This is a genomic window from Azospirillum oryzae (assembly GCF_900177515.1).
Lineage (GTDB): Bacteria > Pseudomonadota > Alphaproteobacteria > Azospirillales > Azospirillaceae > Azospirillum > Azospirillum oryzae_A.
The window spans coordinates 346,482-400,921 of record NZ_FXAK01000002.1; the positions used below are offsets into that span (position 1 = coordinate 346,482).

At 68.8% G+C, this 54,440-nt stretch carries 56 protein-coding genes, 2 tRNA genes and 1 riboswitch (2 of these 59 cut by a window edge); of the genes, 32 read left to right on the forward strand and 26 right to left on the reverse strand.

The window, feature by feature from the left end; translation table 11 throughout:
* The 7 genes from B9N97_RS04610 to B9N97_RS04640 form a co-directional block, all read right to left on the reverse strand.
* A protein-coding gene (locus tag B9N97_RS04610) for a hypothetical protein (protein WP_085084674.1) crosses the window boundary here: on the reverse strand, positions 1-246 show its start. 1,107 nt of this gene lie to the left of the window's left edge; only the first 246 of its 1,353 coding nucleotides appear in the window; its start codon is at positions 244-246; its stop codon lies off the left edge, out of view.
* A gap of 126 nt (positions 247-372) precedes the next feature.
* Positions 373-1,074 (reverse strand): ABC transporter ATP-binding protein, encoded by a 702-nt coding sequence (locus tag B9N97_RS04615; protein WP_085083822.1) that lies wholly within the window; start codon positions 1,072-1,074, stop codon positions 373-375.
* Positions 1,071-2,786, reverse strand: a complete 1,716-nt coding sequence (locus tag B9N97_RS04620; protein ID WP_085083824.1) for a branched-chain amino acid ABC transporter ATP-binding protein/permease — start codon at positions 2,784-2,786, stop codon at positions 1,071-1,073. The genes B9N97_RS04615 and B9N97_RS04620 overlap by 4 nt, the downstream gene beginning before the upstream one ends.
* Positions 2,779-3,651, reverse strand: a complete 873-nt coding sequence (locus B9N97_RS04625) for a branched-chain amino acid ABC transporter permease (protein WP_085083826.1) — start codon at positions 3,649-3,651, stop codon at positions 2,779-2,781. Before B9N97_RS04625 ends, B9N97_RS04620 begins: the two co-directional genes overlap by 8 nt.
* Positions 3,652-3,655: 4 nt before the next feature.
* Positions 3,656-4,792 carry an ABC transporter substrate-binding protein gene (locus B9N97_RS04630; protein ID WP_085083828.1) on the reverse strand — a complete coding sequence of 379 codons (1,137 nt, stop codon included), beginning with the start codon at positions 4,790-4,792 and terminating at the stop codon, positions 3,656-3,658.
* Positions 4,793-4,863: 71 nt separating this feature from the next.
* Positions 4,864-4,979, reverse strand: a riboswitch (TPP riboswitch).
* A 33-nt stretch (positions 4,980-5,012) separates the two neighbouring features.
* Positions 5,013-5,927 (reverse strand): DMT family transporter, encoded by a 915-nt coding sequence (locus B9N97_RS04635; protein ID WP_085083830.1) that lies wholly within the window; start codon positions 5,925-5,927, stop codon positions 5,013-5,015.
* A gap of 250 nt (positions 5,928-6,177) precedes the next feature.
* Entirely contained in the window at positions 6,178-6,510 is a 333-nt protein-coding gene (locus B9N97_RS04640; protein ID WP_085083832.1) for a (2Fe-2S) ferredoxin domain-containing protein, read from the reverse strand.
* A gap of 186 nt (positions 6,511-6,696) precedes the next feature.
* Between B9N97_RS04640 and B9N97_RS04645 the strand changes: the two genes are divergently transcribed.
* From B9N97_RS04645 to deoA, 6 genes are read left to right on the forward strand one after another with little or no spacing between them, the layout of a single operon-like run.
* Positions 6,697-7,848, forward strand: a complete 1,152-nt coding sequence (locus tag B9N97_RS04645) for an ABC transporter permease (protein ID WP_085083834.1) — start codon at positions 6,697-6,699, stop codon at positions 7,846-7,848.
* Positions 7,849-7,851: 3 nt separating this feature from the next.
* Positions 7,852-8,826 (forward strand): ABC transporter permease, encoded by a 975-nt coding sequence (locus B9N97_RS04650; RefSeq protein WP_085083836.1) that lies wholly within the window; start codon positions 7,852-7,854, stop codon positions 8,824-8,826.
* A gap of 4 nt (positions 8,827-8,830) precedes the next feature.
* Entirely contained in the window at positions 8,831-9,250 is a 420-nt protein-coding gene (gene cdd, locus B9N97_RS04655; protein ID WP_085083838.1) for a cytidine deaminase, read from the forward strand.
* 15 nt (positions 9,251-9,265) lie between these two features.
* Positions 9,266-10,099 (forward strand): purine-nucleoside phosphorylase, encoded by an 834-nt coding sequence (locus B9N97_RS04660; RefSeq protein WP_085083840.1) that lies wholly within the window; start codon positions 9,266-9,268, stop codon positions 10,097-10,099.
* A complete protein-coding gene (gene deoC, locus B9N97_RS04665) occupies positions 10,096-10,923 on the forward strand; it encodes a deoxyribose-phosphate aldolase (RefSeq protein WP_085083842.1) in 828 nt (275 codons plus the stop codon). Before B9N97_RS04660 ends, deoC begins: the two co-directional genes overlap by 4 nt.
* A gap of 3 nt (positions 10,924-10,926) precedes the next feature.
* Positions 10,927-12,246 carry a thymidine phosphorylase gene (deoA, locus tag B9N97_RS04670; RefSeq protein ID WP_085083844.1) on the forward strand — a complete coding sequence of 440 codons (1,320 nt, stop codon included), beginning with the start codon at positions 10,927-10,929 and terminating at the stop codon, positions 12,244-12,246.
* 217 nt (positions 12,247-12,463) lie between these two features.
* On the opposite strand, the gene B9N97_RS04680 is transcribed toward deoA, so the two are convergent.
* Complete coding sequence (locus tag B9N97_RS04680; protein ID WP_244560556.1) at positions 12,464-13,672, reverse strand: nicotinate phosphoribosyltransferase; 1,209 nt, start codon at positions 13,670-13,672, stop codon at positions 12,464-12,466.
* 393 nt (positions 13,673-14,065) lie between these two features.
* Here B9N97_RS04680 and B9N97_RS04685 point away from each other — a divergent pair, with 393 nt between their 5' ends.
* The 3 genes from B9N97_RS04685 to B9N97_RS04695 all read left to right on the forward strand — a co-directional run bounded on the left by B9N97_RS04685 (position 14,066) and on the right by B9N97_RS04695 (position 17,179).
* Positions 14,066-14,560 (forward strand): flagellar basal body-associated FliL family protein, encoded by a 495-nt coding sequence (locus B9N97_RS04685; protein ID WP_085083846.1) that lies wholly within the window; start codon positions 14,066-14,068, stop codon positions 14,558-14,560.
* Between the two features lie 91 nt (positions 14,561-14,651).
* Positions 14,652-16,019, forward strand: coding sequence for a glutathione-disulfide reductase (gene gor / locus B9N97_RS04690; protein ID WP_085084679.1), 1,368 nt, complete (start codon positions 14,652-14,654; stop codon positions 16,017-16,019).
* A gap of 254 nt (positions 16,020-16,273) precedes the next feature.
* Entirely contained in the window at positions 16,274-17,179 is a 906-nt protein-coding gene (locus B9N97_RS04695; protein WP_085083848.1) for a manganese catalase family protein, read from the forward strand.
* Positions 17,180-17,203: 24 nt separating this feature from the next.
* Here the strand turns inward: B9N97_RS04695 and B9N97_RS04700 are convergent, their stop codons facing one another.
* Entirely contained in the window at positions 17,204-18,568 is a 1,365-nt protein-coding gene (locus B9N97_RS04700; RefSeq protein ID WP_085083850.1) for an AmpG family muropeptide MFS transporter, read from the reverse strand.
* Positions 18,569-18,860: 292 nt separating this feature from the next.
* Here B9N97_RS04700 and B9N97_RS04705 point away from each other — a divergent pair, with 292 nt between their 5' ends.
* On the forward strand, positions 18,861-20,252 hold the full coding sequence (locus B9N97_RS04705; protein ID WP_085083852.1) for a class II 3-deoxy-7-phosphoheptulonate synthase: 1,392 nt from the start codon (positions 18,861-18,863) through the stop codon (positions 20,250-20,252).
* A 54-nt stretch (positions 20,253-20,306) separates the two neighbouring features.
* Here the strand turns inward: B9N97_RS04705 and B9N97_RS04710 are convergent, their stop codons facing one another.
* Genes B9N97_RS04710 through B9N97_RS04740 form a run of 7 tightly spaced genes read right to left on the reverse strand, consistent with a single transcriptional unit; the run spans position 20,307 to position 27,034 of the window.
* Positions 20,307-21,368: an ABC transporter substrate-binding protein gene (locus B9N97_RS04710; protein WP_143266354.1), complete on the reverse strand. Its 1,062-nt coding sequence runs from the start codon at positions 21,366-21,368 to the stop codon at positions 20,307-20,309.
* 34 nt (positions 21,369-21,402) lie between these two features.
* Positions 21,403-22,521 (reverse strand): NAD(P)/FAD-dependent oxidoreductase, encoded by a 1,119-nt coding sequence (locus tag B9N97_RS04715; protein WP_085083856.1) that lies wholly within the window; start codon positions 22,519-22,521, stop codon positions 21,403-21,405.
* Positions 22,521-23,906 carry an FAD/NAD(P)-dependent oxidoreductase gene (locus tag B9N97_RS04720; protein WP_085084681.1) on the reverse strand — a complete coding sequence of 462 codons (1,386 nt, stop codon included), beginning with the start codon at positions 23,904-23,906 and terminating at the stop codon, positions 22,521-22,523. The genes B9N97_RS04715 and B9N97_RS04720 overlap by 1 nt, the downstream gene beginning before the upstream one ends.
* Complete coding sequence (locus B9N97_RS04725) at positions 23,903-24,193, reverse strand: (2Fe-2S)-binding protein (protein WP_085083858.1); 291 nt, start codon at positions 24,191-24,193, stop codon at positions 23,903-23,905. The genes B9N97_RS04720 and B9N97_RS04725 overlap by 4 nt, the downstream gene beginning before the upstream one ends.
* Before the next feature lie 42 nt (positions 24,194-24,235).
* The gene (locus B9N97_RS04730; protein WP_085083860.1) at positions 24,236-25,030 is read right to left on the reverse strand and encodes an ABC transporter permease; all 795 of its coding nucleotides are present in this window, start codon (positions 25,028-25,030) and stop codon (positions 24,236-24,238) included.
* Between the two features lie 7 nt (positions 25,031-25,037).
* Positions 25,038-25,943, reverse strand: a complete 906-nt coding sequence (locus tag B9N97_RS04735; protein ID WP_085083862.1) for an ABC transporter permease — start codon at positions 25,941-25,943, stop codon at positions 25,038-25,040.
* Entirely contained in the window at positions 25,940-27,034 is a 1,095-nt protein-coding gene (locus B9N97_RS04740) for an ABC transporter ATP-binding protein (protein ID WP_085083864.1), read from the reverse strand. Before B9N97_RS04740 ends, B9N97_RS04735 begins: the two co-directional genes overlap by 4 nt.
* Before the next feature lie 188 nt (positions 27,035-27,222).
* Between B9N97_RS04740 and B9N97_RS04745 the strand changes: the two genes are divergently transcribed.
* The 8 genes from B9N97_RS04745 to B9N97_RS04780 all read left to right on the forward strand — a co-directional run bounded on the left by B9N97_RS04745 (position 27,223) and on the right by B9N97_RS04780 (position 34,629).
* On the forward strand, positions 27,223-28,080 hold the full coding sequence (locus B9N97_RS04745) for an IclR family transcriptional regulator (protein WP_143266355.1): 858 nt from the start codon (positions 27,223-27,225) through the stop codon (positions 28,078-28,080).
* Positions 28,077-28,256, forward strand: a complete 180-nt coding sequence (locus B9N97_RS04750) for a DUF2256 domain-containing protein (protein ID WP_085083866.1) — start codon at positions 28,077-28,079, stop codon at positions 28,254-28,256. Before B9N97_RS04745 ends, B9N97_RS04750 begins: the two co-directional genes overlap by 4 nt.
* A gap of 273 nt (positions 28,257-28,529) precedes the next feature.
* Positions 28,530-29,540 (forward strand): BMP family protein, encoded by a 1,011-nt coding sequence (locus tag B9N97_RS04755; protein ID WP_085083869.1) that lies wholly within the window; start codon positions 28,530-28,532, stop codon positions 29,538-29,540.
* 17 nt (positions 29,541-29,557) lie between these two features.
* Positions 29,558-31,126, forward strand: coding sequence for an ABC transporter ATP-binding protein (locus tag B9N97_RS04760; protein ID WP_085083871.1), 1,569 nt, complete (start codon positions 29,558-29,560; stop codon positions 31,124-31,126).
* Positions 31,116-32,165 carry an ABC transporter permease gene (locus tag B9N97_RS04765; protein ID WP_085083873.1) on the forward strand — a complete coding sequence of 350 codons (1,050 nt, stop codon included), beginning with the start codon at positions 31,116-31,118 and terminating at the stop codon, positions 32,163-32,165. The genes B9N97_RS04760 and B9N97_RS04765 overlap by 11 nt, the downstream gene beginning before the upstream one ends.
* A gap of 6 nt (positions 32,166-32,171) precedes the next feature.
* Positions 32,172-33,095 (forward strand): ABC transporter permease, encoded by a 924-nt coding sequence (locus tag B9N97_RS04770; protein WP_085083875.1) that lies wholly within the window; start codon positions 32,172-32,174, stop codon positions 33,093-33,095.
* Positions 33,095-34,375, forward strand: a complete 1,281-nt coding sequence (locus B9N97_RS04775) for an amidohydrolase family protein (protein WP_085083877.1) — start codon at positions 33,095-33,097, stop codon at positions 34,373-34,375. Before B9N97_RS04770 ends, B9N97_RS04775 begins: the two co-directional genes overlap by 1 nt.
* A 35-nt stretch (positions 34,376-34,410) precedes the next feature.
* Entirely contained in the window at positions 34,411-34,629 is a 219-nt protein-coding gene (locus B9N97_RS04780; protein ID WP_085083879.1) for a DUF2283 domain-containing protein, read from the forward strand.
* Positions 34,630-34,739: 110 nt separating this feature from the next.
* Here the strand turns inward: B9N97_RS04780 and hisC are convergent, their stop codons facing one another.
* Positions 34,740-35,831, reverse strand: coding sequence for a histidinol-phosphate transaminase (gene hisC / locus B9N97_RS04785; protein ID WP_085083881.1), 1,092 nt, complete (start codon positions 35,829-35,831; stop codon positions 34,740-34,742).
* A 150-nt stretch (positions 35,832-35,981) separates the two neighbouring features.
* Positions 35,982-36,878 carry a chorismate mutase gene (locus tag B9N97_RS04790; protein ID WP_085083883.1) on the reverse strand — a complete coding sequence of 299 codons (897 nt, stop codon included), beginning with the start codon at positions 36,876-36,878 and terminating at the stop codon, positions 35,982-35,984.
* A gap of 199 nt (positions 36,879-37,077) precedes the next feature.
* Between B9N97_RS04790 and metX the strand changes: the two genes are divergently transcribed.
* From metX to B9N97_RS04810, 4 genes are all read left to right on the forward strand, one after another.
* Positions 37,078-38,295, forward strand: a complete 1,218-nt coding sequence (metX, locus tag B9N97_RS04795; RefSeq protein WP_085083885.1) for a homoserine O-acetyltransferase MetX — start codon at positions 37,078-37,080, stop codon at positions 38,293-38,295.
* Positions 38,296-38,327: 32 nt separating this feature from the next.
* Positions 38,328-38,939, forward strand: coding sequence for a methionine biosynthesis protein MetW (gene metW / locus B9N97_RS04800; protein ID WP_085083887.1), 612 nt, complete (start codon positions 38,328-38,330; stop codon positions 38,937-38,939).
* A gap of 76 nt (positions 38,940-39,015) precedes the next feature.
* Positions 39,016-39,270 (forward strand): DUF3072 domain-containing protein, encoded by a 255-nt coding sequence (locus tag B9N97_RS04805; protein ID WP_085083889.1) that lies wholly within the window; start codon positions 39,016-39,018, stop codon positions 39,268-39,270.
* Positions 39,271-39,512: 242 nt separating this feature from the next.
* Positions 39,513-40,103 carry a PRC-barrel domain-containing protein gene (locus B9N97_RS04810; RefSeq protein WP_085083891.1) on the forward strand — a complete coding sequence of 197 codons (591 nt, stop codon included), beginning with the start codon at positions 39,513-39,515 and terminating at the stop codon, positions 40,101-40,103.
* 5 nt (positions 40,104-40,108) lie between these two features.
* Here the strand turns inward: B9N97_RS04810 and B9N97_RS04815 are convergent, their stop codons facing one another.
* Positions 40,109-41,527 carry an MFS transporter gene (locus tag B9N97_RS04815; RefSeq protein ID WP_143266356.1) on the reverse strand — a complete coding sequence of 473 codons (1,419 nt, stop codon included), beginning with the start codon at positions 41,525-41,527 and terminating at the stop codon, positions 40,109-40,111.
* Positions 41,528-41,686: 159 nt separating this feature from the next.
* Between B9N97_RS04815 and B9N97_RS04820 the strand changes: the two genes are divergently transcribed.
* Positions 41,687-41,872 carry a hypothetical protein gene (locus B9N97_RS04820; protein WP_085083895.1) on the forward strand — a complete coding sequence of 62 codons (186 nt, stop codon included), beginning with the start codon at positions 41,687-41,689 and terminating at the stop codon, positions 41,870-41,872.
* A gap of 3 nt (positions 41,873-41,875) precedes the next feature.
* Positions 41,876-42,073 carry a hypothetical protein gene (locus tag B9N97_RS04825; protein WP_085083897.1) on the forward strand — a complete coding sequence of 66 codons (198 nt, stop codon included), beginning with the start codon at positions 41,876-41,878 and terminating at the stop codon, positions 42,071-42,073.
* A 39-nt stretch (positions 42,074-42,112) separates the two neighbouring features.
* On the opposite strand, the gene cueR is transcribed toward B9N97_RS04825, so the two are convergent.
* Together cueR and B9N97_RS04835 are read right to left on the reverse strand one after the other, a co-directional pair.
* Positions 42,113-42,511 (reverse strand): Cu(I)-responsive transcriptional regulator, encoded by a 399-nt coding sequence (cueR, locus tag B9N97_RS04830; protein WP_432264182.1) that lies wholly within the window; start codon positions 42,509-42,511, stop codon positions 42,113-42,115.
* Complete coding sequence (locus tag B9N97_RS04835) at positions 42,511-44,961, reverse strand: heavy metal translocating P-type ATPase (protein WP_085083899.1); 2,451 nt, start codon at positions 44,959-44,961, stop codon at positions 42,511-42,513. Before B9N97_RS04835 ends, cueR begins: the two co-directional genes overlap by 1 nt.
* Before the next feature lie 162 nt (positions 44,962-45,123).
* On the opposite strand from B9N97_RS04835, the gene B9N97_RS04840 reads away from it, so the two are divergent.
* Positions 45,124-45,684, forward strand: coding sequence for a hypothetical protein (locus tag B9N97_RS04840; RefSeq protein WP_085084686.1), 561 nt, complete (start codon positions 45,124-45,126; stop codon positions 45,682-45,684).
* An 86-nt stretch (positions 45,685-45,770) separates the two neighbouring features.
* Positions 45,771-46,415, forward strand: coding sequence for a trimeric intracellular cation channel family protein (locus B9N97_RS04845; protein WP_085083901.1), 645 nt, complete (start codon positions 45,771-45,773; stop codon positions 46,413-46,415).
* A 12-nt stretch (positions 46,416-46,427) separates the two neighbouring features.
* On the opposite strand, the gene B9N97_RS04850 is transcribed toward B9N97_RS04845, so the two are convergent.
* Complete coding sequence (locus tag B9N97_RS04850; protein ID WP_085083903.1) at positions 46,428-47,690, reverse strand: ABC transporter substrate-binding protein; 1,263 nt, start codon at positions 47,688-47,690, stop codon at positions 46,428-46,430.
* A gap of 124 nt (positions 47,691-47,814) precedes the next feature.
* Here B9N97_RS04850 and B9N97_RS04855 point away from each other — a divergent pair, with 124 nt between their 5' ends.
* The 3 genes from B9N97_RS04855 (at position 47,815) to B9N97_RS04865 (ending at position 50,719) form a co-directional block, all read left to right on the forward strand.
* A complete protein-coding gene (locus tag B9N97_RS04855) occupies positions 47,815-49,254 on the forward strand; it encodes a tetratricopeptide repeat protein (RefSeq protein ID WP_085083905.1) in 1,440 nt (479 codons plus the stop codon).
* 189 nt (positions 49,255-49,443) lie between these two features.
* A complete protein-coding gene (locus B9N97_RS04860; protein WP_348520073.1) occupies positions 49,444-50,142 on the forward strand; it encodes a metallophosphoesterase family protein in 699 nt (232 codons plus the stop codon).
* A 172-nt stretch (positions 50,143-50,314) separates the two neighbouring features.
* Entirely contained in the window at positions 50,315-50,719 is a 405-nt protein-coding gene (locus B9N97_RS04865; protein WP_167393190.1) for a carboxymuconolactone decarboxylase family protein, read from the forward strand.
* Positions 50,720-50,778: 59 nt separating this feature from the next.
* Here the strand turns inward: B9N97_RS04865 and B9N97_RS04870 are convergent.
* The 3 genes from B9N97_RS04870 to B9N97_RS04880 all read right to left on the reverse strand — a co-directional run bounded on the left by B9N97_RS04870 (position 50,779) and on the right by B9N97_RS04880 (position 52,249).
* A tRNA-Pro gene (locus B9N97_RS04870) sits at positions 50,779-50,855 on the reverse strand.
* 180 nt (positions 50,856-51,035) lie between these two features.
* Positions 51,036-51,112 (reverse strand) — tRNA-Pro (locus B9N97_RS04875).
* 120 nt (positions 51,113-51,232) lie between these two features.
* Positions 51,233-52,249: a polyprenyl synthetase family protein gene (locus B9N97_RS04880; RefSeq protein ID WP_085084688.1), complete on the reverse strand. Its 1,017-nt coding sequence runs from the start codon at positions 52,247-52,249 to the stop codon at positions 51,233-51,235.
* Between the two features lie 100 nt (positions 52,250-52,349).
* Between B9N97_RS04880 and B9N97_RS04885 the strand changes: the two genes are divergently transcribed.
* Genes B9N97_RS04885 through B9N97_RS04895 form a run of 3 tightly spaced genes read left to right on the forward strand, consistent with a single transcriptional unit; the run spans position 52,350 to position 54,263 of the window.
* Entirely contained in the window at positions 52,350-52,556 is a 207-nt protein-coding gene (locus tag B9N97_RS04885) for a putative signal transducing protein (protein ID WP_085083912.1), read from the forward strand.
* Positions 52,557-52,600: 44 nt separating this feature from the next.
* Entirely contained in the window at positions 52,601-53,323 is a 723-nt protein-coding gene (locus B9N97_RS04890) for a tRNA1(Val) (adenine(37)-N6)-methyltransferase (RefSeq protein ID WP_244560557.1), read from the forward strand.
* A 49-nt stretch (positions 53,324-53,372) separates the two neighbouring features.
* Entirely contained in the window at positions 53,373-54,263 is an 891-nt protein-coding gene (locus B9N97_RS04895; RefSeq protein WP_085083916.1) for a S49 family peptidase, read from the forward strand.
* Between the two features lie 12 nt (positions 54,264-54,275).
* Here the strand turns inward: B9N97_RS04895 and oxlT are convergent, their stop codons facing one another.
* Positions 54,276-54,440 carry the 3' portion of an oxalate/formate MFS antiporter gene (gene oxlT / locus B9N97_RS04900; protein WP_085083918.1) on the reverse strand. 1,131 nt of this gene lie beyond the right edge of the window, so only the last 165 of its 1,296 coding nucleotides appear in the window; its start codon lies beyond the right edge, outside the window — the gene reads right to left on this strand; the stop codon is at positions 54,276-54,278.

The window sequence follows — 54,440 nt, forward strand, 5'->3', positions numbered from 1 at the left end:
CCCCTCCGGCTTCGGCGGAGCGGCGGCCTTGTCGGCGCCGGGAGTGCCCGGAGCAGACGGATTGGCCGGCTTGGCGCCCTGCTGCGGCGCGGCCGGAGTCAGAATCTCTTCTTCCGGTTCGGGCAGCCCGTAATAGGCGGCCGGCGGCATGTTCGGCTCGACCGGCACCAGCTCCGCCACCGCCGGAGTCGACGCCACCCCCAGCAGGAGAAGCGCGGACAGCGAAGCGGCAAGGCGGGCGGTCATCACGAGGTAATCCATAGATGGTTGTGGCGGCGAAGCTATCCGCGACCGCCCCCATCCGCAAGCCCAACCGCCCTTCCCGGTGCGGGAGGCTGGCACCTGTTGCACGGGACACGCAGGGGCAGGCTCCTACCCCCCGAAGAACGCGCCCCGCAGCACCTCTTCCGACAGCGACGCGACCGGCCCGTCGCCGACCACGCGGCCCAGCCGCAGCAGGACGGCACGCGGCGCGACCGCCAGCGCGCGTGCCGCGCTCTGCTCGGCCAGAAGCACGGCGGTGCCCGCGGCGGCGATGCGGCCGACGGCGGAGAAGACCTCGTCGGCCAGCTTGGGCGACAGGCCGAGCGACGGCTCGTCGAGCAGAAGCAGGCGGGGCCGGCCCATCAGCGCGCGGCCCAGGCTCAGCATCTGCTGCTGACCACCGGAAAGGCGCCAGGCGCTCTCGCCGCTCTTAAGGGCAAGGTCGGGGAACAGGGCGAAGACGCGTTCGACATCCCGGGCGCGGTCGCGGGCGGCGGATAGGCCGGCGACCTCCAGATTGTCGCGCACGCTCATGCCGGGGAAGACGCGCCGCCCCTCCGGCACATAGCCGATGCCGCGCCTCACCCGCGCCTCGGTCGCCAGCGGGCCGAGATCGGCGCCGTCGAAACGAAGATCTCCCCGCGCCGGGACAAGGCCGAGCAGAGCCTTCAACAGCGTCGACTTCCCCGCCCCGTTGGCGCCGAGCAGCGCCACCGTCTCCCCCGCCGCGACGGTCAGCGACACGCCATCGAGCGCGCTCGCCCCGCCATAGCCGGCGGTCAGGTTGCGGATGGTCAGCAGCGCGCTCATGCCGATCCCGCCTGGCCCAGGTAAGCGGTCGTCACCGCCGGATCCTGCCGCACGCCGCCGGCCGGGCCATCGTAGATCACCCGTCCCCGGTCGAGGCACAGCACCCGGCCGGCCAGCGGCAGCAGGAATCCCATGTCATGCTCCACCAGCAGGATCGCCATCCCCTCCCCGGCCAGATCGCGCAACAGGTCCGCCAGATCCGCCTTCTCGCCATCGGTCAGGCCGGCGGCCGGCTCGTCCAGCAACAGGACCGCCGGTCGGCGAACCAGGGCACGGGCCAGTTCCACCCGCCGCCGCAACGCCGCCGGAAGCCCGTCGCAGGACTGCCCCGCAAGCTCGTCGACGCCCAGCCGGTCGAGCGCCCAGCGGGCATGCGCCTCCGCGGTCGCGGCGTCCGGATCGAAGGCGAGCCGGGCGGCGGCCACCGCCTCCAGCACGCCGGCCCCGGCGGGCAGCGCCGCCGCCTGGAAGCTGCGGGCCAGCCCGGCACGGGCCAGCCGGTCGGCGCGGGCGCCGGTGACGTCCTGCCCGCCGAGCCGCACCCGCCCGGCATCCGGCCGCTCCAGCCCCGACAGCAGGTTGATCACCGTGGACTTGCCCGACCCGTTCGGCCCGATCAGCCCGGTGATGCTGCCCGGCCGCAGGTCCAGCGAGACACGGTCCACCGCCCGCACGCCGCCGAAGGATTTCCGCAAGCCCTCGACCGTCATCCCGTCCGGCCGGACGGATGGCAGCGGCGGCTCTCTCACCTCCACCAGCGCACGGGGCCTGCCGCCGTACAGGCGTGCCGTGAGGCGGTGGAGAAGCCCGGTCAGCCCGTCCGGCGCCAGCACGACGGTCAGCAGCAGGGCGGCGCCATAGATGACCAGATAGCCGCGCTCCAGAAAGCGGAACCATTCCGGCAGATGCAGCAGCAGCACGGCCCCAAGCACCGCCCCGGCCATCCGCCCCCGCCCGCCAACGATGGATATGGTGAGGATGGAGACCATGACCGGGAATTCCAACACCTCCGGCGAGACGACGCGCTGGGTGTGGACGGCCAGCGCTCCGGCGGCCCCGGCGAACAGCGCGCTGATGCCGAAGGCGGCCAGCCGCAGCCGCCCGACATCCAGCCCCAGCGTCCCCGCCGCCAGCGGATCGTCGCGCAGCATGGTCAGCGACCGCCCGAGCCGTCCTCGCGCCACCCGCCAGCCGATCAGCCCGCCCAGCCCCACCAGCCCCCAGACCAGCCCGGCCATCGGCAGCCCCCTCGGCACCGCCCAGCCGAACAGCACCGCCGCAGGCACCCCGGCGAGCCCATTGGAGCCGCCGGTCAGCTCCGGCAGATTGACCGCCAGCAGATGCAGCACCTGCGCGATTCCCAGCGTCGCCAGGGCGAAGTAATGCGACTCCAGCCGCAGCACCGCCAACCCGACCGGCAACGCCAGCAGAAACGGAACCAGCATCGACAGCGGAAAGGTCGCCTCGAAGCCGAGCCCGTATCGGCTGCCGAGGATGCCCGTCACATAGGCGCCGACGCCGAAGAAGGCGCCCTGCGCCAGCGACAGCGCACCACCCAGGCCGAAGACGATCTGGAATCCGAAGGTCGCCAGCGCATACACCCCGGCGACGGTCAGCACACGGAGCCCATAGGGCGAAGCGAAGGCGAGTGCGTAGACCAGCAGGGCCAGCGCGCCGGCGATGAGAATAACGGCCGGCCGACGCTCAGCCACGGCGGCGCACCGCTTCGCCGAACAGTCCTTGCGGCCGCAGCACCAGGATCGCCAGCAGCGTCAGGTACAAGGCCCCCAGCGCCATCGGATAGGAGAGCACCGACGACACCCCGACCTCGAACAGCGCGATCAGCAGCGCCCCCACCACCGCGCCCGGCACCGATCCCCAGCCGCCCACCGTCACCGCGATATAGGCCTTCAGGATCAGGTCCCCGCCGGAGGTCGGCGTGACGAAATAGCGGTTGGCCAACAGCAGTCCGGCTGCACCGGCACAAGCGGCCCCGATGGCGAAGGTCACCAGGATCATGGCGGTGACCGGCACGCCGCAGGCGCGCGCCATCTCCGGATCCTGCGCCGTCGCGCGCAGCCGGCGGCCGAGTTGCGTACGTGCGAACACCCATTGCTGCACACCGATCAGCAGGCCCGCCACCGCGACGATGGCGAGCGACTGCTCGGGAATCGCCAGCCCGCCGATATGAAGGGTGTCGTCGCCGAACAGCGGCGGCGCGGCGCGAGGCTCCGGCCCGAACAGGATGGCCGCGCCGTTCTGCAGGATGATGCCGACCGCGATGGTGCTGATGAAGACCGACACCGGCGGCCGTCGCCGCAGCGGCAAATAGGCCGCCAGCGCCAGCAGCAGCCCCAACCCCGCCATCAGCACCAGCACCACCGGCAGCAGGACGATGCCCGGCAGCGGAATCAGCGGCGCCAGCGCCACCGCCAGCAGCCCGCCGGCCATCACGAGGTCGCCCTGGGCGAAATTCACCGCCGAGGTGGCGTTCAGCACCAGCACGAAGCCCAGCGCCACCAGGGCATAGGCGGCCCCCAGCGCCACCCCGTTGACCAGCAGTTGAAACGCCGCCATCCGCTCACTTCGCCGCGAGTGTCGGGTCGTCGTAACGCTTCACCAGTTCCGGCACGCGGCTGGTCCCGTCATAGCAGACGATGACGGCGGAATGGGCCATGTTGCCCTTGCCGTCCGACTTGTAGGTCATGGCGAGACCCTTGAACGTCTCCGACGACAACGCCTTGCGGATGGCGTCGGGGGTCCGGGCGCCGGCCTTCACCGCCTCCAGCACCATCGTCATGCCGTCATACTGGCCGAGCGCGAAGGCGTCCGGTTCCTTGCCGAAGGCGGTGCGGTAGGCGTCGGTGAAAGCCTTGACCTCCGGCGTATCGCCTGAAATGGGCGAGGCCGCGGTCTCGGCGCAGACGCCTTTCAACTCCGCCGGCTCCAGCAGGGCCGCGGTGCTCGGCTGATGCATGGCGGAACCAGCGACGATGGGCAGGGTCACGCCGCTGGACGCCGCCTGCCGCAGCAGCAGCGCGGTCGGGCCGGAATGCAGGTGCAGCACCAGCACGTCCGGCTTGGCGGCCAGCGCCTTGGTCAGCACCGGCAGCAGATCCTTGGCCGCTGGGTCCACCCCCTCCTCGAAGACGGGCGTGACGCCCAGCGCCTTGAAGGCGGCGTCGAGATGGGCCTTGCCGCTCTGCCCATAGGCGGTGGTCTGATAGATGATCGCCGGCTGCCGCTTGCCCAGTTCCTCAACCACATAGCGGGCATGGGCGGCCTTGGTCACGGCGTCGCCGGGGAAGAAGCGGAAGACCCAGGGGTTGCCCTGCTCGGTGATCGAGGCGGTGCCCGACACGGTGACCAGCGGCAGCTTCAGCTCCTGCGCCAGCGGCAGCATCGCCAGCATCTGGGTGCCGAGCATGCTGGCAGCGACCGCCCCGACGGTGCCGCTGCCGGCCGCGCGTTCCAGCGCCGTCACCGCCGCCTCGGGCGAGGTGCCGGTGTCGACAACCTCCGACGTGATGGCGACGCCGGCCGGCGTCTGCTTCAGCGCCAGCACCGCGCCATTGCGCTGGCTGGTGCCCTCCAGAGACAGGAAGCCGGTCAGCGGCACCAGCACCGGAAAGGACAGCGTGTCGTCGGCCCGCGCCGCCGGAGACAGGCAGGACGTGGCCGCCAGCAGGCCGATCAGAAGGGGAAGCGCGCGCCGCATGACCGAAAACTCCTCAACTCGCGCCGGCGACCGGAGCGACGCGGAGGGGACGGGGCGTTTGCGGCTGATCCGTCGGGTTCCGGTCGGCTCCCTTCGCCGGCATGACCCGGATCAGGTTCGATGGGTGTTGTCTCAGCCCCCGCATCCGCCGACCCGGCGAAAGGCAGGGGCACCCCAGCCGTGAACAGGCGGCGAGAGTGTCGCCGCCGGCCCCGTCCTGTCAAGAACCCAACCGGCGGCGCGCCACCAGCGTTTCACGATGCAGGATGTAGAGACCGCTGCCGATGATGACCATGGCGCCGGCGATCACCGGCACGGTCGGCAAATCGCCGAACACCAGCCAGCCGAACAGGCTGGCCCAGACCATGCCGGTATATTCGAAGGGCGCCACCACCGCCGGCGGCGCCCGGCGGAAGGCCTGGGTCAGCAGCACCTGCGCCCCGGCGCCGATCGCACCGACCAGCGCCATCAGCCCCAGCGCGAAGCCGGTCGGTGCGGTCCAGACCGGCACCGTCAGCGCGCCGCTGACCACCGTGGTCGTCAGCAGCAGATAGAGCACGATGGACGCGCTGGTCTCCGTCCGCGACAGGCCGCGCACGGCCAGCGCCGCAAGCGCATAGAACAGCGCGGCGCACAGCCCGACCAGAACCGGCACCAGCGGCGCACCCGCAGACGGTTGCGCCATCACCACCACACCGCCGAACCCGACCACCACCGCCGCCCAACGGCGCCAGCCCACCGGCTCCCCCAGCAACGGGGCGGACAGGGCGGTGATGAACAGCGGCCCGGCGAAGCTCAGCACATAGACGTCGGCCAGCGGAAGCTCGCGGAACGCATAGAAGAAGCATCCCATCGAGATCAGTCCGGCGAAGGCCCGCCAGACATGGCCCAGTGGCCGCCGCGTCCGCATCGCCGCAATCCCGCCGCCGCGCCACAGCGTGTAGCCGCCCACCAGCAGGAAGGCGACCAGCGAACGCACGAACATCAGCTGCGGCACCGGGTAATCGGCGGTCAGGAACTTGATGAGCGTGTCCATCGCCGCGAACAGCAGGATCGCGCCCAGGAAGCAGCCGACGGCATAGGGAACCGAATCGGCCTCGGCAGGCAGCAGGTCGGCGGTCTCGGCGTCGGTCATGGATCTGTTCGGGGCGGCAATGACGGAGAATGCCCACATTATGGGCAAATGCGCCCGCGTCCCAATGCCGCAACCGCAGGTCTGGTAGGCGTGGGGCTTTGGCCGAGTTCAGGCTCCGGATGCCCCCACCTATCCTCCCCCGCTGGGCGGGGGAGAGACTGCCGCTCCCTTTCCGATCAAGCGCTTATCCCCTCCCCCGCCCAGCGGGGGAGGGTTAGGGTGGGGGTCTAACTTTGCCGCGGCCGACACCTCACCGCGACAGCACCATCACCAGCCGCTCCACCGGCGCGTCGTTCACCAGATGCGACTCGACGATCTCGTCGATGTCCTCCGCCGTCTCCGGCCGATACCAGATGCCTTCCGGATAGACCACCATCAGCGGCCCCGCCGAGCAGAAGCCGAGGCAGCCCGTCATCGCCATCCCGACATCGGCCAGACCCTTCGCCTGGATTTTCTGGTCGAGCCGCTGCCACAGCGGGTGGGCACCCTTGGCGGCGCAGCTGCCGCGCGGATGGCCGGGCGGACGCTGCTGGGCGCAGCAGAAGACGTGGTGGCGGAAGGTCTGCGGAATGTCGAGCGGCATCGGGCATGCTCCATAGCCATAAAATTATTATGGGTAAGAAGCATGCCAGAATGCTGCGCTGCGGCAAGGCTTTTTGTAATGCGTCCAACTCTCGATAGCCGCAGGCCGCCCGGCGCCACGAAATGCTTGGTCGGCTGGGCGTTGGCGGTTAAGAATCCCCGACAGGGGGCAATCCAGGAGACGCCGGTGCTGCTGAGCGGGTCGGGTAAGGGACAGCCGGGCGCCGTGCCGGGCTGGGTCGGATATGCGCTGCTGCCGGTCCTCAACCTCGTCGCGGCCTTCGTGCTGTCGGGGCTGGTGATCCTGGTGATCGGCGAGAATCCGATCGACGTGCTGTCGCTGCTGCTGTCGGAGGCTCTGGGCTACCCGGAGGCCATCGGCTACACCCTGTATTACACCACCGACTACATCTTCACCGGGCTGGCGGTCGCCATCGCCTTCCATTGCGGGCTGTTCAACATCGGCGGCGAGGGGCAGGCCTATCTGGGCGGGCTCGGCGCCGGGCTGGTGGCGCTGGCGCTGACCGGCTGGCCCTGGCCGGTGGTGGCGCTGCTGGCGGTGCTGGCGTCGGCCCTGTTCGGCGCCGCCTGGGCCTTCATCCCGGCCTGGCTGCAGGCCAAGCGCGGCAGCCACATCGTCATCACGACGATCATGTTCAACTTCATCGCCGCGTCGATCATGACCTGGCTGCTGGTGGACGTGCTGATCCGCCCCGGCAGCCAGTCGCCGGAAACCCGCGAATTCGATCCGGGCGTCTGGCTGCCGTCGATGGACCGGGCGCTCGGCTGGTTCGGCATCACCATCCCGGCCTCGCCGCTGAACCTGTCCTTCCTCTGGGCCTTGGCCTGCTGCCTGCTGTTCCACATCTTCCTGCGCCGCACCCGCTGGGGCTATGAGCTGCGCACCGTGGGCCGGAACGAGCGGGCGGCGGTCTATGCCGGCATCTCGCCGTCGCGGAACATCATCATCGCCATGCTGATCTCCGGTGCCCTGGCCGGCTTCGTCGGAGTGAACGAGATCCTCGGCGTGCAGCACCGGGTGATCCTGAACTTCACCGGCGGCGTCGGCTTTGTCGGCATCGCCGTCGCCCTGATGGGACGCAACCACCCGGTCGGGATCATTCTGGCCGCCTTGCTGTTCGGGGTTCTGGCGCAGGGCGGCGGCCAGCTGTCCTTCGACTATCCCACGATCAACCGCGAACTGGTGATGGTCATCCAGGGCTTGGTCATCCTGTTCGCCGGCGCGATGGAGAACCTGTTCAAGCCGCAGGTGGAGGCGCTGTTCCGCCGCCGCAGCGCTGCCACCGCCGCAGATGTCGCCACTGGGGGAAGGGGCTGAGCGATGGAGGACGCACTTCTTCTGGCGCTGCAGCTGCTGAGCGCCACCATCCGGGTGGCGACGCCGCTGGTGCTGGCCGCCTTCGCCGGCATGTATTGCGAGCGGTCGGGCGTGGTCGACATCGGGCTGGAGGGCAAGATGCTGGCCGGCGCCTTCTTCTCCGCCGCCGTCGCCTCGGTCACGCTGAACCCCTGGCTCGGGCTGCTGGCCGGCATCGCCGCCGGGGTCGTGCTGGCGCTGGTCCACGGCTTCGCCTGCATCACCCACAACGGCAATCAAGTGGTGTCGGGCATGGCGATCAACATCCTGGTCGCCGGGCTGGCGCCGACGCTGGCCTATGCCTGGTTCCAGCAGGGCGGCCAGACCCCGCTTCTGCCCAACGAGGCGCGCATCCCCGCGGTCGAGCTGCCGGGGGTGGAGGCCCTGTCCGGCATCCCGGTGCTGGGGCCGGTCTATCGCGAATTGTTGAACGGTAACAATGTGCTGATATGGGTGACGCTGGTCCTGGTGATCGCCACCCATTGGGTGCTCTACCGCTCGCGCTTCGGGCTACGACTGCGCGCGGTGGGCGAGAACCCGGCGGCGGTCGACACTGCCGGTCTGTCGGTGACGCGGCTGCGCTATCAGGCGCTGCTGGTGACCGGCGCGCTGACGGGGATGGCCGGCTCGTATCTCTCCACCGGGCATGGCGCCGGCTTTGTCCGCGACATGACCGCCGGCAAGGGCTATCTGGCGCTGGCGGCGCTGATCTTCGGCAAATGGCGGCCGGGACCGACCCTGTTCGCCTGCCTGCTGTTCGCCTTTACCGACGCGGTGCAGGTGCGCCTGCAGGGGGTGGAACTGCCGGGCATCGGCGTCATCCCGGTGCAGTTCATCCAGATGCTGCCCTATGTGCTGACCGTCCTGCTGCTGGCCGGCTTCGTCGGCAAGGCCATCGCCCCGAAGGCGAGCGGCATCCCCTATGTCAAGGAGCGCTGACGCCATGACCTACCCGGCAGAGCTGACCCCACTGATCGAAGCGGCCCGCGCCGCGCGCGGGAACGCCCACGCTCCCTATTCCAAATTCAAGGTGGGCGCCGCCATCCTCGGCGAATCGGGGCGCATCTTCGCCGGCTGCAATGTGGAGAATGCGGCCTACCCGCAGGGCCAGTGCGCCGAAGCGAGCGCCATCGGCGCCATGGTCACCGCCGGCGACCGCCGCATCCGCGCCATCCTCGTGATGGGCGGCGAAGCGGGGGCGGAGGAGATCTGCACCCCCTGCGGCGGCTGCCGCCAGCGCATCCGCGAATTCGCGACGCCGGACACCCCGATCCACATCTGCGATCCGGCCGGCCTGCGGCGGACCTTTTCGCTGGAGACCCTGTTGCCCGAATCGTTCGGCCCCACCAATTTAGCCTTCTGAGCGGAGTTCCCCGACATGACGGCAGCCCGCGCCGCCGCGGACATCCTTCACCGTGCCTCCGGCCATCGGCCGCGGGTCGGCATCGTGCTGGGCTCAGGTCTTGGCGGCATTGCCGACCGCATCGCCGGTGCCGTTTCCATCCCCTATGGCGAGATCGCCGGCTTCCCGGTTCCCAGCGTGTCCGGCCATGCCGGGCGGCTGGTCGTGGGGCAGCTCGGCGGGGTCGAGGTCGCCTGCATGCAGGGCCGCGTCCATGCTTATGAAGGCAACGGCTTCGATGCGCTGAAGACCGCGGTGCGGGCGCTGAAGCTGGCAGGCTGCGACACGCTGGTGCTGACCGCCGCCGTCGGCTCCCTTCGGTTGGAGGTCGGGCCGGGCCGGCTGATGGCGATCAGCGACCATCTGAACCTGCTGGGTTCCAACCCGCTGACCGGCCCGAACGACGAAGCCTTCGGCGAACGTTTCCCCAGCATGACCGACGCCTGGGATCCGGACCTCCGCGCCCTGCTGAAGGAGGTGGCCGCCGGCCTTTCCATCGACTTGGCGGAGGGCGTCTATGCCGCCTATCCCGGCCCGTCCTTCGAGACGCCGGCCGAGGTGCGGATGATGAAGCTGCTGGGCGCCGACGCGGTCGGCATGTCCACGGTGCCGGAATGCATCATCGCCCGACATTGCGGCCTGCGGGTCGCCGGCTGCGCCGTCGTCACCAACCTGGGTGTCGGGCTCGGCGACGGGCCGGTCGACCATCACCAGACCCTTACTGCCGCATCGGCGGCAGCCGCCGACCTGGAACGCCTGCTGGTCGGCTTCCTCGAACGCCTGCATGAAAAGGACGGGTCCCGGTCATGAAACTGTCTGCCGACCTGCAAAGCGCGCTCGACGCCAGCGCCAACGCCCCGTCCGACGCCGATCTGGCGCGCCGTGCCGTGGGCATGCTCGACCTCACCAGCCTGAACGGCGACGACAGCGACCGCGTGGTGCAGGAACTCTGCGCCCGCGCCGTGACGCCGGCGGGGCCGGTCGCCGCCGTCTGCGTCTGGCCGCGCTTCGTCCCTACCGCGCGCAAGGCGCTGGAGGGAACGCCGGTGAAGGTCGCCACCGTGGTGAATTTCCCGACCGGAGAGGCCGATGCCTCCTCGGTGGCGGCGGAGACCCGGCGCGCCATCGCCGACGGCGCCGACGAGATTGACGTCGTGCTGCCCTACAAGGCCTTCATCGACGGCGCCCGCACCCAGCCGATGAATGTGGTGAAGGCCTGCCGCGAAGCCTGCGGCGACAAGGCCTTGATGAAGGTGATTCTCGAATCCGGCGCCTTCCCCGACGCCGACCTGCTGGCCTGGGCGGCCCGCGACGCCATCGCCGCCGGCGCCGATTTCCTGAAGACCTCCACCGGCAAGACGCAGCCGGCCGCGACCCTGCCGGCGGCGGCGGTGATGCTCGACTGCATCTATGAATCCGGCAAGCCGGTCGGCTTCAAGGCATCCGGCGGCATCCGCGACGCGGCGGAGGCGGCGCGCTATCTGGCGCTGGCCGACCGCATCCTGGGCGAAGGCTGGGCAACGCCGCAGACCTTCCGCTTCGGCGCCTCCAGCCTGCTCGACTCGCTGCTGGCGGCGGCCGGGCATGGGGAGCGGGAGGGCGAACGCGAACCGGCCCCGGCGGGAGGCTACTGAGGCATGCTTCCGCAGGAGATCGTCCGCGCCAAGCGCGACGGCCAGCCGTTGGACGACGCCACCATCCGGGACTTCGTGCGCGGCATCACCGACGGCAGCGTGTCGGAGGCCCAGGCGGCGGCCTTCGCCATGGCCGTCTTCTTCCGCGGCATGAGCCTGGACGAACGGGTGGCGCTGACCCGCGCCATGCGCGATTCGGGAACGGTGATGGAATGGCGGTCGCTGGACCTGCCCGGCCCGGTGATCGACAAGCATTCGACCGGCGGGGTCGGTGACAAGGTCAGCCTGATCCTGGCGCCGATGCTGGCGGCCTGCGGCGGCTTCGTGCCGATGGTGTCGGGGCGCGGGCTTGGCCACACCGGCGGAACGCTCGACAAGTTCGAGAGCATCCCCGGCTACCGCGCCAAGCCCGACAACGACCTGCTGCGCCGGGTGGTGAGGGAGGTCGGCTGTGCCGTGATCGGCGCGACCGACGACATCGCCCCGGCCGACAAGCGGCTCTACGCCATCCGCGACGTGACGGCGACGGTCGAATCGCTCGACCTCATCACCGCGTCGATCCTGTCGAAGAAGCTCGCCGCCGGGCTCGACGCACTGGTGATGGACGTAAAGTTCGGCAGCGGCGCCTTCATGCAGCGGTTCGAAGATGCCGAGGCGCTGGCCGACAGCATCGTCACCGTGTCGAAGGGCGCCGGCCTGCCGGCGGTGGCCCTGCTGACCGACATGAACGAGGTGCTGGGCCGCAGCGCCGGTAATGCGCTGGAGATGCGCGAATGTCTCGCCATCCTGCGCGGGGAACCGGCCGAAGCGCGGCTCTATGAGGTGACGGCGGCGCTGGCGGCGGAACTGTTGGCGCTGAGCGGGTTGGCGCCGGACGCTGCGGCCGGGCGCGCCATGGCCGACCGCTCCATCGCCAGCGGCGAGGCGGCGGAGCGTTTCGCCCGCATGGTGGAGGCACTGGGCGGGCCGGCCGATCTGCTGGAGCAGCCGGATCGCCATCTGGAGAGCGCGCCCATCGTCCGCCCGGTCTTCGCAGACCAAGCCGGCTTCGTCGGCGCCATCGACACCCGCGGAGTCGGCATGGCGGTGGTGGCGCTGGGCGGCGGCCGGACCAAGACCACCGACTCCATCGACTTCGCCGTCGGCTTTGACGAGATCGCCGGGCTTGGCGACGCCGTCGGGCCGGGCGAGCGCCCGCTGGCGATCCTGCACGCCCGCACGGAGGCACAGGCCGACGAAGCCGAGCGCCGCCTGCGCGCGTCGGTCACGGTGACGGACACAGCTCCGGGGAGAGGTCCGCTGATTGCGAAGCGTCTGGGGTGAAATGCGCTGAACTCCTTCTCCCCCCTGCTCACGCGCAAACTTCGTTTGCGCTGACGCGACAGGCGGACCTGTGGTCCGCCGAAAGCGGGGAGAAGGTTGGGATGAGGGGGTTCGGCGTAGCCGAAGAGAGCCACGAAGCGGATCCCCCTCACCCTAACCCTCTCCCCGGGGGGGAGAGGGGATCCGGGGCGGGAAAGGGATACGCCACAGTCCCAACCTACCGCCGGAACAGGAACTCGCGGCCGACCTTCACGCGGCGTTCGCCGTCATACTCGATGATGTCGGCGGTCGCGTAGGTCTCGGTCCAGCGTTCGGGCAGGTAGCTGCCGGTGCCGATCACGTCGACCGGGGCGTTAGCCTCCGCCATCAGCCGGCACTTGGCCGGGCCGAAGCCGCTGCTGGCCACGATCTTCACTGCCGGGAAGCCGGCCTCGTCCAGCCGCTCGCGCACGTAATGGATCGCCGCGGCCGAAACGCCGGTGCCGATCAGATAGCGAAGCTGCGTCTCGTCGCGGTAGCCGCGGATGGCATGCGGCGCATGGCGCTCCAGCACGGCGTAGGAGCCGGGCGGGTCCAGCCCCTCGACGAAACGGCCGCCGGGGGTGTCGAGCCGCAGCGACAGCTTGCCCTGGGCGGCCAGTTGCGGGAAGCGGCGGCAAACCTCCAGCCCGTCGGTGATCTCCCGGCCGAAATAATCGACCAGCACGGTCAGGGCCAAATCGGGGAAGGTCTCGTGGAACATTTCCGCCGCGCGCACGGTCGAACCGGCATAGCCGATCAGGGCGTGCGGCATGGTGCCCATGCCCCGGTCCTGCCCGAAATAGGAGGCGGTGGCGTCGGTGGCGTTGCCGACGAATCCCTTGGCGCCGACCTTGCGCTTGGCGCGGTCGGATCCGACGGAGGCGGCATAGGCCATCATCTCCGCCATCTCGGTCCCGGCGCAATGGCGGGCGTCCATGGCGAGGAAGGCGACCTTCGGCAGGTCGGCACACATGGTGAAGGCGTTGTAGGCGGCGACGCTGGCCGGGCCCAGCTTCTGCAGCAGGATCGTCTCGCAATCGACCAGATGATAGAAGGAGCCGGTGATGTACATGATCGGCTCGCCGGCCCCGACCCACTTGCCCTCGGGGTAATTCAGCTCGATCTGGAAGCTGGTGTTGCGCTCCCGCGCCACCGACTCCAGCCAGTCCACCGCAAGGCGCGGGGCGCAGACCACCGGGCGCCGCATGAAGATGGCGTAGGTGACGGTCTTGTCGCCGAACTTGCCGACCGCCTCCTTGGTGCGGCGGAAATAGGTGTCCGTCCAGTCGGGAACCGCGGCGGAGGACGGGTGAAGGGCAGTCGGCCCGCTCCCGGTTGTCTGGATGCCGGCGGGCCGGATACCTGCTGCCCGGCTGCCAACCGATCGGTTATCGCTGTCGCTCATACCCGTCACCCTCGCCTTCCGCCCCTGTCTGCGCCAGAGTCTGCGCATGGTATTGCGGCACATCGTTATGGATGGTCCGGCCGCCGGGCAGGGCCAGCCGGCCGGTTGTGTTGGAATCCCAGCATTATACGCCCCGGGCAGGCGGGGGAAGAGGCTTCCCACCCTGTCAACCCGCGGCGGATGGCTGCGTTGCATTTTTTGACGGGGACAAGATCCCGGTCGCTGGAAAAAACCTCAAATGCTCGCAAAAGAAGCCTGGCCATGAATCAGTCGATCGCCCTCCATCCATCGGCAATCAAAGAAAAACCAGATAAAATGCCATTATTTGACCTACCACTTCCGCGCTTTTAGAGTTTCCGAAGCGGTTCGGCGGCAACAACTCGGCAGCGCGGAATGACCAAGGCATCAGTCTCTGCCGAAGCCGGCCAAGGCAACCTGCCCTCCTTCGATGGGACCGGTAACCGGATCATCCTGGCATTGCTGGGACTGATGCTGGCCTTCGCCGGTGCCGGGATCGGCAGTGCGCTGCTGCTGCGCCCTGCCCCCGCCCAGGGCGCCTATTCCCATGCCCGGATAGAAGCGGCACCGGCCGTCTATGCCGCCCTGCCCACGCTGACCGTCACGCTGAACGACGGCCGCCGGCTGCAGGAGTTGCGGCTGCGCGCCGTCCTGGAATTCGACCCGGCGACCCCGCTGGAGTCGGTCACGCCGCATCTGCCGCGCATCGCCGACGCCATCGAACGGCGACTGCTGGAGGTCGATCCGGCCGAACTGCGCGGGGCGGAGGGGCAGGTCTATGTCAAGGACGCGCTGCGCTATGTCGCCAACAAGACCATGCGTCCGCTGAAGCTTCGGCAAGTGCTGATCCAGGACATGCTGCTACGCTGAGGGCGCGCTTCCCAACGCCCACTCCGACCCCATATCCTGCCGGACCACATTCGTTTGTGGAATGAAGGTCCAGTTGCGCAAGGAGACGGCCGTGGCCGAGTTCGATTTCGACCTCTTCACCATCGGGGCGGGGTCCGGGGGCGTTGCCGCCAGCCGGCGCGCGGCGTCCTATGGCGCCAAGGTGGCGATCTGCGAGGGCAGCCGCGTCGGCGGCACCTGCGTGATCCGCGGCTGCGTGCCGAAGAAGCTGCTGGTCTACGCCGCGCAGTTCCGTGACGGATTCGAGGATTCCTGCGGCTATGGCTGGAACTCGCACACGCCGACCTTCGACTGGGAAGCCCTGATCGCGCGCAAGGACCGCGAGATCGACCGGCTGAACGGCATCTACATCAACATGCTGAAGAACTCCGGCGTCACCCTGTATGAGGGGTTCGGCCGGATCGTCGACCGCCACACGGTCGAAGTCGACGGCAAGCGCTACACCGCCCGCAACATCCTGATCGCCACCGGCGGATGGCCGACGCTGCCGCAGGTCGAGGGGATGGAGCATGCCGCGACCTCCAACGAGGCGCTGCATCTGGAAAAGCTGCCCCACTCAGTCCTGATCATCGGCGGCGGCTATATCGCCGTGGAGTTCGCCAGCATCTTCCGCGGGCTGGGCGCCGAAGTCACTCTGATGATCCGCGGCGACGACCTGCTGAACGGCTTCGACGACGACATCCGCGTCGCCCTGGCGCAGGAGATGCGCAAGCGCGGCATCAACATCATCTCGCGCTGCAAGCCGGCGAAGTTGGAAAAGGGTCCCGGCGGCTATACCCTTACCGACCATATGGGCCGCGAGCATTCGGCCGGCCTGGTGATGGCCGCCACCGGCCGCCGCCCGAACACCAAGAATCTCGGCCTGGAAGAGGTCGGCATCACCCTGAACGAGGCCGGCGCGATCCCGGTCGACGAATGGTCGCGCACCTCCGTCGACAACATCTATGCCATCGGCGACGTCACCGACCGCATGGCGCTGACCCCCATCGCGATCGCCGAAGGGCGGGCTCTGGCCGAGACGCTGTACAACGACAACCCGATGCACATCGGCTACGACAACGTGCCGACCGCGGTGTTCTCGCTGCCGCCGCTGGGCACCGTCGGCCTGACCGAGATGCAGGCCCGCGCCAAATACCCGCAGGTCGACATCTACAAGGCCGGCTTCCGCCCGATGAAGCACACCCTGTCCGGCCGCGACGAGCGGGTGCTGATGAAGCTGGTGGTGGACGGCGAAAGCCAGCGCGTGCTGGGTTGCCACATGATGGGCATGGATGCGCCGGAAATGATGCAGCCGATGGCCATCGCCATGAACTGCGGCGCCACCAAGCGCGACTTCGACCGCACCATTGCGCTCCACCCCTCCACCGCAGAGGAATTCGTGCTGATGCGCGAGAAGGCGGAGCCGGAAAAGACGATCTGACGCCTGCGGAGAACGCTTCGTTGCAATGGCGGCGCGGGGGGCTATCCCCCTGCGCCGCCTTTTTCATGCATGGCGCGCGCCTCCCATGCCCCAAGCGGTATAGCACGCCAAGACAGGGCATTTTTCCTGGAACGCTTCTAAAGGCTTCTGGTTGAGGCATGGAGCGATTGGGAGCGGAGCGGCCTCTCGGTTCCCGATCTCTCCGATCCTCGGCCCCCGCCAACGGGCCACCAGACGCAGGAGGAGTCCCTCGCATGTTCATGCATAACAAAAAGCTCATGTACACGGTTCGCGTGTCGGAGCCAAACCCGGTGCTCGCCAGCCTGATGCTGGAACAGTTCGGCGGCCCGCAGGGCGAACTGGCCGCGGCCATGCGCTATTTCACCCAGGGTCTGGCCGATGAGGATCCGGGCCGCAAGGACATGCTGATCGACATCGCGACCGAGGAGCTGAGCCATCTCGAGGTCATCGGCTCCATCGTCGCCATGCTGACCAAGGGCTCCAAGGGCAAGCTGGCCGAGGGCGCGGAGGCGACCGCCGACCTCTATGCCAACATCACCCAGGGCAACGGCAGCCACACCCTGTCGCTGCTCTATGGCGGCGGTCCGGCCCTGGTGAATTCGGCCGGGCAGTTGTGGACCGGCGGCTATATCGACAGCATCGGCGAGCCGACGGCCGATCTGCGCTCCAACGTCGCGGCGGAAGCGCGCGCCAAGATCATCTACGAGCGGCTGATCAACGTCACCGACGATCCGGGCGTGAAGGATGCGCTGGGCTTCCTGATGACCCGCGAGATTGCCCACCAGAAGAGCTTCGAAAAGGCGCTGTACGCCATCGACAACAACTTCCCGCCGGGCAAGCTGCCGGGCAAGCCGGAATACACCGACAAGTATTACAACATGAGCCAGGGCGAAGGCGACATGCGCGGCCCCTGGAACCAGGGCGCCCAGTGGGAGTTCGTCGACGTCAAGATGGGCGACGGCCCGGTCAACGGCGGCGACGGCAACCCGACGGTCAAGCTGGCTGCGTCGGAACTGGCGGCGGTCAACGCGGTGGCCGCCCGCACGATGTCGAAGCCGGACTCCGACCCGACCACCGGCGCCGACCTGGGCGCCGGGCCGGGCGCCGGCAAGACCAAGACGACCGCCGGCGAGCGGTAAGCGTCTCCGGCATCGCCGTCCCCGTCATTGTGCGGGGACGGCGGTCTCTTCCTCCCGGCGGTGAAGGCCCATCAGCCAGACCAGCAGGCAGAGCGCCGGCACCGCGCCCGCCATCGACAGCAGGAAGAAGCTGACCCAGTCCATCCGCTCCGCCAGCCAGCCGGAGGAGGCGCCGAACAGGTCGCCACCCAGCTTGTAGAGGCTCGACAGCAGCGCATATTGCGTTGCGGTGTAGGCGACGTTGCACAGGCTGGACAGGTAGGCGACGAAGGCCGCCGTCGCGATGCCGGCGCAGACATTCTCCACCGCCACCGTCATCGCCAGCGTCGATACGTCGTTGCCATTCCAGGCCAGCACGACATAGCCCAGGTTCGACACCATCTGCAGGATGCCGCCGATCATCAGGCCGCGCAGCACCCCGACCTTGCCCACCAGCAACCCGCCCAGCAGCCCGCCGGCGATGGTCGCCCACAGCCCGAACAGCTTGCTGACATTAGCGATCTCCACCTTGGAGAAGCCCAGGCTGATGTAGAAGGTCGAGGACATCTGGCCGGCCAGCACCTCCCCCAGCTTGTAGCTGGCGATGAAGGCCAGGATCACCACCCAGCCGCGCCGCTCCATGAACTGGGCGAAGGGCGCCACCACCGCCCCGTAAATCCAGGCGAGCACGACCGCGCTGCGGCCCGACAGGTGCGGCCGATGCCCCAGCCATTCGGCGATCAGCTTTTCGCGGGCGCTGGGCGGCGGCTCCTTCGGCTCGCGGCACAGCAGGATGGTGGCCATGCCGACCATAACCAGCGCCGCCATCACCTCGTAGGCCGTGCGCCAGCCATGGTACTGGGCGATGTAGAGCGCGCCGGCTCCCGCCGCCATCATGCCGAAGCGATAGCCCAGCACCAGCACCGCGGCGCCAGCCGCCTGCTGATGCTCCTCCAGCACCTCGACGCGATAGGCGTCGACGACGATGTCCTGGCTGGCGGAGCAGAAGGCGACCAGCACGGCGCACATCGCCGTCCACCACAGGTCCTGGCCCGGATCGGTCGTGCCCAGCCCCAGCAGCGCCGCGATCAATGCCGCCTGCGCCGTCAGCGCCCAGCCGCGCCGCCGCCCGAACAGCCGCGTCATCACCGGCAGCCGCAGCCGGTCGATCAGCGGCGCCCACAGGAACTTCAGCGCATAGGGCATGGTGACCAGCGCGAACAGCCCGATGTTGGTGCGGCTGACCCCCTGTTCGGTCAGCCAGACATTCAGCGTGGCGCCGGTCAGCGCCAGCGGCAGCCCTTCGGAAAAGCCCAGGAACAGGATCGCCAGCACGCGCGGGTCGCGGTAGACGGACAGGGCCTGCCCCCAGGAGGACAGGCGCCCTGCCCGCCAGGATGTCGCTTTCACCGGGTTAAGCTCCTCTCGGGCGTGGTCGGTTTCCCCCGATGTATAAAGGCCGCGGGCGCAGGCCGCCAGCGACCCTTGTAAATCGGCGGAGAAGCGAAGTTCCTTTCATCTGAAATCACCCCCGGTGGCAGGCGACCTGTCCCAATGGCACAGCATTACCGGCAGGCAGGCCGAAACTGTGGAAAAGTTACCGCGAGTCGCGCTATAGAGTACCCCCCACGGGTTTCGCCGCCGGTCGTTCGCCGCCCGCCCGGCCCCCGTTCCGCAATCGTCAAGGAAGAGCAGGCGCGTCATGGTCGAGCGTTGGACACCCGCCAGTTGGAGGACGAAACCGGCGAAGCAGATGCCGACTTATCCCGACCAGTCCAAGGTCGAGGCGGTCGAACAGCGTCTGTCCTCCTATCCGCCGCTTGTCTTCGCCGGCGAGGCCCGCCGGCTGAAGGCCAAGCTGGCCGAGGCCGCCGCCGGCCAGGCATTCCTGCTGCAGGGCGGCGACTGCGCCGAGAGCTTCGCCGAATTCCACCCCAACAACATCCGCGACACCTTCCGCGTCCTGCTGCAGATGGCCGTGGTGCTGACCTTCGGCGCCTCGATCCCGGTCATCAAGGTCGGCCGCATGGCCGGCCAGTTCGCCAAGCCGCGCTCGGCCGACATGGAGGAGATCGACGGGGTCGAGCTGCCGTCCTACCGCGGCGATATCATCAACGGCTTCGACTTCACCAGCGACGCCCGCGTTCCCGATCCGGAGCGCATGATGCAGGCCTACACCCAGGCCGCCGCGACGCTGAACCTGCTGCGCGCCTTCGCCCAGGGCGGCTACGCCGACCTGCACAAGGTCCATCAGTGGACGCTGAGCTTCGTCGAGAAGTCGCCGGCCGGTGAGCATTTCCAGGAGTTGGCCAACCGCCTGGACGAGACGCTGGCCTTCATGGCCGCCTGCGGCATCACCGCGGAGACGACGCCGCAGTTGCGCGAGACCGACTTCTTCACCAGCCACGAGGCGCTGCTGCTGCCCTTCGAGCAGGCTCTGACCCGCGTCGACAGCACCACCGGCGACTGGTACGACGTGTCGGCCCACATGCTGTGGATCGGCGACCGCACCCGCCAGCCCGACGGCGCCCATGTCGAGTTCCTGCGCGGCGTGAAGAACCCGATTGGCCTGAAATGCGGCCCGACGACCGACCCGGACGAGCTGATCCGCCTGATCGACATCCTGAACCCGACCAACGAGGCCGGCCGCCTGACGCTGATCGTGCGCATGGGCTCCGACAAGGTCGCGGAGAAGTTCCCGCCGCTGCTGCGCAAGGTCCAGCGCGAAGGCCGCACCGTGGTGTGGTCCTGCGACCCGATGCACGGCAACACGGTCAAGTCGACCACCGGCTACAAGACCCGTCCGGTCGAGCGGGTGCTGGCCGAGGCGCGCGGCTTCTTCGAGGTGCATCAGGCCGAAGGCACCCATGCCGGCGGCGTGCATTTCGAGCTTACCGGCCAGGATGTGACGGAGTGCACGGGCGGCGCCCAGGCGATCACCGACCACAATCTGGCCCTGCGCTACCACACCGCCTGCGATCCGCGCCTGAACGCCAGCCAGTCGCTGGAACTGGCTTTCCTGCTGTCGGAAAAGCTGAAGGAAGGCCGCCAAACCCGCGAGGCCCAGCGCCGCGCCGCGATGGCTGCCGAATAAGCATCCGCAAAAAGATCGGGGGGCGCTTTCGGCGCCCCCTTTTTCATGCCCTGATTACCGTTCGATTTCCTTGTTCCAGCGCTGGTTCCAGTCCGGACGCTTCTCGTTGATGACGTCCCAGTCCACCGTGACGGCGTTCTTCATGTAACCCTGGAACTTGGTCATCTCGTCGGCCACCTCGGCCGGCGCGCTGACCTTGGTGTTGGACGGGATCTGCGCGCCGTACTGCAGGGCGGCGAGCTGCGCCTCCGGGCTCAGCAGATAGGCGGCGAGCTTCTGCGCGGCTTCGTTGTCCGGGTTCTTGGCGACGACGCATTCGCCGACCATCAGCACGACCGAGCCTTCCTTGGGCTGGGCATATTCCACCGGAATACCCTTGGCCTTCAGGCTGCCGACGCCGGTCGGGGTCAGCGGGAAGATGGCCGCCTCGTTGGTCTGCACCATCTCGGCGATCTTGGCCGAGCTCGGGATGTATTCCAGAACGTTCGGGCCGATGGTCTTGCGCCAGGTGGTGAAGCCCGGATCGACGTTGGCCTCGGTGCCGCCCTTGATGCGGTTGTACATCAGGAAGGCATGCAGGCCGAAGGAGCTGCTGGCGGCCGACTGGACGACGACCTTGCCCTTGTACTTGGGATCGGCCAGATCCATCCAGCTGGTCGGCGGCGCCCAACCCTTCTCGTCGAACATCGCCTTGTTATAGGCCAGCCCGGTCATGCCCATGTTCACGCCGACCGCCATGTCGCCCTTCATGCGCGACGACGGGTAGACGTCGTTCAGCACCGGCGCGCTGTCCATCTTCTGGCACAGGCCCATGCCGATGGCACGGTACATCAGCCCGTCGTCCAGGAAGACGACATGCATCTGCGGATTGTCCTTCTGCGCCTGCAGCTTGGCCAGGATGTCGGACGAGGTGCCGGGGACCACCACCACCTTGATGCCCGTCGCCTTCTCGAAGGCGGGGAAGACATGCTCGGTGTAGGTCTTCTCCATCGTGCCGCCGTTCATGCCGATATAGACCGTCTTGGTCTGGGCGGCGGCGGGGGTGGAGAGCGCGGCGGCCGCCGTGATGGCGACCGTGGCGAGACCGGTGAGCGACAGGTTACGCAAGCTGGGCATGCATGTCCTCCATTGGGCCAAGGGGATAGAATCTTTAGGCGGTTGGTGGAAAGCGGTCGATACGGAAGGGCTCCAGCGGCATCGGCGTCTCGCCGGTTGTGACAAGCTCGGCCAGCGTCTGGCCGACGCCGGGACCGATCTGGAAGCCGGCACCGGAGAAGCCGAAGGCATGGAACAGGCCGGGGGTGGTGCGGCTGGGGCCGATGACCGGGTTGCGGTCGGGCGTGTAGCCCTCCACCCCGGTCCAGCAGCGGATGACGTGGGCGTGGCGCAGCTGCGGGAACAGCTCCGCCGCGTCGCGCATCAGGGTCAGCACGGCGTCGCGCTGCGGCCGGGCGCGGTCGGCGTCCAGCGCGAAGCCGCGCCCGCCGCCGACCACCACATTGCCGCGCGGCACCTGCCGGCCATAGACTCCGCCACCCTCTACCCCGATGTTGACGTCGAGGAAGCGGGGAAGCGGCTCCGTCACCGCCATGTTGGGGTGGAGCGATTCCAGCGGCACCGGCTCGCCGAAGGCTTCCGCCACCCGCCGGGACCAGGCACCGGCGGTGTTCAACAGGAATCGGGCACGGACTTCCAGGGCATCGCCGCTCAGCAGCACGAAGCGGTCGCCGTCCTTCTCCACCCGGTCGACCGGCGTCTGTTCGCGCACCACGGCCCCCAGCGCCGCGGCGGCACGGGCGAAGGCGGGGGAGACGAGGCGCGGATTGGCGTGGCCGTCCTCCGGGCAGAGCGACCCGCCGAGCGCACGGTCGCCCAGTGCCGGCCAGCGCCGGCGGAACTCCTCGCCCGTGATGATCTCCAGCCCGAGGCCGAAGCCCTGGCTGCGCTCGCGGTAGGCGATCAGCGACTCCAGATCGGTTTCGCTGCGCGCCAGCTTCAGATGGCCGGAACGGATGTACTCGGCATCGGTGCCCAGCAGTTCCGGCAGCCGGCCCCAGATGGCGTGAGCGCGCTGGGACAGCGGCAGCTGCTCCAGCGGGCGGCCCTGCCGGCGCACACCGCCGAAATTGACGCCGCTCGCCTTGGCGCCGCACCAGTCGCGCTCCAGCAAGGTGACGGACAGGCCGGCCTGCCGCAGGAACAGCGCCGCCGATCCGCCGACGATCCCGCCGCCGACGATGGCGGCATCGCACTCGATCCGTTCCCGCATCACGCGACCTCCCGCCGTTCGGCACCGGCGGAGACCGGCAGCGGTTTGATCGGCGGCTGCGCCCGCAGGCGCCCCACCCCGTCAGGGCCGGTGCCGAGGGTGCGGGACAGCAGTTCCGCCGTGGTGGCGCTGCACATGCGGCCCTGGCATCGCCCCATGCCGGCGCGGGTCAGCGCCTTGGCGCGGTTCATCTCGCGCGCTTGGCCGCTGCGGGCGATCTCGCGAACGGCGCCGGCAGTCACGCCTTCGCAGCGGCAGATCATCGTATCGTCGGCGATGGCGTCGGCCCAGTCCGCCGGGAAAGGGAAGGCCGCCGACAGGCTGCGGCGAAAGGCGGCGATGCGGGCGAGCCGGCCGTCCAGTTCCTTCACCCGCTTGCCGTCCACCGGCCGGCCGAGATCCTCCAGCAGGCCCAGCGCCGCGCGCTCCCCCGCCAGTTCCGCCGCATCGGCACCGGAAATGCCGCTGCCGTCGCCGGCCAGATAGACGCCGGGAACCGAGCTGCGCCCTGCCCCGTCCCGCTCCGGCAGCCAAGCGCGGTCAGCCTCGTCGAAGCGGAAGCGGCAGCCGGCAAGGTCGGCCAGTTGGGTCTCCGACCGCAGGCCAAGCCCGAACGCGACGGCGTCGCAACCCGTGCGCCGCTCCTGCCCCCGCGCATCGCGCCAGACCAGCGCCTCGACCCGCTCCGTCCCCTCGGCGCGCACCGGGCGGATGCCGTTGTGGATCGGCACGCCATGGGCGCGCAGCCAGCCGACGAACAACAGCCCCTTCGCCAGCGTCGCCGGATCGCGCAGCATGCCGGTGGTGGCGCGGGCCTGGGCGGCGAAGGGCGTGGTGTCGAACACCCCCGCCACCTCGACCCCGGCCTTCAGATACTGGTAGGCGACCAGATAGAGCAGCGGCCCGGTGCCGAGGAAGGCCACACGCCGGCCGACGGCGCAGCCCTGGAACTTCAGCGCCACCTGCGACCCGCCCAGCGTGAAGACGCCGGGCAGGGTCCAGCCGGGGAAGGGCAGCACGCGGTCGGTGGCGCCGGTCGCCAGGATCATATGGCTGAAGGGCAGAGTTTCGCTGGCGCCGTCGCACAGCAGGTCGAGCGCCCCGTCCTCGCAGTTCCACACCAGCGTGCGCGGCCGGTAGTCGATGCGGTCGCGGATCGCTGCCATTGCGCGGTGGACCGCGTCGGCCTTGCCCGCCTCGAAACCGTACAGGGCCGTCTTCGGCCGGGTGAAGCCGCCGTCAGGAGGCTGTCGGTAGATCTGGCCGCCCCAGCGCGCCGCCTCGTCCACCACCACCGGCCGCAGTCCGGCGGCGACCAGCCGCTCCGCCGCGCGGATGCCGGCCGGGCCGGCGCCGACGATCACGGGAGGGAGAACTTCGCTCACGACGTCCACTCCCCGCCGCTCAGCAGGCGCATGCCGTCGGCGATGAAGGTGCCGCAGGCACGCAGCCGCTCGCCCTCCTCCGTCCGCACCCAACAATCCTGACAGGCGCCCATCATGCAGAAGCCGGCGCGCGGACTGTCGGCGAACTCCGTCCGGCGCAGCCGCTCGCCATTGGTGAGCATGGCGGTCATGACGGTGTCGCCCTCCAGCGCCTCCACCGGGCGCCCGTCGAGGGTAAAGCGGACCACGCGCCGGCCCTGTTCGGCCACACGCTGCAGCAAAGCCATGATGACTGGTCTCCGAGGAGAAAGGACGGCCGGAACGGGAACTCAGTGCTGGCCGACCAGGATGCGGTCCAACCCATAGACGCGGTCGAGCAGAAGAACGGCGACCGCGGTGATGCCGATGATCAGCGCCGACACCGCCGCCATCATCGGATCGATGGATTCGGTGGCGTACATGTACATCCGCACCGGCAGCGTCACCGTGGACGGCGAGGTGATGAAGATGGACATGGTCAGCTCGTCGAAGCTGTTGATGAAGGCGATCAGCCAGCCGCCGGTAACGCCGGGCAGGATCATCGGCAGGGTGACGCGGCGGAACACCGTGGCCTCGCTGGCGCCCAGCGAGAAGGCTGCCTGCTCCACGCTGCGGTCGAAGCCGGAAATCGCGGCGATCAGCAGGCGCATCACATAGGGTGTGACGATCACGATGTGCGCCGCCACCAGCCAGGCGAAGCTGCCCGTCGCACCCACAATGGCGAACAGCCGCAGCATGGCGACGCCCAGCACCAGATGCGGGATGATCAGCGGCGACAGGAACAGCGCGTTCAGGAATCCGCGGCCGGGAAACTCCCAGCGCGTGATGGCGAGCGAGGCCGGCACCGCCAGCACCACCGCCAGCGTCGCCGACAGCACGGCGAGCCACAGGCTGTTCCAGAAGGACTGGACGAAATCCGGATGGTGGAACACCGCGTCGAACCAGCGCAGCGAGAAGCCGTTGGTCGGCAGCGACAGCGTGTTCTCCGGCGTGAAGGCGACGAGGCAGACGATGGCCAGCGGCGCCAGCATGAAGATGACGACCAGCGTATGAAAAATCAGGGCGACGGGTCCGTTGCGGGTCATGGCATCCTCACCCCAGCCGGCGGCGGTAATGGCCTTCCACCAGACGGTGGTAGGTCAGCATGACGATCAGGTTGGCGATCAGCAGCAATGCGGCGACCGCGGCACCCATCGGCCAGTTCAGGTCGCTGAGATACTGATCGTAGACCACCGTCGCGACCATCTTCAGCCGCCGCCCGCCGAGCAGGCCGGGGATGGCGAAGGCGCTTGCGCTGAGGCCGAAGACGATCAGGCTTCCCGACAGGATGCCGGGGAGGATCTGCGGTGCCACCACCCGGACGATCGCCGTGCCGCGCGAGGCGCCGAAGGACAGCGCCGCCTGCTCCACCGCCGGATCAAGCTTCTGCAGCGAGGTCCAGACCGGGATGACCATGAAGGGCAGCATGACGTGGACCAGCGCCACGATCACCGTGCCTTCGGTGTAGAGCAGCCGCATGCGGCCGATGCCGAACGCCATCAGCGCGGCGTTCACCGGCCCCTCCGGCCCCAGCAGCATGCTCCAGCCGAAGGCGCGCACGACGACGGAGACCAGCAGCGGCGCCAGGATCACCAGCAGGAAGATCGACCGCCAGGGATTGCTCATCCGGCTGAGGATGTAGGCCTCCGGCACGCCGATCACCACGCAGATGACGGTCGCCAGCGCCGAAATCCGGAAGGTGCGAAGGAAGATTTCCAGATAATACTCGTCGGTCAGGACCGACAGGTAATGCTCCAGCGTGAAGCCGCCGGTGCGCCCGGTCGCATAGTCGAACTGGTTGAAGGACAAGAGCGCCGTCAGGAACAGCGGGATCAGCACCAGTGCTGCGAACAGCAGGACCGCCGGGGCCGACAGGAACAGCGGCGCGGTGGGAAAGCGGCGTTCCGGCGTCTCGTCGCCGGACGCCGCGGGCGCCGCTTCGGGAACGGTGGCGCTCATCCCGTCACCTCGAGCGCCACATCCGGCGCCTCCGCCATGGCACCGCGATGGACGCGCACGACCGACGGCGACCATTCCAGCCCGACCGTCGCGCCCTGCTCCGCCGGGGTGGAGCCGTCATTCGGCGTCACCACCATCAGCGTGCCGAGCGGCCCGTCGATGTGATAGAGCCACTGGCTGCCCAGGAAGAAGCGGTCGGCGACACGGCCGGTCAGCAGCCCGTTCGTCGGGACGGTCAGGTGCAACTTCTCCGGCCGGATGCACAGCGTCACCGTCTCGCCCACCGACAGGCCGGCGGCCTCCACCGGCACGGCGATGCCGGCCAGCGACACCGTGGCGCCGGCACCGGTGGCCGTGGTCACCTTGCCCGGCAGCAGGTTGGTCTTGCCGACGAAGCGGGAGATGAACTCCGTCTCCGGATGCTCGTAGATGCGGTAGGGCTGGTCGATCTGGGTGATGCGCCCGGCCTCCATCACCACGACGCGGTCGCTGATCGAGAAAGCTTCCGCCTGATCGTGGGTGACCATCACGGTGGTGGTGCCGACCTTGCGCTGAATCTCGCGCAGTTCGAACTGCATCGCCTCGCGCAGCTTGGCATCCAGGTTCGACAGCGGCTCGTCCAGCAGCAGCACCGGTGGGCGGATGACCAGCGCGCGTGCCAGGGCCACGCGCTGGCGCTGGCCGCCGGACAGTTCGCGCGGATAGCGCTTGGCGTAGGGCGAGAGGTGGACCAGCGACAGCGCCTCTTCCACCCGCGGCTTGCGCTCGCCCTTGGGCACGCGCTGCATTTCCAGCCCGAAGCTGACATTGTCGAACACGGTCATGTGCGGGAACAGCGCGTAGCTCTGGAACACGATGCCCAGCCCGCGGCTGTTCGCCTTGGCCCGCGTGATGTCGCGGCCGTCCAGACGGATCGTGCCGGCCGACGGCTCGACGAAACCGGCGATCATCTGCAGGGTCGTGGTCTTGCCGCAGCCCGAGGGGCCGAGCAGAGAGACGAACTCCCCCTTTTCCACCGACAGCGAGACATCGCCCACCGCGGTCAGCGGGCCGTAACGCTTGGTGATGTTTTTCAATTCGAGGAACGACACGGGGGAATTCTCCCTCTTGCGACAATTGGCCCCGGTCTCCGGGCCTCACCTGTTGCCCCGATGGTTCCGCTGCGCCCCCGGTCGCGTCAATCCGGTTTTTCCATAGACAGAAAAGATTTTGCAAAAGCTTCCGATATACGGAATAGATGGGGCAGCAAACATCACCGACTTTCAGGCCGAGGCTGAAAATGAGCGCCGACACCCGCAGCAAGGGGAACGAGAACGCCGGGGCCGACGAGGCGGGCGGTAAGTCCAGCCTGCAGCGGGGGCTGGCGATCCTGCGCCTGCTCGCCTCCTCCAATGAAACGGGGGCGCGACTGACCGACATCTCGCGCGCCCTCGACCTCACCCCGCCGACCGTCCACCGTCTGCTGAAGATCCTGGTGGAAGAGGGGATGGCGGAGGCCGACAAGGCGACCAAGCGCTACCGACTGGGCATCGACCTGTTCGGTCTGGCGGCCCAGGCCGGCAACCCGAACAACCTGCGCGACATCTGCCGGCCGATCCTGCTGCGCCTGTCGGCGACCCTGCGCGACACCATCTTCCTGCTGGTGCGTAGCGGCTTCGACGCGGTGTGCCTCGACCGCAGCGAGGGGCCCTTCCCCATCCGCTCCTTCACCGGCGACATCGGCGGCCGGGTGACTCTGGGCGTCGGCCAGGGCAGCCTCGCCATCATGGCCTTCCTGCACGAGGAGGAGCGGGAGGAGGTGATCCGCTTCAACCTGCCGCGCATGCAGGGCGTGGGCATCATCGACGAGGTGTATCTGCGCACGGAGATCGCGCGGGTGCGTGATCTCGGCTATGCCAGCCGCTCCACCGGACTGCTGCCGGGCATGTCGGGCGTGGCGGTGCCGGTGCTTGACCGCGACGGCCATGCGGTGGCCGCGCTCAGCGTCGGCACGATCAGCGAGCGGCTGAACGAGGAACGGCTGCCGGTGGTGGTCGACATCCTGAAGCGCGAATCCGCCGCCATCAGCCGCCAGTTGAACCCCTTCGACCCCGTCCTCCGCCGACCGGCGGCGATCCTGGGAGGCGGCCCGGCGTGAGGGGCGTGAAGAAGGGCGACCTGCCGGCCAAGACCTGCCCCGTCTGCAGCCGTCCGTTCACATGGCGCAAGAAGTGGGAGCGGGTGTGGGACGAGGTGAAATACTGCTCCGACCGCTGCCGTGCCGATGCCAGAAAGCACGGTCAGGCATCGGAAGGCGGCACGCCGCGATCCTGACCGGATCGCCAAGAAGAGTTGCCCCTTTTTCAATCACATGCCAGCATTCTGACCGGCAGGGTGACAGCGTCCGCAAGGCGGGTGGCGGTTCCGGCCGATGGCATTTCCGTTGCACATGCATGCGCGGCACGCACGGGTCCATGGAATTGGGGAAGCATTCCCGGGTATTCAGGTTCCGGCGGGTCGACCGCTCTGCTGCCAATGACTGCAGCCAACGATACTCAGCGACGAAGGGGACTCACGATGTCGGTTCGGGGGACGGGGGATCGGGCGATGACGGGTTCGGGAATGACGCGCCGCGCGGTGCTGTGCGGCGTGGCCGCGGTCGCATTCGCGGCGGCTGCCGGCGGCTCCCTGCCGGCATATGCGCAGAGCAAGCTGAAGGTCGCCGGCATCTACACCGTGCCGATCGAGCAGCAGTGGGTCAGCCGCATCCATGTCGCGCTGAAGGCCGCCGCCGACCGTGGCGACATCGAGTATGTCTGGGCCGAGTCGGTCGCCAACACCGACTATGAGCGCGTGATGCGCCAGTATGCCGAAGCCGGCCAGCAGCTGGTTTTCGGCGAGGTGTTCGGGGTGGAGCGCGCCGCCCGCGCCGTCGCCAAGGACTATCCGAAGACCGCCTTCGTCATGGGCTCCAGCTTCAAGCCGCAGGAGCCGAACTTCTCGGTCTTCGACAACTACATCCAGGAGCCGGCCTATCTCAGCGGCATGGTCGCCGGCGGCATGACCAAGTCGAACATCATCGGCATGGTCGGCGGCTACCCGATCCCCGAGGTGAACCGCCTGATGAACGCCTTCATGGAAGGCGCCAAGGAGGTCAACCCGCAGGTCAAGTTCTCGGTCAGCTTCATCGGCTCCTGGTTCGACCCACCCAAGGCCAAGGAAGCCGCCTTCGCCATGATCGACCGCGGCGCCGACGTGATGTATGCCGAGCGCTTCGGCGTGTCCGACGCCGCCAAGGAGCGCAAGGTGCTCGCCATCGGCAACGTCATCGACACCCAGCCGCAATATCCCGACACCGTCGTCGCCAGCGCCCTGTGGCACATGGAACCGTCGGTGGAGCGCGCCATCGCCGCGGTGAAGGCCGGCACCTACAAGGCCGAGGATTACGGCCCCTACAGCATGATGGCGCACAAGGGCTCCAGCCTGGCGCCGCTCGGCACCTTCGAGTCGAAGGTTCCCGATGCCATCAAGGCGAAGGTGAAGGAGCGCGAGCAGCAGATCCGCGACGGCAAGTTCACCGTGAAGGTCAACGACGCCGAGCCGAAGTCGACGATGTGACGCCCGGCGCATCTCCAATGTCATCACCCGTGAAAGGCGGGCCGGAGGTCGTCCTCCGGCTCGCCGGCATCTCCAAGCGGTTCGGCCCGCTGCTCGCCAACGACGACATTTCGCTGACGCTGCGCGCCGGCGAAGTGCTGGCCCTGCTGGGTGAGAATGGCGCCGGCAAGACCACCTTGATGAACATCCTCTTCGGCCATTACGTCGCCGACGAGGGGACCATCGAGGCGTTCGGCCGCCCGCTGCCGCCCGGTTCGCCCCGCGCGGCGCTGGAGGCCGGCATCGGCATGGTCCACCAGCATTTCACCCTGGCGGACAACCTGTCGGTGCTGGACAACATCGCGGTCGGGACCGAATCGCTGTGGCGCTGGCGCTCCGACCGGGGTGCCGCCCGCCGCCGGCTGCTCGACCTCTCCCAGCGCTTCGGGCTGGAGGTGCGGCCGGACGCGCTGGTCGGCGACCTGTCGGTCGGCGAGCGCCAGCGGGTCGAGATCCTCAAGGCTCTCTACCGCGACGCCCGCATCCTGATCCTGGACGAGCCGACCGCGGTGCTGACCCCGCAGGAATCGGCCGGGCTGTTCGACACGCTGCGCAAGCTGACCGCCGACGGCCTCGCCGTCGTCTTCATCAGCCACAAGATGAACGAGGTCTTCGCCGCCAGCGACACCGTCGCCGTTCTGCGCGCCGGCAAGCTGGTCGCCACCCACGCCACCGCCTCCACCGACCGCGCCAGACTGGCCGAGCTGATGGTCGGCCGCAGCGTCAAGCCGCCGGCCCCCACCCCGCTCAGCCCCGGCGAGCCGGTGCTGGAACTGGCGGGCGTCACCGTCGCCTCCGGCCATGGCCGTCCGCTGCTGGACGGGGTCGACCTGACGGTGCGGCGCCATCAGGTGGTCGGCATCGCCGGCGTGTCCGGCAACGGTCAGACCGCGCTGGCCGAGCTGGTCAGCGGCCTGATCCGCCCCGAGTCCGGCCGGCTGTCCTTGAAGGGCAGCGTGGTCGAGCATGGCGACCCGGCCGATATGGTCCGGCGCGGCGTCGCCCGCATCCCGGAGGACCGCCACAGCGCCGGTCTGGTCGGCGCCATGGCGGTGTGGGAGAACCTGATCGCCGAGCGCTATCACGATGCCGCCTTCTCCCGCTTCGGCGTGCTGCGGCGAGGGGCCGCACGGACTTACGCCCGCAAGGTGATCGAGGAGTTCGACGTCCGCTGCCCCGGCCCGGATGCCCGGACACAGCTGCTGTCGGGCGGCAACATGCAGAAGCTGATCCTGGGCCGCACTCTGGCCCATGGGCCGGACCTGATCCTGGCGAGCCAGCCGACGCGCGGGCTCGACATCGGCGCGGTGTCCTATGTGCACAGCCGGCTGCTCGACGCCCGCGCCGCCGGGGCCGGCGTGCTGCTGATCTCCGAGGATCTGGACGAAATCCTGGCGCTGGCCGACTGCGTGACCGTCGCCTATCACGGGCGCCTCACCCCGCTGCTGCCGCATGACCGGGTTTCGGTCAGCCAACTCGGCCTGCTGATGGCCGGGCATTGGGACATCCTGCGCGACATCCTGCCGGAGACTGTTCATGCGGCTTGAACCGCGCACCGATACCCCGCTCGCCCTGCGGCTGCTGGCGCCGGTGGGTGCCGTGGTCGCGGCGCTGGCGCTCTGCGCCCTGCTGGTCGCCTGGACCGGCGCCCCGGTGCTGCGCGCCTATGGCCTGCTGTTCGAAGGGGCCGTCGGCTCCCGCTTCGCCCTGACCGAGACGCTGACCCGCGCCACCCCGCTGATCCTGACCGGCCTCGCCGCCGCCGTCGCCTTCCGCGCCAAGCTGTGGAACATCGGGGCGGAGGGGCAGCTCTATATGGGTGCGCTGGCCGCCGTGGTGGTGGGCGGCGGCATGCTCGACCTGCCGGCCTGGGCGCTGATCCCGGTGGTGATGATCGCCGGCATGGCGGCCGGCGGCGTCACGCTGCTCGGCCCCGCAGTCCTCAAGGTCCGCTTCGGCGTCGACGAGGTGGTGACCACCCTGCTGCTGAACTTCGTCGTGCTGCTGCTGGTGTCGATGCTGCTGGAAGGGGCCTTGAAGGACCCCATGGGCATGGGCTGGCCGCAGTCGGCGCCGGTCGTCGAGGCGGCGGAACTGCCCAAGCTGGTGGAGCGCACCCGTTTGCATGGCGGGTTCGCCATCGCGCTCGGCCTGTCGGTCCTGCTGTGGCTGGTCGATACCCGCACCATCTGGGGCTACGAGAACCGCGCGGTCGGTGCCAACCCGCGCGCCGCCGCCTTCGCCGGCATGCCGGTGACGCGGATCATGCTGCGTACCGCGCTGCTGTCCGGCGGCCTCGCTGGGCTGGCGGGGGCGGCGGAGGTCTGCGGGCTGAAGGGCTACCTGACGCTCGACCTGTCGCCCGGCTTCGGCTACAGCGGCATCGTCGCCGCGATGCTGGCGCAGCTGCATCCCATCGGGGTGGTGGGGGCCGCGCTGTTCATCGCCGGCATCTTCGTCGGCGCCGATGCCATGAGCCGGGCCATGCCGGTTCCCAACTACATCGCCGACGTTCTGGTCGCCGCCAGCCTCTTGTGCATGCTGGTCGCCGGGCTGCTGGCGCGCTACCGGCTGCGGCGGGGGTAAGGGGCCATGGATTTCCTGTCGATCATCCTCGACATCCTACTGTCGGCCGCCTTCTGGACCGCGGTGCTGCGCATCGCCACCCCCTATGTGCTGGGAACGCTGGGCGAACTGGTGTGCGAGCGGGCCGGCGTGCTGAACCTCGGCATCGAAGGCATCATGACGCTGGGCGCCATGGCCGGCTGGATGGCGGTCTACCAGGGGGCCGATCTGTGGACCGGCGTGCTGGTCGCGGCTGCCTGCGGCGCGCTGCTCGGCCTGCTGCACGCAGCGCTGACCGTGCCGCTCGGACTATCTCAGCATGTGACGGGCATCGGTGTGACCCTGCTCGGCACCAGCCTGTCCTATTTCGTCTACCGCCTCGTCCTGCCGCAGGCCAGCACCCCGCCGACCATCGAACCGTTCCAGCCGCTGGCCCTGCCCGGCGCCCTGGCTCAGACGCCGCTGACCTACCTCGCCTTCCTCCTCGTCGCGGTGGTCGCCTACGTCCTTTACCGCACGCCGGTCGGGCTGGCGGTGCGGATGGTCGGCGAGAATCCGGCGGCGGCCGAGGCCCAGGGGCTGAACGTCACGGCCATCCGCATCGGCGCCGTGGTGGCGGGCAGCGCGCTGATGGCGCTGGCCGGCGCCTTCCTGACGCTGTCGGCCTTCAACGCCTTCTTCTTCAACATGGTCAACGGGCGCGGCTGGATCTGCATCGCGCTGGTGGTCTTCGCCTCCTGGCGGCCGGGCAAGGCTCTGCTGGGCGCCCTGCTTTTCGCCGTGTTCGACGCGCTGCAGCTTCGGTTGCAGCAGGCCAGCGGCGGCGTCCTGCCCTACCAGCTGTTCCTGATGATGCCCTATCTGTTGAGCATCCTGGCGCTGGTTCTGGTGGCCCGCCGGGCCTCCTACCCGCGCGCCCTGATGATTCCGTACCGCAAAGGAGAACGCTGATGTTCGACCTGATCCTGCGCCGCGCCACCCTGCCGGATGGCCGCAGCGGCATCGACATCGGCATCAAGGACGGCCGCATCGCCGCGGTCGAAGCCGATCTGGGCGGCGAGGCCCCCTCCGAAATCGACGCCACCGGCCGGCTGGTCACGCCGCCCTTCGTCGATTCCCATTTCCACATGGACAGCACGCTGAGCTACGGCCTGCCGCGTGTGAACCAGAGCGGCACGCTGCTGGAGGGCATCGCCCTGTGGGGCGAACTGAAGCCGCAGCTGGTGCAGGACGCCATCGTCGAGCGGGCGCTCGCCTACTGCGACTGGGCGGTCGGGCGCGGCCTGCTGGCGGTGCGCAGCCATGTCGACGTCTGCGACCCGCGCCTGCTGGCGGTGGAAGCCCTGCTGGACGTCAAGAAGCGCGTCGCCCCGTACCTCGACCTGCAACTGGTCGCCTTCCCCCAGGACGGCGTTCTCCGCTCAGCCGGCACGGAGGAGCTGCTGCGGCGGGCGCTGGACATGGGCGTCGATGTTGTCGGCGGCATCCCGCATTTCGAGCGGACCATGGCCGACGGCGCCGCTTCGGTCCGCCTGCTCTGCGAGATCGCGGCGGAACGCGGGCTGCTGGTCGACATGCATTGCGACGAGACCGACGATCCGCTGTCCCGCCATGTCGAGACCTTGGCCTACGAGACGCAGCGGCTGGGGCTGCACGGCCGGGTGACGGGATCGCACCTGACCTCCATGCATTCCATGGACAATTACTATGTCTCCAAGCTGATCCCGCTGATGGCGGAGGCGCGGCTGGGGGTGATCGCCAACCCGCTGATCAACATCGTCCTCCAGGGCCGCCACGACACCTATCCCAAGCGCCGCGGCATGACCCGCGTGCCGGAACTGATGGCCGCCGGACTGACCGTCGCCTTCGGCCATGACTGCGTGATGGACCCCTGGTATCCGCTGGGCTCCGGCGACATGCTGGAGGTGGCGCATATGGGGCTGCATGTCGGCCAGATGACCGGTCAGGACGGCATCAAGGCCGCCTTCGACGCGGTGACGGTCAACCCGGCCCGCCTGCTGCATCTGGACGGCTACGGGCTGGAGCCCGGCTGCAACGCCGATCTGGTGGTTCTGCAAGCCGGCGGCCCGGTGGAGGCGATCCGCACCCGTGCCGCCCGCCTGTTCGTCCTGCGCCGCGGCCGGATCGTCAGCCGCTGCGAGCCGGTGCAGGCCAAGCTCGACCTGCCCGGCCGGCCGGAAACGGTCGATTTTCTGTTGAACCGGGGGTAGTTCTCGAGCAGGGCCGATCCGGAAGGAGCCAAGCTATGAACTCGCGATACGATCCTGAAGCCGACGCGCTGTTCGTGCGCTTTTCGGAGCGTACTATCATCGGTTCCCAGGAGGTTGCCCCCGGCATCATTCTGGACTTTGACGATCAGAACCGGATTGTCGCTCTCGAAGTGCTGAACGCAAGAGAGAAGATGGCGGCCGGCGCCATCCCAATCGCCGGGCTAGATCCCCTCTCCCCCCAGGGAGAGGGTTAGGGTGAGGGGGAGGCGCGCGGATGATTCTTGGGATCACCACGCGGTGCATCCCCCTCACCCCGCCCCTCTCCCCGGGGGGAGAGGGAAGTTTTCCCAAGCCGAGAAGCCCCTTACCCCTTCAAAAAGTCCCGCAGTGCGTCGGCCACCGCGCGCATTTCCTGCTCGGTGCCGATGGTGACGCGCAGGCAGCTCGGCAGACCATAAGACGGCATTTGGCGGACCAGGATGCCGCGGGCCTTCAGGAACTGGCGGGCGGCCTCGGCGTCGTCCTTGCCGGCGGGCTGGCCCTTGAAATCGACCAGCACGAAGTTGGTGACGCTGGGGTGAACCGTCAGGCCCAGTTCCCGCACGGCGGCGGAGAACCACTCGCGCCACTGCTCATTGTGGCGGCGGGAGCGGTCGAGGAACTCGGCATCCTCCACCGCGGCGATGCCGGCGACATGGGCGGCGGTCGACACGTTGAAGGGACCGCGCACCCGGTTCAGCACGTCGACGATCCCGGCCGGGCCATAGCACCAGCCAATGCGGAGCGAGCCCAGCGCGAAGATCTTCGAGAAGGTGCGGGTCATCACCACGTTGGGGAACTTCTCCACCAGTTCCTCGCCGGCGGTGTAGTCGTCCTTGTTCATGTATTCGGCATAGGCCGCGTCGATGACCAGGATGACGTCCGAGGGCAGGCCGGCATGCAGCCGCGCCACTTCCGACGCCGGCAGGTAGGTGCCGGTCGGGTTGTTCGGGTTGGCGAGGAAGACCAGACGGGTGCGCGGGGTGACGCGGGCCAGCAGATTGTCGACACTGGCGGTCAGCCCGTCCTCCGCCGCCGTCACCGGGGTGGCGCCGACCGACTTGGCGCCGATCGGGTACATCAGGAAACCGTACTGCGAATACAGCACCTCGTCGCCCGGCCCGGCATAGGAGCGGATCAGCAGGCTGATGATCTCGTCCGACCCGGCGCCGCAGACGATGCGGTCGGCGTCCAGGTTGAAGCGCTTGGCAATGGCGCCGCGGAGCGCCGCGGAGGCGCCGTCCGGGTAGCGGTGCAGGGTACCAGCCGCCGCCGCATAGGCTTCCATCGCCTTCGGGCTCGGCCCCAGCGCCCCTTCGTTGGAGGCGAGGCGGATATGACCCTGATGCTCGCCGCCGACATAGGCGGCGATGTCGAGAATCCCCGGACGCGGCTGCGGGCCGTTCGGCTGGGTCATGGTCTGCTTACCTTCCGACAGAATGGGATGGGTTCGGGTGGGATGGGGTGGAACAGGATGGAACAGTCCCGGCGTTGGTGTTCCATCGCGGAAAATGGGGGAGCAGGATAAGGCAGGAGCCGGCCCGACGGCTCACCCCAAAAGCGCGCATCAGCCCAGATGCAGCGGCACGGCATAGCCGCCGACGACGTTGACCCGCACCGGGATGTCGCCCGACCGTTCCAGCAGCGTGGCGAGGCGGGGGTCGGCCTGCCCGACGAAGTCGGCGATCTCGACCAGATGGACCGACGGGCCGCCGCCGCTCATCCCGGTGGCATGGCCGGCCGGGTGCCAGGTGCAGAAACCGACCGGCAGCAGGCCGCAGGCCTCCAGCAGATCCTTCAGCCGGCCGCGGCTGAGATCACCGCCGATCTCGATGCTGAGCAGGCTGCGATCGTCGCCGGTGGGCTCGTGCGGGACGGCGGCGATGGCCAGAGCGTCGCGATTCTCGCCGCGGGCATTGCCGCGCCCGCCGAAGGGCAGACGTGCCACCACCTGCGGCCGGCCGGCGTCGGCCGACACCAGGAAGCGCCACCAGGGATCCGAATCGTCTTCGGCCGGATAGGGCACCACCGCGACGGTTGCCGTTCCCTCCGACACGGCACGGAGCGCGGCGGCGGGGGTGTTGACGGCGGTCATCGGCACGAATCCGCCGAAATGGTCGCGGGCGACGTCCCAGAAGCCGCGGCGGTCCTCCGGCGCATAAACGGCGACGGCGAAGGGGCCCTGCATGCGGGTGAAGGCGGTGATCATCTCCCGCCAGATTCGCACCACGACCTGGGCGGGGAAGGAGCCGGCATGGCGGGCCATCAGGCGCCGCAGAATCGTCGCCTCCCGCGCCGGGCGCAGAATGATCGGCTGTGTGCCGGTTTCGGCCGCGCCATTGCCCTTTGCCGCCCCGATGCGTTCCACCACGGCGGCGCGGCGCATCAGCAGGTCATGGATCGCGTCGTCGATCTGGTCGATCTCGCGGCGCAAATCGTCGAGCGGGGTCCGGGCGGCGGCCATGGGTCAGAAAACCATCGAATGCAAAGCCGGTTAGTAGTAGTCCGCATGCGCCCTGAAATCAAAGAAAACATTGACACTCCGAAGGCGGGCTTCGTAGCTATACCCTCCCGTTCCGCCACAGCTCTCCGAGGGCTTCGGCCAAGGCGCCGCAAGGCTGGAAATCCCGAAGGCCAGAACCGCTTCCAAGGCACGAAACGACATGTCCGCGCCCCCCACCGCGCAGCAGCCCTCCCTGGTCACCCCCACGGTCGCCGACAGCCCGGAGATGCCGGGCAAGCGCGTGCGTCTGGCGGTGGACCGGCCGATGCGGCTGGACAGCGGCGTGGAGATCGGCGGCTTCCAGATCGCCTACCAGACCTACGGCACGCTGAACGCCGACAAATCGAATGCCATCCTGATCTGCCACGCCCTGACCGGCGACCATTTCGTGGTGGAGAAGCACCCGGTCACCGGCAAGCCCGGCTGGTGGGAGATGCTGGTCGGCCCCGGCAAGCCGGTGGACACCGACCGTTACTTCGTCATCTGCTCCAACGTGTTGGGCGGCTGCCTGGGCAGCACCGGGCCGAAGGACATCGACCCCGCCACCGGCCAGCCCTATGGCCTGTCCTTCCCCGTCGTCACCATCGGCGACATGGTGCGGGCGCAGAAGCTGCTGGTCGAGCATCTGGGCATCGAGAAGCTGTTCTGCGTCGTCGGCGGCTCCATGGGCGGCATGCAGGTGCTGCAATGGGCCGTGGCCTATCCCGAATCGGTGTTCGCCGCGGTTCCCATCGCCACCGCCGCCCGCCATTCGGCGCAGAACATCGCCTTCCACGAGGTCGGACGCCAGGCGATCATGGCCGATCCCAACTGGCGCGGCGGCAACTATCTGCTGGAAGGCACCAAGCCGGAGGCCGGTCTGGCGGTCGCCCGCATGGCCGCCCACATCACCTACCTGTCGGAAACCGCCCTGCACCGCAAGTTCGGCCGCAACCTTCAGGATCGCAAGGCGATCACCTACGGCTTCGACGCCGATTTCCAGGTGGAAAGCTATCTGCGCTACCAGGGGGCGGCCTTCGTCGAGCGGTTTGATGCCAACTCCTACCTCTACATCACGCGGGCGATGGATTATTTCGACCTCGCCGCCGATGCCGGGGGCACGCTGGCCAACGCCTTCCGGCCTGGGGGAAAGACGACGCCGGTGCGCTTCTGCCTCGCCAGCTTCTCCAGCGACTGGCTGTTCCCGACCTCGGAATCGCGGGCCATCGTGCATGCGCTGAACGCCGTCGCCGCCAATGTCAGCTTCGTGGAGATCGAGACCGACAAGGGCCACGACGCCTTCCTGCTGGACGAGCCGGAGTTCCATCAGGTCATCCACGGCTTCCTGGAGGGCTGCGCCGAGCATCGCGGCCTGTCCGCCCGCCGCCGCGCGCGCTGATTGGCATTGGGATTGGGACTGGACGACCGACCATGGTGGACATTCGCGACGACCTGAAGCTGATCGCCGAGATGGTGGAGCCGAACAGCCGCGTGCTGGACGTCGGCTGCGGCGACGGCGCCCTGCTTGACTATCTGTCCCATGCCAAGAATGTCGACGGGCGCGGCATCGAACTCAGCATGGACGGCGTGCGGCAATGCGTGGCGCACGGCCTGTCGGTGATCCAGGGCGATGCCGAGACCGACCTGAAGGACTATCCGGCCGGCGCCTTCGATTATGTGATCCTGGGCCAGACCCTGCAGGCGATGCGGCAACCGCGCGACGTGCTGCAGATGATGTGCCGCATCGGTCGCCGCGCCATCGTCTCGGTCCCCAATTTCGGTTATTGGCGGGTGCGGCTGCAGCTGATGCTGACCGGCCGCATGCCGGTGACGGAAAAGCTGGGCTATCAGTGGTGGGAGACACCCAACATCCATTTCTGCACGCTGCGCGACTTCGTCGTCCTGACGGAGGAGATGGGCATCACCATCGAGCAGACCCGCATCATCGACCGCGCCGGCCGGGTGACCAGCCACGCCCATTCCGGCCTCGCCAACCTGTTGGGCGAACAGGGTGTCTTCCTGCTGCGCGGCAACGGCGGCTGACGATTTTCCGGTGAGGGCGGGAACTTCCCACCTTCACGCCTGTTCTTGATGCGTTCCTTTTCATGAGGCACGGATCATGACCAGCAAGCACACCGACGACCGCCGGACCCATTCCGAGCACGAGAACCCGAAGACCGGCGAGGACCACTCCAACCGCGACAAGAACCCCGACGACTGGACCACCGGCGACGAGCCGATGACCGGTGCCCAGGCCTCCTACCTGAAGACGCTGAGCGAGGAAGCCGGCGAGTCCTTCGACGACGGGCTGAGCAAGGCGGAGGCGTCCAAGCGGATCGACGCGCTGCAGGACAAGACGGGACGCGGGAAGTAGGGGGGATGGGTGATCATTGCCCTCTCCCGCCCCGGGAGAGGGAGGGGACCCACAAAGTGGGGAGGGTGAGGGGTGCGGCAAGAATCCCGGACCGCATGGTTCCTTGGATAACCCCTCACCCTTCCCATGCTCCGCATGGGCCCCTTCCCTCTCCCGGGACGGGAGAGGGAGGCGTGGCAACCCAAGCGCATGTTCCGCTGTTAACCAGGGCGATACCGAATCCGAATGGAAGGGTCGCCCTAATGCTCCGCCCCCTGTTGCTCCTGCCGGCCGCGGCGCTGCTGCTGACCGGCACCGCCTTTGCCCAGACCACACCGGCGCCGGGCGCCACCGCCTCGCCGCCGCTGATGACCGCGCCGCGGCCGGATGACCAGCCGGCGACCGGGGCGATCACCTCCCCGCCCGGCGTCAGCGGCGAAGCGCCGTCGCATGAGGTGCAGAACCCCGCTCCGCCGGTAGGATCGGGACAGGCGTCGCCGCCGGTGGCGGCCCTGCCGCCGGCCGCGCTCAACCCCGATCAGGCGCGGGCGATGGTGGGGACGGAGCTGCGCACCAATGACGGCCAGCCGGCCGGCCGCATCCTCGACTTCACCATGGACCAGACCGGCGACCGGGTGGACCGAATCGTTGTGGCGCCGAACGAGGTGCTGGGGCTGGGCGAGAAGCTGGTGGCGCTTCCGGCCGGCATGCTGGGCAACGGTCCGACCGGGCCGGTGCTGAACATCGGACAGGCCGACTTCGCCAAGGCGCCGACCTTCGCCTATGGCGACGAACCGACGCTGACCCGGCCCGACAGCCAGCAGCCTGAAGAAGGCCAGCCGAACAGCCAGTAACCCCGTCAGGCGGCGGCCGGACGGCGGCGGAAGATGCCGGTCATGCAGGCGACGAGGCATAGCCCGGCGCCCAGCCACAGCACGACGACGCTGCCGTCCGCCTTGCCGATGGCGGTGAAGACCAGACCGACCGTGGCGGCGCCCAGCGTCTGGCCCAGCAGCCGGCCGGTCGCCTGGATGCCGCTGGCGCCGCCGCTGCGCTCCTTGGGCGCGCTGCTGACCAGCACCTTGTTGTTCGGGGTTTGGAAAAGGCCGAAGCCGAAGCCGGCCAGCGCCATCCGCCAGACCATATCCAGCGTCGACGGATCGGGCGGCAGCAGCGCCATCAGGGCAAGGCCGGTGGCGAACAGCGCCAGCCCGACCGCCGCCAGCCGCGTCGGCTCGTAGCGGTCGGCCAGCCGGCCGGAGATCGGGGCGACCAACGCCACCATCAGCGGCCAGGGTGTCATCAGGAGACCCGATTCGGCCAGCGACCGGTGCAGCACATCCTCGAAGAAGAAGGGCATGGCGACGAAGACGATGTTCTGCGACGCGAAGGAGCAGACCGACGTCACCACCGACAGGGCGAAGACCGGCCGGCGCAGCAGATCCACCGGCAGCAGCGGCGCCGCCTGCGCCAGTTCGCGCCGCACCAGAATCGTGCCGAGCGCCAGCGCCGCCGCCAGTTCCACCCCGACCAGCCAAGTGGGCTGGCTGCCGTCCACCCCCTTGAAGCCGACGATCAGCAGCCCGAGCATGGCGGCATTCAGCGCCGCGCTCAGCCAGTCGAAGCGGTGGCCGGCGGGGTTGGACACCGGCATCGCCCGCGCCGCCACCACCAGCGCCGCCAGCCCCAGCGGCACATTGACCGCGAACAGCCAGGGCCAGGAAGCCACCGACAGGATCAGCGCCGCGAGGCTCGGCCCCGCCGCCGACGACACCGCGACGATCATCGCGTTGTAGCCGACGCCGCGCCCGAGATGGGTGGAGGGGTAGATGTGGCGGACCAGCGCCAGATTGACGCTCATGATCCCGGCGCCGCCGATTCCCTGCAACACGCGGGCGGCGGTCAGGACCGGCAGGTTCGGCGACAGCGCGCAGGCCAGCGAGGCCACGGTGAAGACCGCCAGACCGAACCAGTAGACCTTGCGGTAGCCGATGATGTCGCCCAGCGAGGCCATCGGGAACAGCGAGACGGTGACCGCCAGCTGATAGGCGTTGACCACCCAGATCGCGCCGGCGGCATCGACCGCGAATTCGCGCTGGATCGTCGGCAGGGCGATGTTGGCGACCACCCCGTCCAGCACCGCCATGATCAGCGCGACGGTCATCGCCGCCATCGCCCAATAGCGCTGCGGGGTCGGCAGCCCGTCCGACACCGCGACGGGCGGCTTGCGGACGGCGGATGCTGCGGCGGGGAGAGGCTGGACGGGAAGATCTGGCATGGGGATCAGCATAGAGGCCGACCCACTCTGTGCGGTCGCAGCAATTTCGCATGAAAGCATTGCGAAAGCCGACCGCGCGAGTGGGTCTCTATCCGACCGGAACCCCTCCCCCGCCCTCCTGTTGGAAGGAAACGCGAGCCAACAGGAAGGAGCGCCACCATGACCAAGCACATTCCGCCCGTCCCGCCCGAGGGCCGCAGCGACAAGGGTCCCGGCGAGCCGGCGACCAGCGCGTCGCCCGACGACGGCACCACCAACCGCGGCGCCCCCAACACCAAGGAACAGGGCCAGCAGGGCAACACCCGGCAGAACACCACCCATCAGGGCTATCAGCAGGATCGGTGAGGCATGAGCAAGCACAGTGACGCGACCGACCGCCACCATGGCGGTCCCGGCAGCAGCCAGCAGAACGCCGACAAGCCGGCTCCGGCGCCGGAAAAGCACCCGCATCCGGGTGAACCCACCAACACCCGCCACTCCGGCACCTCCGGCGGCGGCGGCGAACGCGACATCCACCACACACACGACCCGAAGACGAAGCGGTAGGGGGTAAGTGCCCTCTCCCGGGCCGGGAGAGGGAGTTTCTCACGACGCCAAATCCTTCAAGATCGGACAGTCCGGCCGCTCGTCGCCGTGGCAGGCGTCGGCAAGCTCGTGAAGCGTGTCGCGCATCGCCTGCAACTCGGCGATCTTCGCCTCCAGTTCGTCGATGTGCTGCATGGCGATCCGCTTCACCTCCGAACTGCAGCGGGAGCGGTCCTGCCACAGCCCGACCAGCTTCTGGATCCGCTCGATCCCGAAGCCCAGAGTCCGCGCCCGCTTGACGAAGCGCAGCACGTTCACGTCGCGGTCGCTGTAGACGCGATAACCTGACGCCGTCCGCCCGGCCTCCGGGATCAGGCCGATGGATTCGTAATAGCGGATCAGCTTGGCGTTGACGCCCGACGCCTTGGCGGCGTCGCCGATGGTCATGCCGTCCTTCATCACAGATCCTCATTCTTCGGCGGCGTCCAGCCGCGCAGGGTCAGGGCGTTCACCACCACGCTGACCGAACTCAGCGCCATCGCCGCCCCCGCCAGCACCGGGCTGAGATTGCCCGACGCCGCCAGCGGGATGCCGACCACATTGTAGGCGAAGGCCCAGAACAGCCCCTGCCGGATCTTCGAATAGGTCCGGCGCGACACGTCGATGGAGCCGGCGACCAGCCTGGGATCGCCACGCATCAGGGTGACGCCGGCGCTGTGCATCGCCACGTCGGTGCCGGTCGCCATGGCGATGCCGACATCGGCGGCGGCCAGGGCGGGCGCGTCGTTGATGCCGTCGCCGACCATGCCGACCACCTTGCCCTCCCCCTTCAGCGTCGCGACGACGGCGGCCTTGTCGCCGGGCAGCACCTCGGCGAACACCCGCTCGATGCCCAGCGCGGCGGCGACGGAGCGGGCGGCACCCCAGCCATCGCCGGTCACCATCACCGGTTCCACCCCCTGCGCCTTCAGCGAGCCGACGGCGGTGATCGCGCTGTCCTTCACCGTATCGCCGAAGGCGACGAGGCCGAGCAGACGCGGGGTTTCTCCAAGTTCGATCAGCCATGACAGGGTGCGGCCGGTCGCCGCCAGCGCTTCGGCCGGTTCGGCCAGCGGACCCGGCTGCAAGCCGGTCTCCTCCACCGCGCGGGCGTTGCCGAGTTGCAGGCGACGCCCCGCCACCGTGCCGGAAACGCCGCGGCCGGCCAGGGCGCGGAAGTCGCTCACCGGCTCCGGCGCCATGCCGGCCGCCTTGGCGCGGTCGCGCAGCGCATGGGCCAGCGGATGCTCGCTGCCGGTCTGGAGGGACGCGGCGAGGCGCAGCAGGGTCTCGCCGTCGCTGCCCTCGGCCGGGATCAGGTCGGTGACGCGGGGCTTGCCCTCTGTCAGCGTGCCGGTCTTGTCGAAGGCGACGGCGGTCAGGGCATGGGCGCGTTCCAGCGCCTCGGCGTCCTTGATGAGGATGCCGTGACGGGCGGCAACGCCGGTGCCGACCATGATCGCGGTCGGCGTCGCCAGACCCAGCGCGCAGGGGCAGGCGATGACCAGCACCGAAACGGCGGTGACGATGGCCGCCTCCAGGTCGCCGCCGACGATCCACCAGCCGATCAGCGTCAGCGCCGCCACCGCCAGCACCGCCGGAACGAACACCGCGCTGACCCGGTCGACCAGCCGCTGGATCGGCGCCTTCGACGCCTGGGCACCCTCCACCATGCGGACGATCTGCGCCAGCATGGTCTCGGTCCCGACCGCCGTGGTTTCCACCACCAGCAGGCCGTCGCCGTTGATCGAGCCGCCGGTGACGCGGGCGCCCGGCTCCTTGTCCACCGGCAGGCTCTCGCCGGTCAGCATCGATTCGTCGACTCCGCCGCCGCCCTCGACCACCCGGCCGTCGACCGGCACCCGCTCGCCGGGGCGGACCACCACATGATCGCCGACATGGACGCGCTCCACCGGCACCTCGGTCTCCACCCCGTCGCGGCGCAGGCGGGCGGTGGCGGGGCGCAGGTCCATCAGCGCGCGGATCGCCGCCGCGGTCTGGCCCTTGGCCCGCGCCTCCAGCCATTTGCCGAACAGCACGAAGGTGATGAGGACGGAGGAGGCTTCGAAATACAGGTGCGGCTCGTGCCCGTCATGCGCCGTCAGCATCAGGTAGAGGCTGAGCCCCCAAGCCGCCGAGGTGCCGAGCGCCACCAGCAGATCCATGTTGCCGGCCCCCGCCCGCACCGCATTCCAGCCGGCGCGGTAGAAACGCGCGCCGAGCCAGAACTGCACGATGCTGGCAAGGATCAGCTGGACCCAGCCCGGCAGCATCCAGTTCGCCCCGAACAGGTCGCCGACCATGCCGGCCAGAAGCGGCAGCGACAGGGCCGCGGCGATCAGCACATGGTGCAACTCGCGGCGGCTGCGGCCGGCCCGCGCCTCCTCTTCCGCCTGTTCGCCGCCCTGGCCGATGGGGGCGGCGCCATAGCCGGCCTTCTCCACCGCCGCGACCAGATCGGCGGTGTCGACGCTGCCCGCATAGGCGACGACATGGGCGCGCTCGGTCGCCAGATTGACCGAGGCCTGCTCGACGCCCGGCAGCCGGCTCAGCGCCTTCTCCACCCGGCCGGAACAGGAGGCGCAGGTCATGCCGGTGACCGACAGGTCGAACTCCCGCTTTTCGGCCTGGAAGCCGGCGGCCTCGACCGCATCGGCTGCGGCCTTGACGTCCGGCGGGCCGGCGAAGGTCAGCCGCGCCCGCTCCGTCGCCAGATTGACCGAGACGGCGGTGACGCCCGGCACCCGGCCCAGCGCCTTCTCCACCCGGCGGACGCAGGAGGCGCAGGTCATGCCCGATACCCCAAGGTCGAGTTCGGCCAAGGGTCCGGCGGCCGTCGTTGGGCTGATGCTGTGCTGCGTCGTGGTCATGCCGGTTCTCCTTCGATTCCGCTCGGCATGGAGGGATATGGGGCTTCCAGCCATTGGAAGGTCAAGGGGCCGATCGACGCAGATTTGCCGTTCCATGAACAAAACACCGGATGGGGCGTTCGTGTCCTGACCCTCAGCCGCCAGCAGAAAGGCACCGCCCCCTTGACCCGCCTGACCATCGCCGAGGCGCAGAGCCGCGTTTCCCACCTGCTGACCCATGACGTGGTCGAGGATCTGCGTGCCGTGGAGTATGAGACACCGCCGCTGGCCGACGCCCCGTCCGCCACGCCGCTGGCCGAGCTGCGGCGGGCGGAGGTCGGCTTCAGCCACGCCCCCGGCGCTCCCGACTGCATCTATCGCATCGGCGCTTTCGGCGATTCGCTGCTGATGCGGCTTCAACTGAATGTCTGGCGGTTCGTCGCCATCTATCAGGTGCCGGTGAAGGACCCCATCGACAGCAACACCATTGCCCCGCATTTCGAACGCTGGGCCATCGGCGCCGGCCATGCCGGCTGGACCATCGGCTGGCGCGACGGCGTCGATCCCTGGAACCATGACCTGCGGGTGGTGGAAACCTATTGCTACGCCATGCTGCCGGAGAGCTTCCTGGACGAGCCGCTGACCCAACTCTATTGGCGCACCGACCTGTTGCAGATGACCCGCGCCTTCATGCTGGAAGCGCGGCGGATGGGCATCCGGCTGTCGGCGCCCGACACGGTGTAGCGGAGGTTTCGCTTGGCGCGACGGGCACCGCCGTGCTCAATCGGTGGGCAGACGATTTCCCCCAAAGCCCGCCCAAGAGCCCGACCATGCCGCCGCTTCCCATCCCGATGCCGACCGACCTCTCCGACCTGCTGACGGTGATGGATTTCATCGGCGTGTTCGTCTTCGGGCTCAGCGGCGGCACGCTGGCGGTGCGCAAGCGGCTGGACCTGTTCGGTGTGATGGTGCTGTCGCTGGCGGCGGCGCTGGCGGGCGGCGTGGTGCGCGATGTGCTGATCGGCGCGCTGCCGCCGGCCAGCCTGCATGACGACCGCTATCTGATGGTGGCGCTGGCCGCCGGGGTGGCCGCCTTCCTGTTCCACCGCCCGATCAACCGGCTGGGCAAGCCGGTGATGGTGCTGGACGCCGCCGGGCTGGCGCTGTTCACCGTCGCCGGCTGCGGCAAGGCGCTGTCCTACGGCCTCGGCCCGCTGCCGGCCGCCCTGCTGGGCGTGATGACCGCCTGCGGCGGCGGGGCGGTCCGCGACCTGCTGGTGGCCGAGGTGCCGCGGGTGCTGCGCGAGGAGATCTACGCCATGGCCTCGCTGCTGGGCGCCGCGGTGGTGATCGCCGGCCAGCGGATGGATCTGCCGCCGGTGCCGGTCGCGGTGGTCGGCGCGCTCGCCGTGTTCGTACTGCGCGTGGTCAGCGTGCGGCGGAACTGGAGCGCGCCGAGGGCGCCGGGGAGTTAAAGAACCTTCACATCAAGCCCGCTTGCCCCAGCCCGGCATCGGGAAGACCGGCTCCGCTTCGGCCGAGACCTTCGGCAGGACCACAGTCGGGCGCAGCTTGTGGTTCTGGATGCAGGCGGAGATCAGGTTGGTGTTCTGGCCCTTCTCGTCGAAGGTGATCGCCGGGCCGACCATCAGCTTGTCCGACAGGTTGGTCTGGCGCAGCGCCGCCAGCATCGCCGAGGCTTCCGCCGTGCCGGCGCGCTTGAAGGCGTCGGCGGCGATCAGGATCGCCTCGAAGGTGAAGGCGACGTTGAAGGCGTAGCCCTCGAAGCGGTCGTTCGGGAACTGCTTCTTGAAGGCCGCCTCGACCCGCTTGGTCATCGCCGCCTTGGGGTCGTACCAGGGCAGGTTGGTGATGGCATAGTCGGCGTACTTGCCCAGCACCTTGTAGAACTGCTCGTCATACAGGCCGGGCGAACCGGGGGAGACGATGCCCTTCGGCTCCCACCGCTGCTTGACCATCTCGCGCACCATCATGATGGCGTCGTTGGCACGGGTGGTGACGATGGCAAGCTCGGCGCCGGTGGCCTTGGCCTTCGCCACCTCGACCGCCAGATCCTGTGCCCGCGGGTCGTAGGAGATCGATTCGACGATCTGGAACGGCATGTCCAGCTTGGGGAACAGCGCGTCGACGGCGGCCTTGTTCGCCATGCCGAATGTGTCGTTGGCGTGCAGGAAGACGGCGGTCTTCGGCGTGGTGCCGGTGGCGGCGAACAGGTCCTTCATCAGCGACATCCCGTTCGACACCAGCATGGTGGAGGTCGGGAAGTTGCGGAAGACGGTCTTGTAGCCCTGTTCCGTCAGCTTGTCGGCGGCGGCGATGTTCATCACCAGCGGCACGCCGCGCTGTTCGCAGACCTGGGCGGCGGCGGCGGTCTGGCCGCTGTCGAAGGCGCCGACGATGACATGGGCGCCGTCGTTGATCAGCTTTTCCGTGCGCGAGCGGGCGACGTCGGCGTTCGATTCGGTGTCGGCCGACATCACCTCGACCTTGTAGCCGAGGTCGGACAGCACCGCCGGCGCGATGTCGGCGCCGCGCTGGCAGGCCTGACCCGCCTGGGCCAGCAGGCCGGAGCGCGGCAGCAGCACGCCGACCTTCAGCGTGGTGTCCTGCGCGAAAACCGGGGCGCGGCCGAAGCCGGCCAGCACGCCGCCGGCAATGGCGGCCTGCCCCAGCGTGCGGCGGGTAAGGGCGAGTCCTCCGGTGGAGCGGTTCTTATGATCGTTGGTCATGGTGCTGCGGATGCCTTTTGGCTGGTCGCAAAGCGGATCGGTTCGACCGAAGAGTCCACCGCCGGCCCCCTCCGTGTCAAAGTGGAATCGCCGAACTTCTTCAATACGCAACGGAATGACCCCCATGCCCAACGGCGGCCGGACTGTTACCCTCGACGAGGCGCTCGCCATCGCGCTCGACCACCTGAAGTCCGGGCGCCTCGACGAGGGGGAGGAGCTTTATTCCCGCATCCTCGACGCCGACCCCGGCAATGCCGAGGCGCTGCACCGCATGGGCTTCATCGCCGGCCGCCGCGGCGACATGGACCGGGCGCTGGAGCTGCTGACCCGCTCGGTGGAGCGGGCGCCCGATGCCGACGCGCTGTTCAACCTGGGAACCCTGCACCATCGCGCCCTGCGGACTGAGGAGGCCATCGTCGCCTACCGCCGCGCCCTGGCGCTGCGCCCCGATTTCCCCGATGCCGAGTATCACCTGAGCGAGGCCCTGCAGGGCGCCGGCCGCCTGGACGAGGCGCTGGCGGTGCTGGACGCCCTGCTGGGCCGCCACCCCCATTATCCGGCCGGCTGGCGCCAGCATGGCGACATCGAGGCGGATTTGGGCCGTCCCGGCGCGGCGGTGCATTTCTATGAGATGGCGCTGGCGCTGAATCCCGCCGACGACCTGTCGCGGGAAAGGCTGGCGGCGCAGGAGGAGGCCTTCCGCACCCGCAGCGCGGCGATGGCGGCGCGGCTGCCCGACGGACGGCATGACCTGCGCGACACCACCTTCCTGATCCCCTTCCGCGCCGACAGCGACGACCGCAGGCGCAACCTGCGCTGGATCGTAGGTTTCCTGCTGAAGCATGTCGATGCCACGATCCTGATCGGCGAGGACAAGGACGGGGCGAGCGACGTGGCCGACGCGCTCGGCCCCGATCTGGCCGCCCGCTGCCGCCACCTGCATCTGCGCGGCAACGACACGCCCTTCACCCACAAGGCCCACCTCATCAACCGCATGGCCGAGGCGGCGGAGACGCCCATCGTCGCCCTGCACGACACCGACATCGTGGTGGACCCGGTGCAGTATGTGCTGGCCCGCGACGCCGTGCGGCGGGGCGGCGGGCTGGCCTTCCCCTACAACGGCCTGTTCTTCTGGATCATGGGGCGGGAGGTCCTGCGCTTCGGGCACACCCTGTCGGCGGCGCCGCTGAACGCCGTCTGCCCGCGCTTTCCGCTGATGCACCGCAATTCCCCCGGCGGCGGCGCCTTCTTCGACAGGGAACGGCTGCTCGCCAACGGCGGTTACAACGAAGCCTTCCTGTCCTGGGGCTTCGAGGACGACGAGATCGTCGAGCGCTTCCGCCGGCTGGGTCTCGGCGTCGAGCGGGTGCCGGGACCGCTCTACCATCTGGAGCATGCCCGGCCGGCGAACTCATCGGAGCAGAACCCCTTCTTCGAGGCCAACCGGGCGGAGCTGGAGCGGGTGCGCAACGCGGACGGAGACACGTTGCGCGCCGACATCGCCGCCGGGCGGCTGCGCCGGCCGCTGCTGTCGTCGCGCGACCTCACATCACCGGTCGGCTGAAAGCTGCGCAAATGCGGTGCAACGCCGGGAACCCCTTGAAGGGGAAACGGCCCGGACACAGGTGAAGGGACGGGATGTGACGAATTCGAGACCGATCTCGTGTTGAGCTTGGCACGCAAACTGTGGACGGAGGCCGTTTCGGGTGCTCCCTCCGTTAGCCGGGCGGGACCGGCATCGGTGCCGCGCGGCATGCGCGTCTATGCGGTCGGCGACATCCATGGCCGGCTCGACCTGCTGGACCAGATGCTGGGCCAGATCCTGCGCGATGCCGAACAGGCGCCGAACCTGCTCAAATACCTCGTCTTCCTCGGCGACTATGTCGACCGCGGCCCGGATTCGCGGCTGGTGATCGAGCGGCTCGCCTGCGGTCTGCCGCCGGCCTTCGGCGCGGTGTTCCTGCGCGGCAACCATGAGGACACCATGCTGGGCTTCCTGTCGGATCTCCGCGTGGCGCCCGGCTGGCTGACCTATGGCGGCGATGCGACGCTGGAGAGCTACGGCATCCCCGCCCCCGATCCCGATGCGCCGATGGACCATCTGCAGCAGGCGCAGAGGATGCTGAACAGCCTGCTTCCGGCCCACCACCGCGCCTTCCTGACCGGTCTGCGCTGCCATCTGACCATCGGCGACTATCATTTCGTCCATGCCGGCGTCCGCCCCGGCGTCCCGCTCGACCGGCAGGAGGACCAGGACCGGATGTGGATCCGCGAGGCTTTCCTGGCCTCGCGCGTCGACCATGGCAAGGTGGTCGTCCACGGCCACACCATCGCGCCGGAGCCCGAGCTGCTGTCCAACCGCATCGGCATCGACACCGGCGCCTACGCAACCAACCGCCTGACCGCCCTGGTTCTGGAGGGGACGGATCGGCGGTTCTTGTGCACGGTGTGAAGAGGCTTTTGGCCGGAATTGAGGGGAATCGGCGCCGGAGCAAGGGCTAAAAAGCACATCTGCCGCAATGGAAACGTCCAGCCGACGTTTCACGGCGCATAATGGCCGCCTTCGACGCGAGCGTGTCCGCGCAACTTGCGGCATGCCCACGCCTCACCTCAGGGAGGGGCACATGGATCGCCAAGCGGTATACCAGGAGATCACGGACATCTTCGGGCTGGTCCCATCCTTCTTCAAGGAACTGCCCGACACCACCATCGAAGCCGAATGGCGCCTGTTCAAGGCCGTGCAGGTCGATGACGGGCCGATCCCACAGAAGTATCGCGAACTGATTGGTCTGGGGATTGCCGCCGTCATGAAGTGCCGGTATTGCGCCTTCTATCACACGGCGCTCGCCAAACTGTTCGGCGCGACACAGGACGAGATCGAGGCCGCCGTTCATTACGCGAAGTCCAGCGCGGGCTGGAGCGCCTACCTGAATGGCATGCAGGTGGATTACGACACCTTCACACGGGAGGTCGATCAGGCCTGCGACCATGTGCGGAGCCAGATGTCGCAACAGCAGCGCGCCGCCTGATCGGCACCGGTCCGGAAACGACGAAGGGCTTCCGGATCACTCCGGAAGCCCTTGTCTGTTGGTCGGAGAGAGAGGATTCGAACCTCCGGCCCCTGCCTCCCGAAAGCAGTGCTCTACCAGGCTGAGCTACTCTCCGATCATGGCACCGGCGGGCGGTGCCGTCCGCCGGTGGAGCGGGTGTATAAACGGTTCCGGCCGGCGGCGCAATGCAAAGTCACAGCCTGACGGGCGCATTTTTGCCATGCCGTTTCGCCATGCCAACCGAACCCCGAAACGACGAAGGGCTCCCGGATTTCGCCGGAAGCCCTTGTCTTGTTGGTCGGAGAGAGAGGATTCGAACCTCCGGCCCCTGCCTCCCGAAAGCAGTGCTCTACCAGGCTGAGCTACTCTCCGATCATGGCACCGGCAGGCGCTGTCGTCCGCCGGTGGAGGGGGTGTATAAACGCTCGCGCTCCGGCGCGCAACGCAAAAAATGCGTCATCTCCCAAAAAGATCCGGCCCCCTCCCATCCGGTCAGAAATCGCGATCGATCACGAAATCAATGACTTCCAGCAGGGCCTGCTTGATCTGCCCGTCGGCGAACAGGCCCAGGCTGTCGCGGGCGATGGAGCCGTAATGGCGCGCCCGCTCCACCGTGTCCTTCAGGGCGTTGTGGCGGGCCATCAGCGCCTGGGCACGCTCCAGGTCGCCGTCCTTCTGGTCCAGCTCCTCCATCACCCGGCGCCAGAAGGCGCGCTCCTCGTCGTTGCCGCGGCGGAAGGCCAGCACGACCGGCAGGGTGATCTTGCCCTCGCGGAAATCGTCGCCGACCGTCTTGCCCAGCTTGGCCTGCAGGGCCGAGTAATCCAGCACGTCGTCGACCAGCTGGAAGGCGATGCCGAGATTCATGCCGTAGTCGTAGAGCGCCAGCTCCTCCGCCTGCGGGCGGTTGGCGACGACGGCGCCGACGCGGCAGGCGGCCGCGAACAGCTCGGCCGTCTTGCCCTTGATGACTTCCAGATAGGCCTGCTCGCTGGTCTCGGTGTCGTTGGTGGTGCGCAGCTGCAGCACCTCGCCCTCGGCGATGATGGCCGAGGCGCCGGACAGGATGCGCAGCACGTCGAGCGACTGCACCTCCACCATCATCTCGAAGGCGCGGGAGAACAGGAAGTCGCCGACCAGCACGCTGGCCTTGTTGCCGAACACCGCGTTGGCCGAGGCCATGCCGCGGCGCAGGTCGCTTTCGTCGACGACGTCGTCGTGCAGCAGGGTGGCGCTGTGGATGAACTCCACCACCGCGGCCAGCAGCCGGTGATGCTCCCCCTGATAACCGCACATGTTGGCGGCGGCGAGCGTCAGCACCGGGCGCAGGCGCTTGCCGCCGGCCGCGATCAGATAGCCGGCCAGCTGGGGAATCATCTCGACCTGCGACTGCATGCGGTCGAGGATGATCTGGTTGACGGCGCTGAGGTCCTCGGCCACCAAAGCGGTCAGGTCGTCGAGCGGGGTAGACTTGCGCCGTTTCGGCTCGAAGTTGGTCACGACCGCCAAGGTCGACTCCACGGGTGATTGACGCCAGAATTTGCGCTAGGGAGCATAACGGCCTAGCCTCTTCGGTCAAGTCCGCAGGGGACCGTTCTTTCGAGACGTCATGACCGAACTGTTGCGCACCACCGACCCCGTCCGCCTGTCCTGGCTGGTCGCCCTGCTGGCCGATGCCGGCATCGAGGCCATCGTGCTGGACAGCTACACCAGCATTCTGGAGGGCTCCATCGGCGCCATTCCCCGGCGGCTGATGGTCGGCACGGAGGACGCCGCACAGGCCCTCCGCATCCTGCGCGAGGCCGGCGAAGCGTGAGCGGCCATATCGTTACGCCTCCGGAACAACTCAGGGAATCTCCCGTGGATTTCCTGCTGAACGGTCGGGTTAAACTGCTCCAGCCGGACGGCGGCTATCGCGCCGCCATCGATCCGGTTTTCCTCGCCGCCATAACCGCCGCCGCTGCCGGCGAGCGGGTGCTGGATGTCGGCACCGGCACCGGGGCTGCGGCACTGTGCCTCGCCGTCCGGGTGCCGGGCGTGGCGGTGGTCGGGCTGGAACAGCGGGCCGACGCCTGCGACTTCGCCCGCCGCAATGCCGCGCTCAGCGGTGTGGCGGAGCGGGTGACGGTGGTCCAGGGCGACCTGCTGGCCCCGCCCGAGGCGCTCGGGACCGTCGGATTCGACCGCGTGATGATGAATCCGCCCTATCTGAAGGCGGGTGCCGCCAGCGTCCCGCCCGACGACTGGAAGGCCGCCGCGAATGTGGAGGGGGCGGCGGGGCTGGCCGACTGGGTGCGCTTCGCCGACCGCATGCTGAAGCCGCGCGGCACGCTGACCATGGTCCACCGCGCCGACCGGATCGACGACATCCTGCACGCGCTGCGCGGACGGTTCGGCAGCCTCGTCCTGGTGCCGCTGTGGCCCAAGCCGGGGGTGGAGGCCAAGCGGCTGCTGCTGGTCGCCCGCAAGGGCGGAAAGGCGCCGGCCCGGCTGACCGCCGGCCTGACCGTGCACAGGGCGGAAGGCGGCTACAGCCCGGAAGCGGAGCGGATCCTGAGGGACGCCGAAGCGCTCACGATTTAGCGGGGGCGGAGCCTTTCAATCGGGAGACTTCAATCCCATCTCTGCCGGCATGAGCCTGCAATCCCTTCTCGCCAAACTCCCCTTCGGCCCCTGGCGCAAGGCCGGGCCGCTGGTGTCCGTCGTCCGCCTGACCGGGGTCATCGGCCAGGGCGGCCCCTTCCGCTCCGGCCTGTCGCTGGCCGGCGTCGCACCGCTGCTGGAACGCGCCTTTGCGCCGAAGTACCAGAAGGCGGTGGCGCTGATCATCAACTCGCCGGGCGGGTCGCCGGTGCAGTCGGCGCTGATCGCCAAGCGCATCCGCGATCTGGCGGAGGAAAAGAAGGTGCCGGTCTTCGCCTTCTGCGAGGACGCGGCGGCGTCGGGCGGCTACTGGCTGGCCTGTGCGGCGGACGAAATCTGGGCGGACGAAAGCTCCATCGTCGGCTCCATCGGCGTGGTGTCGTCGGGCTTCGGATTGCATGCGCTGATCGAGCGCCATGGCATCGAACGGCGGCTCTACACCGCCGGCGACAAGAAGGTGCTGCTCGACCCCTTCTCGCCGGAGCGGGAGGACGGCGTCGCCCATCTGAAGGCGCTGCAGGCCGATGTGCACGAGGCGTTCAAGGCGATGGTGCGGGCACGGCGCGGCGCGCGGCTGACCGGACCGGAGGAGGAGCTGTTCTCCGGCGCCTTCTGGGCCGGGCGCCGGGCGCTGGCTCTCGGGCTGATCGACGGGCTGGGCGACCTCCGCTCGGTGATGCGCGGGCGGTTCGGCGAGAAGGTGCGGTTGCGCGTGGTGCAGCAGGAGCGCGGCATGCTGCGGCGGCTGGGCTTGCGGACCGGATACGGCAACGCCCCGGCACTGGAGGCCGGGGCGCATGAGGCCTTCGCCGAGGCGCTGGTGGCGGCCGCCCGCACATCGCTGGACGATTGGGCGGCCTGGGCCAGGCTGGGGCGTTGAGGAAGCCTGCCGTCAGCGGTCGGCGGTGACGGCCGCCGACTGCAATCCGTAATCGTCGGCCTGGATGAAGCTGGCGCGCAGCGGCTTCAGGACGAACATCGCCAGGATCGCCGCCACCAGATTGAAGCTGGCGGCGATGTAGAACACCGCCTGCCAGCCGAAATGGCTGGCGATGAT

Bases quoted from the DNA above. Each gene is read 5' to 3' on its own strand.
- B9N97_RS04615 (WP_085083822.1), bottom strand. From the start codon at position 1,074: ATGAGCGCGCTGCTGACCATCCGCAACCTGACCGCCGGCTATGGCGGG.
- B9N97_RS04625 (WP_085083826.1), bottom strand. From the start codon at position 3,651: ATGGCGGCGTTTCAACTGCTGGTCAACGGGGTGGCGCTGGGGGCCGCC.
- B9N97_RS04630 (WP_085083828.1), bottom strand. From the start codon at position 4,792: ATGCGGCGCGCGCTTCCCCTTCTGATCGGCCTGCTGGCGGCCACGTCC.
- B9N97_RS04635 (WP_085083830.1), bottom strand. From the start codon at position 5,927: ATGACCGACGCCGAGACCGCCGACCTGCTGCCTGCCGAGGCCGATTCG.
- B9N97_RS04640 (WP_085083832.1), bottom strand. From the start codon at position 6,510: ATGCCGCTCGACATTCCGCAGACCTTCCGCCACCACGTCTTCTGCTGC.
- B9N97_RS04650 (WP_085083836.1), top strand. From the start codon at position 7,852: ATGGAGGACGCACTTCTTCTGGCGCTGCAGCTGCTGAGCGCCACCATC.
- cdd (WP_085083838.1), top strand. From the start codon at position 8,831: ATGACCTACCCGGCAGAGCTGACCCCACTGATCGAAGCGGCCCGCGCC.
- B9N97_RS04660 (WP_085083840.1), top strand. From the start codon at position 9,266: ATGACGGCAGCCCGCGCCGCCGCGGACATCCTTCACCGTGCCTCCGGC.
- deoC (WP_085083842.1), top strand. From the start codon at position 10,096: ATGAAACTGTCTGCCGACCTGCAAAGCGCGCTCGACGCCAGCGCCAAC.
- deoA (WP_085083844.1), top strand. From the start codon at position 10,927: ATGCTTCCGCAGGAGATCGTCCGCGCCAAGCGCGACGGCCAGCCGTTG.
- B9N97_RS04680 (WP_244560556.1), bottom strand. From the start codon at position 13,672: ATGAGCGACAGCGATAACCGATCGGTTGGCAGCCGGGCAGCAGGTATC.
- B9N97_RS04685 (WP_085083846.1), top strand. From the start codon at position 14,066: ATGACCAAGGCATCAGTCTCTGCCGAAGCCGGCCAAGGCAACCTGCCC.
- B9N97_RS04695 (WP_085083848.1), top strand. From the start codon at position 16,274: ATGTTCATGCATAACAAAAAGCTCATGTACACGGTTCGCGTGTCGGAG.
- B9N97_RS04705 (WP_085083852.1), top strand. From the start codon at position 18,861: ATGGTCGAGCGTTGGACACCCGCCAGTTGGAGGACGAAACCGGCGAAG.
- B9N97_RS04710 (WP_143266354.1), bottom strand. From the start codon at position 21,368: ATGCCCAGCTTGCGTAACCTGTCGCTCACCGGTCTCGCCACGGTCGCC.
- B9N97_RS04715 (WP_085083856.1), bottom strand. From the start codon at position 22,521: ATGCGGGAACGGATCGAGTGCGATGCCGCCATCGTCGGCGGCGGGATC.
- B9N97_RS04725 (WP_085083858.1), bottom strand. From the start codon at position 24,193: ATGGCTTTGCTGCAGCGTGTGGCCGAACAGGGCCGGCGCGTGGTCCGC.
- B9N97_RS04730 (WP_085083860.1), bottom strand. From the start codon at position 25,030: ATGACCCGCAACGGACCCGTCGCCCTGATTTTTCATACGCTGGTCGTC.
- B9N97_RS04735 (WP_085083862.1), bottom strand. From the start codon at position 25,943: ATGAGCGCCACCGTTCCCGAAGCGGCGCCCGCGGCGTCCGGCGACGAG.
- B9N97_RS04745 (WP_143266355.1), top strand. From the start codon at position 27,223: ATGAGCGCCGACACCCGCAGCAAGGGGAACGAGAACGCCGGGGCCGAC.
- B9N97_RS04755 (WP_085083869.1), top strand. From the start codon at position 28,530: ATGACGGGTTCGGGAATGACGCGCCGCGCGGTGCTGTGCGGCGTGGCC.
- B9N97_RS04760 (WP_085083871.1), top strand. From the start codon at position 29,558: ATGTCATCACCCGTGAAAGGCGGGCCGGAGGTCGTCCTCCGGCTCGCC.
- B9N97_RS04765 (WP_085083873.1), top strand. From the start codon at position 31,116: ATGCGGCTTGAACCGCGCACCGATACCCCGCTCGCCCTGCGGCTGCTG.
- B9N97_RS04770 (WP_085083875.1), top strand. From the start codon at position 32,172: ATGGATTTCCTGTCGATCATCCTCGACATCCTACTGTCGGCCGCCTTC.
- B9N97_RS04775 (WP_085083877.1), top strand. From the start codon at position 33,095: ATGTTCGACCTGATCCTGCGCCGCGCCACCCTGCCGGATGGCCGCAGC.
- B9N97_RS04780 (WP_085083879.1), top strand. From the start codon at position 34,411: ATGAACTCGCGATACGATCCTGAAGCCGACGCGCTGTTCGTGCGCTTT.
- hisC (WP_085083881.1), bottom strand. From the start codon at position 35,831: ATGACCCAGCCGAACGGCCCGCAGCCGCGTCCGGGGATTCTCGACATC.
- B9N97_RS04790 (WP_085083883.1), bottom strand. From the start codon at position 36,878: ATGGCCGCCGCCCGGACCCCGCTCGACGATTTGCGCCGCGAGATCGAC.
- metX (WP_085083885.1), top strand. From the start codon at position 37,078: ATGTCCGCGCCCCCCACCGCGCAGCAGCCCTCCCTGGTCACCCCCACG.
- metW (WP_085083887.1), top strand. From the start codon at position 38,328: ATGGTGGACATTCGCGACGACCTGAAGCTGATCGCCGAGATGGTGGAG.
- B9N97_RS04805 (WP_085083889.1), top strand. From the start codon at position 39,016: ATGACCAGCAAGCACACCGACGACCGCCGGACCCATTCCGAGCACGAG.
- B9N97_RS04810 (WP_085083891.1), top strand. From the start codon at position 39,513: ATGCTCCGCCCCCTGTTGCTCCTGCCGGCCGCGGCGCTGCTGCTGACC.
- B9N97_RS04815 (WP_143266356.1), bottom strand. From the start codon at position 41,527: ATGCCAGATCTTCCCGTCCAGCCTCTCCCCGCCGCAGCATCCGCCGTC.
- B9N97_RS04820 (WP_085083895.1), top strand. From the start codon at position 41,687: ATGACCAAGCACATTCCGCCCGTCCCGCCCGAGGGCCGCAGCGACAAG.
- B9N97_RS04825 (WP_085083897.1), top strand. From the start codon at position 41,876: ATGAGCAAGCACAGTGACGCGACCGACCGCCACCATGGCGGTCCCGGC.
- cueR (WP_432264182.1), bottom strand. From the start codon at position 42,511: ATGAAGGACGGCATGACCATCGGCGACGCCGCCAAGGCGTCGGGCGTC.
- B9N97_RS04835 (WP_085083899.1), bottom strand. From the start codon at position 44,961: ATGACCACGACGCAGCACAGCATCAGCCCAACGACGGCCGCCGGACCC.
- B9N97_RS04845 (WP_085083901.1), top strand. From the start codon at position 45,771: ATGCCGCCGCTTCCCATCCCGATGCCGACCGACCTCTCCGACCTGCTG.
- B9N97_RS04850 (WP_085083903.1), bottom strand. From the start codon at position 47,690: ATGACCAACGATCATAAGAACCGCTCCACCGGAGGACTCGCCCTTACC.
- B9N97_RS04855 (WP_085083905.1), top strand. From the start codon at position 47,815: ATGCCCAACGGCGGCCGGACTGTTACCCTCGACGAGGCGCTCGCCATC.
- B9N97_RS04860 (WP_348520073.1), top strand. From the start codon at position 49,444: ATGCGCGTCTATGCGGTCGGCGACATCCATGGCCGGCTCGACCTGCTG.
- B9N97_RS04865 (WP_167393190.1), top strand. From the start codon at position 50,315: ATGGATCGCCAAGCGGTATACCAGGAGATCACGGACATCTTCGGGCTG.
- B9N97_RS04885 (WP_085083912.1), top strand. From the start codon at position 52,350: ATGACCGAACTGTTGCGCACCACCGACCCCGTCCGCCTGTCCTGGCTG.
- B9N97_RS04895 (WP_085083916.1), top strand. From the start codon at position 53,373: ATGAGCCTGCAATCCCTTCTCGCCAAACTCCCCTTCGGCCCCTGGCGC.